General features: G+C 65.2%; 55 protein-coding genes (1 of these 55 running past the window's edge). 26 read left to right on the plus strand and 29 right to left on the minus strand.

Annotated elements, in window-relative coordinates; translation table 11 throughout:
- The 10 genes from pafA to ACTAQI_RS06205 form a co-directional block, all read left to right on the plus strand.
- Positions 1–1287 carry the 3' portion of a Pup--protein ligase gene (gene pafA, locus ACTAQI_RS06160; protein ID WP_457950192.1) on the plus strand. The gene continues 78 nt to the left of window position 1, outside the view, so the window shows 1287 of its 1365 coding nt (coding positions 79–1365); its start codon lies beyond the left edge, outside the window; its stop codon occupies positions 1285–1287.
- Between the two features lie 115 nt (positions 1288–1402).
- Positions 1403–2365 carry an FKBP-type peptidyl-prolyl cis-trans isomerase gene (locus ACTAQI_RS06165; protein WP_457950193.1) on the plus strand — a complete coding sequence of 321 codons (963 nt, stop codon included), beginning with the start codon at positions 1403–1405 and terminating at the stop codon, positions 2363–2365.
- A gap of 63 nt (positions 2366–2428) precedes the next feature.
- On the plus strand, positions 2429–2824 hold the full coding sequence (locus ACTAQI_RS06170; protein WP_066275847.1) for an FKBP-type peptidyl-prolyl cis-trans isomerase: 396 nt from the start codon (positions 2429–2431) through the stop codon (positions 2822–2824).
- Between the two features lie 147 nt (positions 2825–2971).
- The gene (locus ACTAQI_RS06175) at positions 2972–4957 is read left to right on the plus strand and encodes a helix-turn-helix transcriptional regulator (RefSeq protein ID WP_457950194.1); all 1986 of its coding nucleotides are present in this window, start codon (positions 2972–2974) and stop codon (positions 4955–4957) included.
- 10 nt (positions 4958–4967) lie between these two features.
- Entirely contained in the window at positions 4968–5312 is a 345-nt protein-coding gene (locus ACTAQI_RS06180; RefSeq protein ID WP_457950195.1) for a hypothetical protein, read from the plus strand.
- A gap of 32 nt (positions 5313–5344) precedes the next feature.
- Positions 5345–5617: a Sec-independent protein translocase subunit TatA gene (tatA, locus tag ACTAQI_RS06185; RefSeq protein ID WP_175318761.1), complete on the plus strand. Its 273-nt coding sequence runs from the start codon at positions 5345–5347 to the stop codon at positions 5615–5617.
- Between the two features lie 48 nt (positions 5618–5665).
- The gene (gene tatC, locus ACTAQI_RS06190; RefSeq protein ID WP_457950196.1) at positions 5666–6460 is read left to right on the plus strand and encodes a twin-arginine translocase subunit TatC; all 795 of its coding nucleotides are present in this window, start codon (positions 5666–5668) and stop codon (positions 6458–6460) included.
- A gap of 20 nt (positions 6461–6480) precedes the next feature.
- Positions 6481–9405 carry a DEAD/DEAH box helicase gene (locus ACTAQI_RS06195; RefSeq protein WP_457950197.1) on the plus strand — a complete coding sequence of 975 codons (2925 nt, stop codon included), beginning with the start codon at positions 6481–6483 and terminating at the stop codon, positions 9403–9405.
- A 60-nt stretch (positions 9406–9465) separates the two neighbouring features.
- Entirely contained in the window at positions 9466–11115 is a 1650-nt protein-coding gene (locus tag ACTAQI_RS06200) for an amidohydrolase (protein ID WP_457950198.1), read from the plus strand.
- A gap of 100 nt (positions 11116–11215) precedes the next feature.
- Positions 11216–11959, plus strand: a complete 744-nt coding sequence (locus ACTAQI_RS06205) for a polyprenol monophosphomannose synthase (RefSeq protein ID WP_457950199.1) — start codon at positions 11216–11218, stop codon at positions 11957–11959.
- 96 nt (positions 11960–12055) lie between these two features.
- On the opposite strand, the gene ACTAQI_RS06210 is transcribed toward ACTAQI_RS06205, so the two are convergent.
- From ACTAQI_RS06210 to ACTAQI_RS06230, 5 genes are all read right to left on the minus strand, one after another.
- On the minus strand, positions 12056–12403 hold the full coding sequence (locus ACTAQI_RS06210) for an RNA polymerase-binding protein RbpA (protein WP_026266052.1): 348 nt from the start codon (positions 12401–12403) through the stop codon (positions 12056–12058).
- A gap of 241 nt (positions 12404–12644) precedes the next feature.
- Positions 12645–13592: an SPFH domain-containing protein gene (locus ACTAQI_RS06215; RefSeq protein WP_457950200.1), complete on the minus strand. Its 948-nt coding sequence runs from the start codon at positions 13590–13592 to the stop codon at positions 12645–12647.
- Between the two features lie 22 nt (positions 13593–13614).
- Positions 13615–14088, minus strand: coding sequence for an NfeD family protein (locus tag ACTAQI_RS06220; protein WP_457950201.1), 474 nt, complete (start codon positions 14086–14088; stop codon positions 13615–13617).
- Between the two features lie 130 nt (positions 14089–14218).
- On the minus strand, positions 14219–15100 hold the full coding sequence (locus ACTAQI_RS06225) for a putative RNA methyltransferase (RefSeq protein ID WP_457950202.1): 882 nt from the start codon (positions 15098–15100) through the stop codon (positions 14219–14221).
- A 67-nt stretch (positions 15101–15167) separates the two neighbouring features.
- Positions 15168–15848: a peptide deformylase gene (locus tag ACTAQI_RS06230; RefSeq protein ID WP_457950203.1), complete on the minus strand. Its 681-nt coding sequence runs from the start codon at positions 15846–15848 to the stop codon at positions 15168–15170.
- 54 nt (positions 15849–15902) lie between these two features.
- On the opposite strand from ACTAQI_RS06230, the gene ACTAQI_RS06235 reads away from it, so the two are divergent.
- A complete protein-coding gene (locus tag ACTAQI_RS06235; protein ID WP_457950204.1) occupies positions 15903–16316 on the plus strand; it encodes a nuclear transport factor 2 family protein in 414 nt (137 codons plus the stop codon).
- A 26-nt stretch (positions 16317–16342) separates the two neighbouring features.
- Here ACTAQI_RS06235 and ACTAQI_RS06240 read toward each other — a convergent pair whose 3' ends face one another.
- Genes ACTAQI_RS06240 through ACTAQI_RS06250 form a run of 3 tightly spaced genes read right to left on the minus strand, consistent with a single transcriptional unit; the run spans position 16343 to position 19447 of the window.
- Positions 16343–17494, minus strand: a complete 1152-nt coding sequence (locus tag ACTAQI_RS06240) for an FAD-dependent oxidoreductase (RefSeq protein WP_457950205.1) — start codon at positions 17492–17494, stop codon at positions 16343–16345.
- A 1-nt stretch (position 17495) separates the two neighbouring features.
- Positions 17496–18191, minus strand: a complete 696-nt coding sequence (locus ACTAQI_RS06245; protein ID WP_457950206.1) for a class I SAM-dependent methyltransferase — start codon at positions 18189–18191, stop codon at positions 17496–17498.
- A gap of 14 nt (positions 18192–18205) precedes the next feature.
- Positions 18206–19447, minus strand: a complete 1242-nt coding sequence (locus ACTAQI_RS06250; RefSeq protein WP_457950207.1) for a type III polyketide synthase — start codon at positions 19445–19447, stop codon at positions 18206–18208.
- A gap of 663 nt (positions 19448–20110) precedes the next feature.
- Here ACTAQI_RS06250 and ACTAQI_RS06255 point away from each other — a divergent pair.
- The 4 genes from ACTAQI_RS06255 (at position 20111) to ACTAQI_RS06270 (ending at position 22155) form a co-directional block, all read left to right on the plus strand.
- Entirely contained in the window at positions 20111–20458 is a 348-nt protein-coding gene (locus tag ACTAQI_RS06255) for a hypothetical protein (RefSeq protein WP_457950208.1), read from the plus strand.
- Between the two features lie 582 nt (positions 20459–21040).
- Entirely contained in the window at positions 21041–21268 is a 228-nt protein-coding gene (locus ACTAQI_RS06260; RefSeq protein WP_457950209.1) for a hypothetical protein, read from the plus strand.
- 73 nt (positions 21269–21341) lie between these two features.
- A complete protein-coding gene (locus ACTAQI_RS06265; protein ID WP_457950210.1) occupies positions 21342–21752 on the plus strand; it encodes a DUF3054 domain-containing protein in 411 nt (136 codons plus the stop codon).
- A 121-nt stretch (positions 21753–21873) separates the two neighbouring features.
- Positions 21874–22155 (plus strand): Lrp/AsnC family transcriptional regulator, encoded by a 282-nt coding sequence (locus ACTAQI_RS06270; RefSeq protein ID WP_141160402.1) that lies wholly within the window; start codon positions 21874–21876, stop codon positions 22153–22155.
- A 16-nt stretch (positions 22156–22171) separates the two neighbouring features.
- Here ACTAQI_RS06270 and trpD read toward each other — a convergent pair whose 3' ends face one another.
- Positions 22172–23227: an anthranilate phosphoribosyltransferase gene (gene trpD / locus ACTAQI_RS06275; RefSeq protein WP_457950211.1), complete on the minus strand. Its 1056-nt coding sequence runs from the start codon at positions 23225–23227 to the stop codon at positions 22172–22174.
- A gap of 148 nt (positions 23228–23375) precedes the next feature.
- On the opposite strand from trpD, the gene ctaE reads away from it, so the two are divergent.
- The 4 genes from ctaE (at position 23376) to qcrB (ending at position 27707) form a co-directional block, all read left to right on the plus strand.
- A complete protein-coding gene (gene ctaE, locus ACTAQI_RS06280) occupies positions 23376–24014 on the plus strand; it encodes an aa3-type cytochrome oxidase subunit III (RefSeq protein WP_196803315.1) in 639 nt (212 codons plus the stop codon).
- Between the two features lie 86 nt (positions 24015–24100).
- Positions 24101–24889, plus strand: coding sequence for a cytochrome bc1 complex diheme cytochrome c subunit (gene qcrC / locus ACTAQI_RS06285; RefSeq protein ID WP_457950212.1), 789 nt, complete (start codon positions 24101–24103; stop codon positions 24887–24889).
- A gap of 99 nt (positions 24890–24988) precedes the next feature.
- Entirely contained in the window at positions 24989–26059 is a 1071-nt protein-coding gene (gene qcrA / locus ACTAQI_RS06290) for a cytochrome bc1 complex Rieske iron-sulfur subunit (RefSeq protein ID WP_141181610.1), read from the plus strand.
- Positions 26037–27707: a cytochrome bc1 complex cytochrome b subunit gene (gene qcrB / locus ACTAQI_RS06295; RefSeq protein WP_457950213.1), complete on the plus strand. Its 1671-nt coding sequence runs from the start codon at positions 26037–26039 to the stop codon at positions 27705–27707. Before qcrA ends, qcrB begins: the two co-directional genes overlap by 23 nt.
- Before the next feature lie 167 nt (positions 27708–27874).
- Here qcrB and ACTAQI_RS06300 read toward each other — a convergent pair whose 3' ends face one another.
- Positions 27875–28645: a GntR family transcriptional regulator gene (locus tag ACTAQI_RS06300; protein WP_457950214.1), complete on the minus strand. Its 771-nt coding sequence runs from the start codon at positions 28643–28645 to the stop codon at positions 27875–27877.
- Positions 28646–28805: 160 nt separating this feature from the next.
- Between ACTAQI_RS06300 and ACTAQI_RS06305 the strand changes: the two genes are divergently transcribed.
- Entirely contained in the window at positions 28806–29108 is a 303-nt protein-coding gene (locus tag ACTAQI_RS06305; RefSeq protein WP_457950215.1) for an HPr family phosphocarrier protein, read from the plus strand.
- Between the two features lie 63 nt (positions 29109–29171).
- Here the strand turns inward: ACTAQI_RS06305 and ACTAQI_RS06310 are convergent, their stop codons facing one another.
- From ACTAQI_RS06310 to ACTAQI_RS06330, 5 genes are all read right to left on the minus strand, one after another.
- Entirely contained in the window at positions 29172–29573 is a 402-nt protein-coding gene (locus ACTAQI_RS06310) for a cytochrome c oxidase subunit 4 (RefSeq protein ID WP_311261948.1), read from the minus strand.
- Positions 29570–31297, minus strand: a complete 1728-nt coding sequence (gene ctaD / locus ACTAQI_RS06315) for an aa3-type cytochrome oxidase subunit I (RefSeq protein WP_457950216.1) — start codon at positions 31295–31297, stop codon at positions 29570–29572. The genes ACTAQI_RS06310 and ctaD overlap by 4 nt, the downstream gene beginning before the upstream one ends.
- Before the next feature lie 10 nt (positions 31298–31307).
- Positions 31308–32180: an aa3-type cytochrome oxidase subunit II gene (gene ctaC / locus ACTAQI_RS06320; protein WP_159631957.1), complete on the minus strand. Its 873-nt coding sequence runs from the start codon at positions 32178–32180 to the stop codon at positions 31308–31310.
- Positions 32181–32365: 185 nt separating this feature from the next.
- Entirely contained in the window at positions 32366–32755 is a 390-nt protein-coding gene (locus ACTAQI_RS06325) for a HesB/IscA family protein (protein WP_457950217.1), read from the minus strand.
- Between the two features lie 183 nt (positions 32756–32938).
- Positions 32939–34393 carry a M20/M25/M40 family metallo-hydrolase gene (locus tag ACTAQI_RS06330; RefSeq protein WP_457950218.1) on the minus strand — a complete coding sequence of 485 codons (1455 nt, stop codon included), beginning with the start codon at positions 34391–34393 and terminating at the stop codon, positions 32939–32941.
- Between the two features lie 93 nt (positions 34394–34486).
- On the opposite strand from ACTAQI_RS06330, the gene ACTAQI_RS06335 reads away from it, so the two are divergent.
- The gene (locus ACTAQI_RS06335; RefSeq protein WP_457950219.1) at positions 34487–35089 is read left to right on the plus strand and encodes a DUF3043 domain-containing protein; all 603 of its coding nucleotides are present in this window, start codon (positions 34487–34489) and stop codon (positions 35087–35089) included.
- Positions 35090–35208: 119 nt separating this feature from the next.
- On the opposite strand, the gene ACTAQI_RS06340 is transcribed toward ACTAQI_RS06335, so the two are convergent.
- Positions 35209–36279: a quinone-dependent dihydroorotate dehydrogenase gene (locus tag ACTAQI_RS06340; RefSeq protein ID WP_457950220.1), complete on the minus strand. Its 1071-nt coding sequence runs from the start codon at positions 36277–36279 to the stop codon at positions 35209–35211.
- 94 nt (positions 36280–36373) lie between these two features.
- Between ACTAQI_RS06340 and ACTAQI_RS06345 the strand changes: the two genes are divergently transcribed.
- On the plus strand, positions 36374–37336 hold the full coding sequence (locus tag ACTAQI_RS06345; protein WP_457950221.1) for an alpha/beta hydrolase: 963 nt from the start codon (positions 36374–36376) through the stop codon (positions 37334–37336).
- Here ACTAQI_RS06345 and ACTAQI_RS06350 read toward each other — a convergent pair.
- From ACTAQI_RS06350 to leuA, 3 genes are all read right to left on the minus strand, one after another.
- Positions 37333–38184: an isoprenyl transferase gene (locus tag ACTAQI_RS06350; protein ID WP_457950222.1), complete on the minus strand. Its 852-nt coding sequence runs from the start codon at positions 38182–38184 to the stop codon at positions 37333–37335. The two genes, ACTAQI_RS06345 and ACTAQI_RS06350, sit on opposite strands and share 4 nt — an antisense overlap.
- A gap of 2 nt (positions 38185–38186) precedes the next feature.
- Positions 38187–38939, minus strand: a complete 753-nt coding sequence (gene recO / locus ACTAQI_RS06355; protein ID WP_457950223.1) for a DNA repair protein RecO — start codon at positions 38937–38939, stop codon at positions 38187–38189.
- Between the two features lie 85 nt (positions 38940–39024).
- Complete coding sequence (gene leuA / locus ACTAQI_RS06360; protein WP_457950224.1) at positions 39025–40764, minus strand: 2-isopropylmalate synthase; 1740 nt, start codon at positions 40762–40764, stop codon at positions 39025–39027.
- A 253-nt stretch (positions 40765–41017) separates the two neighbouring features.
- Between leuA and ACTAQI_RS06365 the strand changes: the two genes are divergently transcribed.
- Entirely contained in the window at positions 41018–42970 is a 1953-nt protein-coding gene (locus ACTAQI_RS06365) for a M13 family metallopeptidase (RefSeq protein WP_457950225.1), read from the plus strand.
- A gap of 82 nt (positions 42971–43052) precedes the next feature.
- Here the strand turns inward: ACTAQI_RS06365 and ACTAQI_RS06370 are convergent, their stop codons facing one another.
- The 5 genes from ACTAQI_RS06370 to ACTAQI_RS06390 form a co-directional block, all read right to left on the minus strand.
- Positions 43053–44639, minus strand: a complete 1587-nt coding sequence (locus ACTAQI_RS06370; RefSeq protein WP_457950226.1) for an LCP family protein — start codon at positions 44637–44639, stop codon at positions 43053–43055.
- A gap of 97 nt (positions 44640–44736) precedes the next feature.
- The gene (era, locus tag ACTAQI_RS06375; protein ID WP_457950227.1) at positions 44737–45696 is read right to left on the minus strand and encodes a GTPase Era; all 960 of its coding nucleotides are present in this window, start codon (positions 45694–45696) and stop codon (positions 44737–44739) included.
- Positions 45680–47011 (minus strand): hemolysin family protein, encoded by a 1332-nt coding sequence (locus ACTAQI_RS06380; RefSeq protein WP_457950228.1) that lies wholly within the window; start codon positions 47009–47011, stop codon positions 45680–45682. The genes era and ACTAQI_RS06380 overlap by 17 nt, the downstream gene beginning before the upstream one ends.
- Entirely contained in the window at positions 47008–47481 is a 474-nt protein-coding gene (gene ybeY / locus ACTAQI_RS06385; RefSeq protein ID WP_159631944.1) for an rRNA maturation RNase YbeY, read from the minus strand. Before ybeY ends, ACTAQI_RS06380 begins: the two co-directional genes overlap by 4 nt.
- Complete coding sequence (locus ACTAQI_RS06390) at positions 47478–48566, minus strand: PhoH family protein (protein WP_457950229.1); 1089 nt, start codon at positions 48564–48566, stop codon at positions 47478–47480. Before ACTAQI_RS06390 ends, ybeY begins: the two co-directional genes overlap by 4 nt.
- Before the next feature lie 442 nt (positions 48567–49008).
- Here ACTAQI_RS06390 and ACTAQI_RS06395 point away from each other — a divergent pair, with 442 nt between their 5' ends.
- A complete protein-coding gene (locus tag ACTAQI_RS06395) occupies positions 49009–49926 on the plus strand; it encodes a GerMN domain-containing protein (RefSeq protein ID WP_457950230.1) in 918 nt (305 codons plus the stop codon).
- On the opposite strand, the gene ACTAQI_RS06400 is transcribed toward ACTAQI_RS06395, so the two are convergent.
- From ACTAQI_RS06400 to hrcA, 3 genes are all read right to left on the minus strand, one after another.
- The gene (locus tag ACTAQI_RS06400) at positions 49919–50692 is read right to left on the minus strand and encodes a 16S rRNA (uracil(1498)-N(3))-methyltransferase (RefSeq protein ID WP_457950231.1); all 774 of its coding nucleotides are present in this window, start codon (positions 50690–50692) and stop codon (positions 49919–49921) included. The genes ACTAQI_RS06395 and ACTAQI_RS06400 overlap by 8 nt on opposite strands.
- A gap of 2 nt (positions 50693–50694) precedes the next feature.
- Complete coding sequence (dnaJ, locus tag ACTAQI_RS06405) at positions 50695–51822, minus strand: molecular chaperone DnaJ (protein WP_457950232.1); 1128 nt, start codon at positions 51820–51822, stop codon at positions 50695–50697.
- A gap of 88 nt (positions 51823–51910) precedes the next feature.
- Positions 51911–52924 (minus strand): heat-inducible transcriptional repressor HrcA, encoded by a 1014-nt coding sequence (hrcA, locus tag ACTAQI_RS06410; protein WP_324642024.1) that lies wholly within the window; start codon positions 52922–52924, stop codon positions 51911–51913.
- A 171-nt stretch (positions 52925–53095) separates the two neighbouring features.
- On the opposite strand from hrcA, the gene ACTAQI_RS06415 reads away from it, so the two are divergent.
- Both ACTAQI_RS06415 and ACTAQI_RS06420 read left to right on the plus strand, forming a co-directional pair.
- Positions 53096–53947: a DUF3097 domain-containing protein gene (locus tag ACTAQI_RS06415; RefSeq protein WP_457950233.1), complete on the plus strand. Its 852-nt coding sequence runs from the start codon at positions 53096–53098 to the stop codon at positions 53945–53947.
- 119 nt (positions 53948–54066) lie between these two features.
- Positions 54067–54477 carry a DUF4870 domain-containing protein gene (locus ACTAQI_RS06420; protein WP_457950234.1) on the plus strand — a complete coding sequence of 137 codons (411 nt, stop codon included), beginning with the start codon at positions 54067–54069 and terminating at the stop codon, positions 54475–54477.
- A 60-nt stretch (positions 54478–54537) separates the two neighbouring features.
- On the opposite strand, the gene hemW is transcribed toward ACTAQI_RS06420, so the two are convergent.
- Positions 54538–55767 carry a radical SAM family heme chaperone HemW gene (gene hemW, locus ACTAQI_RS06425; protein WP_457950235.1) on the minus strand — a complete coding sequence of 410 codons (1230 nt, stop codon included), beginning with the start codon at positions 55765–55767 and terminating at the stop codon, positions 54538–54540.
- Between the two features lie 25 nt (positions 55768–55792).
- Entirely contained in the window at positions 55793–57649 is a 1857-nt protein-coding gene (gene lepA, locus ACTAQI_RS06430) for a translation elongation factor 4 (RefSeq protein ID WP_043454334.1), read from the minus strand.
- Positions 57650–57671 lie beyond the last annotated feature (22 nt).

Genomic DNA, 57671 nt, shown 5'->3' on the forward strand with positions numbered 1-57671 from the left:
GAGGAAGTGGCGCGCTACCTGTTCCGCAAGGTGGTCAGCTGGGGGCGCTCATCCAATGTGTTCCTCACCAACGGTTCGCGGCTGTACCTCGATGTCGGGTCCCACCCCGAGTACGCCACGGCCGAGTGCGACGACCTTGCCCAGCTGATCGCCCACGACCGGGCCGGCGAACTCATCCTGGATGACCTGGTGGATGAGGCGCAGGCGCGGCTGGCTGCCGAAGGTTTCAACGGCACCGTGTACCTGTTCAAGAACAACACCGACTCCGCAGGCAATTCCTACGGCAGCCATGAGAACTACCTGATTCCCAGGCGCGGCGAATTTTCCCGCTTAGCCGAAATCCTGATCCCTTTCCTGGTTACCCGCCAGCTCGTCGCTGGGGCCGGGAAGATCCTGAAGACGCCCCACGGGGCAACGTATGCGTTCTCCCAGCGCGCCGACCACATCTGGGAAGGTGTCTCCTCCGCCACCACCCGCTCCCGGCCCATCATCAACACCAGGGACGAGCCGCATGCCGACGCTGAGTTCTACCGGCGGCTGCACGTCATCGTGGGGGACTCGAACATGTCCGAGGCGACAGCGCTGATGAAGGTGGGCACCGTGGACCTGGTCCTGCGCATGATCGAGGCCGGCGTGATCATGCGCGATATGAGGATGGAAAACCCCATCCGCAGCATCCGGGAAATCTCCCATGACCTCAGCGGCCGCGCGTTGGTCCGCCTGGCCAATGGACGCCAGCTCACCGCCCTTGAAATCCAGCAGGAGTACCTGACCAAGGTGACCGCCTTCGTCAAGGAGCACGGCGCCCACAACCCGCACGTTCCCCTGATCCTCGACCTGTGGGAGCGAACGCTCCATGCGATCGAATCCGGTGACACCAGGGGGATTGACACCGAAATCGACTGGGCCATCAAGAAGAAGCTGATGGACAATTACCGCGAACGCCACAGCCTGGGCCTGGAGGCGGCCCGGATCGCCCAGCTCGATCTGACGTACCACGACATTTCCCGCAGCCGCGGGCTTTACTACCTGCTGCAGTCGCGGGGTGCGGTGCGCCGGATCGTTGACGACACCGTCATCAAGGGTGCCGTTGACGCGCCACCACAAACCACCCGCGCCAAGCTTCGCGGCGACTTCGTCCGCCGTGCGCAGGAACTGGGGCGTGACTACACCGTGGACTGGGTACACCTGAAACTCAACGACCGCGCCCACCAGACAATTCTGTGCAAGGATCCCTTCCGCAGCGTCGATGAGCGCGTGGATGCGCTGCTCGACTCTATGGGCTGACGTCCAGCTTCAGGGTCTATTCTGGATAAGGTCCTTTTTAACGGGACCTTCCACGGCACTGTCCGCCGCCATGCGGAAATCCGTATCCACCCTGCCCCGACGAAAGTTTTACTACGTGCGCCGACTACTAGCAATCCTCCTTCCCGGCCTGCTGCTCCTGACCGCCTGCGGAGGTACCCCCTCGCAGCCCGAGCCCAGCAGCCAGTCCGCCGGGGAGACTGCAAAGTTCGACTCCCTCAAGCTGACCGACAACGGGGACAAGAAGGCCCCGGGTGTGGACTTCGACAAGCCCCTGGCCGTTACGCAGCCGACCATCAAAGTGGTTTCCGAAGGCAGCGGCGACACCGTCAAGGCAAACCAGGTTGCCAAGATCTCCATCCTGGCCCTGAACGGTACGGACGGATCCCAGCTGGAGGATACGTTCCCCAACGAGCCTGAAAGCCTGGAGCTGAACGACGAGCTCAAATCCGGCAGCGCCGTCATCTACAACGCCTTCGTAGGTGCCAAGGTGGGATCCAGCCTGGCCCTGGCCGTTCCTTCCCAGCAGAGTGCCCCTTCGGCCAGCCCCAGCCCGTCCGACGCCGCCAGCCCCAGCGCAGCAGCTGAACCCACCCAGCTGCTGATCATCAAGGTACTCTCCGCTTCGGACCCCACTCCTGTCCTGGACAAGCCCCAGGGTGAGACCGTAACCCCGCCGGCCGGCCTGCCGACTGTGACGGAAAAAGACGGCAAGCCGGAAATCAGCGTTGCGGGTGCAGCTGCCCCCACGGCACTCGTGTCCCAGGACCTGATCAAGGGCACGGGCGCCGTCGTCAAGGAAAGTGACACCCTGACGGTGAACTACGTTGGCGTCAACCTGGCCGACGGCACCAAGTTCGATTCCAGCTTCGACCGCGGCCAGCCTGCCACCTTCCCGCTCTCCGGTGTCATCAAGGGCTGGACCCAGGGCCTCGCGGGTAAAACAGTAGGCTCCCGCGTCCTGCTGGTCATCCCCAAGGACCTGGCCTACGGTGACGCCGGCCAGGGCCAGGCAAAGGGCGACCTCGTCTTCGTAGTGGACATCCTCGGGGTCAAGTAGCAAGACTTACAGGGACGCCGCGTCCTCCGCGGCACCCATCAGCACTCACGCATAGGAGAAAGCATGTCGTTTGGACAGCGCGAATTCGACCGCCAGAAGCCCGAGATCGACTTCCCGGAAGGCGACGTCCCCACGGAACTCGTCATCACCGACCTCATCGAGGGTGACGGCAGGGAAGCCAAGGCAGGGGACACCGTCTCCACCCACTACGTCGGCGTTGCCTGGTCCACAGGGGAAGAATTCGACGCCTCATGGGGCCGCGGCGCACCGCTGGACTTCCGCGTGGGCGTCGGCCAGGTCATCCAGGGCTGGGACCAGGGCCTCCTGGGCATGAAGGTGGGCGGCCGCCGCCGCCTGGAGATCCCTTCCGAGCTGGCTTACGGCTCGCGTGGCGCCGGCGGAGCCATTGCCCCCAACGAGGCACTGATCTTCGTCGTGGACCTCGTCGGCGTCCGCTGATAACGTCCAGGGCGCAGCTTTAGAACGCAGTCCCGATCCCGTAAGACACCCAGGTGCCGCACCCCGGAGCGCGGCAGCACAGAGGATAACCCTCCCGTGCTGCCGCGCTTTCTGCTTTCACCGGAGGAGTTTAGTAACGTAACCAAGGTGTCCGTATCCCGCACTGAACGCCTCCTCAACCTGCTGATTGCGCTGCTCAACACCCGCTACGGGCTGCGTCGCAGCGAGTTGCGCGAGAAGGTCTACCACGACAGCTCCGGCAACGACGTTGCTTTCGGGCGGATGTTCGAGCGGGACAAGAATGACCTGCGGGCGATGGGCTTCGAAGTGGAGACACTAACGGACCTGGGCTGGAGCGAGGATGACCCCGCCACCACCAGGTACCGGATCGGCAAGGAATCCAGCCGCCTCCCGGACGTCCAGCTGGGACCGGAGGAATGGACCGTCCTCCTGCTGGCCTCCCAGCTCTGGGAGCGTGCGGCACTGGGGACGGCTGCCCAAAGCGCACTCCGCAAGCTCCAGGCGTCAGGAAGGCTGGCCGAGGTGGAACTGCCGGCCGGCGTCCAGCCACGGATCAAACCGGCAGGCCAGGCCTTCGATGACATCGTTGCCGCCATGCATGCCCGGCATCCCGTCAGCTTCGTGTACCTTGCCGTGAGCACCGGCAAGGAGGAGGAACGGACCGTAGAGCCCTGGGGCCTGGGCAGCCGGTTCGGCCAGTGGTACCTCATGGGCTACGACCGGGCCCGAAAGGCAGCCCGGCATTTCCGGCTTTCCCGCTTCACCAGCGCCGTGACCACCCTCGCCAGGGAACAGTACGTACCGCCAGCCGGGTTCAGCATCCGCGCCGAACTGGACCGGCTGCCTGAACTGCCGCTGCGCACCGCCGTCGTGGACGTCAGGCACGGGCGCCAGCTGGCGCTGCGCCGCCGGGCCGTTGACGGCTCCCGGCACCAGGCCACCCGCCCGGTCGCTGACGGCAGCGACAGGATCTTCCTGGAGTACCGCGACCCGGAGGTCCTCGCCGAAGAGCTCGCCTCCTACGGACCCGATGCCGTGGCAGTGGAACCCGCCGGACTGGCCGCGGCAGTGCGGCGCCGCCTCCAGGCCGCTGCCGACTTCAGTGCCTCGCCAGTCCCCGCCTATACATTCGCCGATTCCCGTGCCCGGACCGCCCGCAAGGGGACTTCGGAGGACCAGCTCAAGCGCATGCTGCAGCTGGTCCCGTTCCTGGTCCACAACCAGGGCCTGCACATCCAGGATGTGGCAAACCACTTCGGCGTCACCCGCGAAGAGCTGGAGGCAGACCTCCGGATCCTCATCTGCTCCGGATTGCCCGAGGGCTATCCGGATGACCTGCTCGACATCCAGTGGGAGGACGGCCACGTCTTCATCACCCAGGACCTGGACCTGAAGAAGCCGGTCCGATTCACGGTGGCGGAGGCATGCGCCCTGCTGACCGGTCTGGAAACACTCAACGGCCTGCCGGACCTGCCCGGCGGCGGCGCCCTGGAATCGGTCACTTTGAAGCTGCTGGCCGCGGCCGGGGAAGAGGGGCTCCGCGCCGCGTCCATCGCCGGGCCCGAGGTGGCTCCCGCGGACGCCGCAACCCACGCCACGGTGCGCCAGGCCATCGAGTCCGGTTCCCAGCTCCACCTGTCCTACCTGGCACCCCAGCGCGATGCCGTCACGGAACGCGAGGTTGATCCGCTGCGGCTGTACTCCCTGGACAACACCTGGTACTTCGAAGCCTGGTGCCACATGGTGGGCGGGCTGCGGAACTTCCGTCTGGACCGGGTCCAGGAAGTGCGCCCCAACGGCCTGCCCGCCAGCGTGCACGGGGCACCGGATGGAGGGGTCCCGGCCAAACTTTTCACAGCGAACGACGACGACACCACCGTCACCGTCCAGCTCACCCGGCAGGGGAGGGGGCTTGCGGACGATTACTACGCGGAACGCACAGCGGAATTGCCCGACGGCGGACTGGTAGCCCAGATCCGGTTCGGCAACACTGCATGGCTGCCGATGTTCGTGGCCCAGCACGGCGGTGCAGCCAGGATCCTGGCTCCCGCCGAACTGGCTGACGCCGCGCGGGAGTGGCTGGCGGCTTCGCTGGACAGACACGCCGGATAGACTTCTCACCATGCCTTGGTGGTCCTGGATTCTCATATGGGTGGCGCTCGTCGCAGTGGCCCTGCTGTTCTATGTCCTGCTGGGCATCCGTCTTTTCCGCCAGTTCATGGCGACTGTGAAGGACCTCAGTGCCGCCGGTGAGAGGCTGGGGCACCTGAACCCCGTCGAGGTGCAGGATGCCACGGACCCGGGACGGGCACTGCCGGGTTCTGCTGTTTTTGCCTCACCCGCCGCGATGCGACATGATTACGAGGCATCCAAATCGGCCCGGCGCGAAGAACGCCGCCGCCGGCGAGTGCAGCGCAAAAAGGACCGGGGCCAGCCGCAGGCGCTCGGAGATCTCGACTTCACATAGAAGTAGGATGTATTTAGAGGAAAGGATTTCCCGTGGGAAGACTCTTTGATGGCCCCTGGCCGATCGTAATTATCATCGTTGTTGCTTTGCTTCTCTTCGCCGCCCCCAAGCTTCCGGCCATGGCCCGCAGCCTGGGCCAGTCCATGCGGATCATTAAGTCCGAGGTCAAGGAAATGAAGAACGACGGCAAAGCCGACTCCACCGAGGCCACCGGCCCGGTGGAAGGCACCATCGTGAACCACCCCAAGGCGAAGCCCGGTGAGCCGACAGACGGCACTGACGTTCCGCCGTCGACCCGCGCCTGACCTCCAGTGGCACTGTCGCGGGCCCGTAAAGCCAATCCCGAGGGGCGGATGTCGCTTTGGGACCACCTCAAGGAGCTGAAGAACCGGCTGATCAAGTCGGCCATCGGCGTCGTCATTGGCGGCATTGGGGGCTGGATACTTTACGATCCGCTGCTGAAGGCCCTGGCCGAACCGGTAAACCGGATTTCCAATGAAACCGGCGGCCTTGCGGCAATCAACTTCGGTACCATCGCGTCGCCCTTTGACTTCAAGCTCCAGATGTCGCTCCTCATTGGAGCCGTCATCTCCAGCCCCATCTGGATCTACCAGCTCTGGGCCTTCATTACCCCGGGGCTGACATCCAAGGAACGGCGCTACACCCTGGGCTATATGGCCGCGGCCATTCCGCTGTTCCTTGCCGGAATCTGGGTGGGTTGGCTTGTGGTGCCGCAGGTGGTCCACGCATTGACCCAGTTCACTCCGGAGGGTTCCTCCAGCGTCATCGATGCCAGGACCTACATCGAATTCGTGACCCGCATGGTGCTGATGCTGGGCTTGGCCTTCCTGGTCCCTGTGGTGCTGGTTGGCATCAACATGGCCGGAATCGTTTCCGGCCACACCATCCTGAAGGCCTGGCGCATCACCGTTTTCCTGGTCTTCGTCCTGGCAGCAATTGCAGCGCCCGGTGCCGATGCCATTTCGATGTTCATGCTGGCAGGGCCGTTGTTGGCGCTCTTCTTCGCGGCAATTGGCATCTGCATCATGAACGACAAGCGCCGCGACCGCCGGCAGGCCCGGCAGGTCGAGGAGACCGAAGCCACAGCGGACATCGCCACCCCGGGCAGTGAACTAAAGAAGCTGTAGCCTGCCGTTAGGCTTGGGGTATGTCCTCCACCACCGGGCCCTTCTCCACGGGCCCCGTCGATCCTGAAGAACTGTCGCCGGCCGAGAGATACCGTGCCAGCGCCGAGCGCCGGGCAGAGGCGGCCACCTATCTCGGGGCGTTCATCCGGACCCTGGACTTCGAGCTTGACGACTTCCAGCGGCAAGCATGCCGTTCGCTCCAGGAGGGCAGGGGAGTCCTGGTGGCTGCCCCCACCGGAGCCGGTAAGACCATCGTGGGGGAGTTCGCCATCTACCTCGCGCTGCAGCGGGGACTGAAGGCCTTCTACACCACGCCGATCAAGGCGCTCAGCAACCAGAAGTTCAGCGAACTCAGCGAAAAGTACGGCGCGGACAACGTAGGCCTCCTGACCGGCGACACCAGCATCAACGGTGACGCGCAGGTTGTGGTCATGACCACTGAAGTCCTCCGGAACATGCTTTACGCGGATTCCGCCACCCTGGGCGACCTTGGCTACGTGGTCATGGACGAGGTCCATTACCTCGCCGACCGGTTCCGCGGGGCCGTCTGGGAAGAAGTCATCATCCACCTGCCCAGCGAGGTGCAGGTCGCCTCGCTGAGTGCAACCGTTTCCAACGCCGAGGAATTCGGCGCCTGGCTGGACACGGTCCGCGGGGACACCGACATCATCGTGTCCGAGCACCGCCCCGTGCCGCTGTGGCAGCACGTCATGGTGGGCCGTCGGATCATGGACCTGTTCGCAGGGGAAACCACCTTCGATGAGATCGCCCCGCCCGTTGAGGAGGACGTCCAGCAACCGGCCGCGTCCGGCAAGTCCACGGACACCGCCAAAGGCCGCGGTTTCGACGTCAATCCGGACCTGCTCACCGTGGCCCAAAGTGAGAGCCGGCAGAGCTTCCGCAGCAGGCCCGGACCCGGCGGCCGGGGTCAGCGCGGCCGCCGCGGAAACGACCGCCCGGCGCGTGGCGGCGAGCCGACGGGGGTGCGCCCCGCCAGCCGCCCCCAGGTGATCGCCAGCCTGGACCGGATGGACCTGCTGCCCGCCATCACCTTCATCTTCTCCCGCGCCGGCTGTGAGGCAGCGGTCGCCCAATGCGTTACGTCCGGCCTATGGCTCACCACGGAAAAAGAGCAGCAGATCATTGCCCAGCGCGTTGACGAGGCCGGGCAGGACATCCCGCCGGACGACCTCGATGTCCTGGGCTTTTGGACCTGGCGGTACGGACTGCTTCGAGGCTTCGCGGCCCATCACGCCGGCATGCTGCCAACCTTCAAGGAGGTGGTGGAAAAACTCTTTGCCGACGGCCTGGTCAAGGCTGTATTCGCCACCGAAACCCTCGCCTTGGGCGTCAACATGCCCGCCCGTTCGGTAGTACTGGAGAAGCTGGACAAGTTCAACGGCGAAGCCCATGTGGACATCACCGCAGGGGAATACACCCAACTGACCGGCCGTGCAGGCCGGCGCGGCATCGATGTTGAAGGCCATGCCGTGGTCCTGTGGCAGCCGGGCACGGACCCGACGGCAGTTGCCGGGTTGGCATCGCGGCGCACCTACCCGCTGAACTCCAGTTTCCGGCCCACCTACAACATGAGCATCAATCTGCTGGCGCAGTTTGGCCGCGCCAGGGCACGTGAGATCCTGGAGTCATCCTTTGCCCAGTTCCAGGCCGACCGGTCCGTGGTGGGCCTGGCCCGCCAGGTGCGGAGCCGCGAGGAATCCCTGGCCGGCTACGCCAAGTCCATGACCTGCCACCTGGGTGACTTCACAGAGTATGCCCGGCTGCGCAGGGAACTCTCCGACGCCGAGAACGCCACCTCACGGACCAAGTCCCGCGTGCAGAAGTCGCTCAGCGGCGACTCGCTGGCCCGCCTCCTGCCGGGGGACGTGGTCAATGTTCCCGGCGGCCGTGCCCCGGGTCCCGCCGTCGTCCTCAGCTCTGACCACAGCAGCCGCGAACCCCGGCCTGCTGTGCTCACGCTGGACAACCAGCTGCGCCGGATAGGAACCGACGACCTTGAAGGACCCATCGCGCCGGTCACCAGGATCCGCATCCCCAAGTCCTTTAACGCCAAGGTGCCAAAATCGCGGCGGGACCTTGCGTCCTCCGCACGGAACGCGCTGCGCGAAAACCGCCCTCCCGCTCCGGGCCAGAACCGAAACAACGATTTCGGCCGCGCCGCCGCACTTCCCAACCAGGAGAAGCGCATCGCCGATCTGCGCCGGGCCCTGAAGGCCCACCCCTGCCATGGATGCAGCGAACGAGAAGACCATGCCCGCTGGTCGGAGCGCTGGTGGAAACTGCGGCGGGAAACGGACGGCCTGGTCCGCCAGATCCAGGGCCGGACCAACACCATCGCCAAAACCTTCGACCGGGTCTGCGACGTCCTGTCCGCCTATGGCTACCTGGAAGACGTGGGAGACGGCAGGCTGAACATCAGCCCTGACGGCCAGCGGCTGCGCCGGATCTACGGAGAGAAGGACCTGCTGATCTCGCAGTCCCTGCGGCTGGGTGCGTTTGATGACCTCGACGCAGCGGAAGTCGCTGCCCTGGCCAGCGTGCTGGTGTACCAGGCCAAACGCGAAGACCGGGGCCTGCGGCCGCGCATGCCCAGTGTCTCCCTGGAGACATCAGTGGACGTCGTGGTCAAGGAATGGTCCGTCCTTGAAGACGTGGAAGAGGAGAACAAGCTTCCGCTGACCGGTGAGCCTGAGCTGGGCCTTGTGTGGCCCCTGTACAAGTGGGCCCGCGGGCGCCACCTGCAGGACGTCCTCAGCGGCACCGATCTTGCCGCCGGCGACTTTGTCCGCTGGGTCAAGCAAGTGGTGGACCTGCTGGACCAGCTCGCCAAGATTCCGGGCCTTGACCCGCGCCTGGCACGGCTCTGCGCCGAGGCAATCAAACTCATCCGCCGCGGTGTCGTGGCCTACTCGTCCGTTCTCTAACCCCGTTAAACCCCCTGCCGGCTACGCTGGCCTGCACACACTCCAGGAGTCCTGCCAACCATGCACCGTCCCGATGCCCCCTCCCGTCCCGCGCCGGTGCTGTACCGCAATGGATCCGTGTACACCGCGGCGGATCCCTTCGCAACGGCAATGCTGGTGGACGGGGACACCGTTGCCTGGGTTGGATCGGAGGAGGCGGCATCGTCCATTGCCGACAGTTCCATGGAGATCATCGACCTCCATGGTGCGCTGGTTGCGCCTGGCTTCGTTGACTCGCACATGCACCTGACCGAAACCGGTATCGCCCTGGAGTCGCTGCAGCTGGGGACACTCACCTCGGCCCGCGCACTGCTGGACGCCGTCGCCGGTGCCGGCGGGGACGGGCCAGTGCTCGGCCACGGCTGGGACGAGAGCACGTGGGCGGACCCCACGCTGCCCAGCGCAGAGGAACTTGAGCGGGCTGCCGGGGGCAGGCCGGTCTACCTCTCCCGGGTGGACGTGCACTCGGCGCTGGTGTCGACGTCGCTGGCCCGGTCGGCGGAGCTTCACACCAAGGACGGGTACGACGGCGGCGCCCGGGTGACGCGGGCGGCACACGACGCTGCCCGGCTGGCAACCCGGCAGATGCCGCAGGATTCACTAAAGCGGCTCCAGGCGCGTGCCCTGGCCGAAGCTGCTGCCAACGGGTACGTTGCCCTGGCCGAAATGGCTGCACCCCACATCGGCGGCGGCGATGACATGCGGCTCACTGCAGGGTGGAACGCCACCGGACCGGGTGCGCCGCGGTTTCCCGAGGTGCTGCCGTACTGGGGCGAGCTCGTGTCGTCCGAGGAGCAGGCCCGCACCCTGGTTGCACAGCTGGGAGCTGGTGTCCGCGGGCTTGCGGGCGACCTGAACATCGATGGGTCCCTGGGCTCCCGCACGGCCGCCCTGCGCTCCGGTTACAGCGACGCCGGCCAGGAGCACGGCACCCTGTACCTGAGCGTGGACCAGGCGGCAGCCCACCTCGCCGCCTGCTCCCTGGCCGGGATCCAGGGCGGATTCCATGTGATTGGCGACGCCGGGCTGGACGCTGCCCTGGAAGCGCTGGATCTGGCGGCCAAGGAGGTGGGGGAGCAGCGGGTGCGCGCCGCCGGCCACCGGTTTGAGCATGTGGAGATGGCAGAGGCCGCAGCTGTCGCGAGGCTGGCGCATTACTCCGTGACCGTCAGCGCCCAGCCGTCCTTTGATGCAGCCTGGGGCGGCCCCGGCGGCCTCTACGAGCGGCGGCTGGGGGAGCGAAGCCGGTCGATGAACCCGTTCGCCGCGTTCTACTCTGCCGGAGTTCCCGTCTGCTTCGGCAGCGACAGCCCCGTCACACCCCTGCGTCCGTGGTCGAGCGTGCGAGCCTGTGTGGAACACCACAATCCGGAAGAGCGGATTTCCGCCCGCGCTGCCTTCCTCGGGCACACCCGGGCCGGCTGGCGGGCCGCACGGCACGCCAATCCCATGGCCGGGCAACTCGTACCGGGGGCCCCGGCCAGCTTTGCGGTGTGGGAGGTGGAGGAGCTGATGGTGCAGGTGGCTGACGGGCGCGTGCAGTCGTGGAGCACCGATCCCCGGGCCCGGACCCCCTTGCTGCCGGCCCTGGACACGGGCTCGGACCCGGTATGCCTGCAAACTGTGAAAGACGGGGCCGAACTGTACGCCAGCCCGGCCCTGCGTTCCTGACCAGGGAACCCACCCCACCGCCCTATAATGGGGAGTTGCGCCCGCCGCCGGCATGCCCGGCATCAGGTGCACCGACCACTTCCACCAGGAAAGGCCCTCTGTGCGCGTCCTTACGATCATTCCCACCTACAACGAACTGGAATCGCTGCCCAAGACGCTCCAGCGCCTGCGGAAGGCCGTTCCGGCGTCGGACGTGCTGGTGGTTGATGACAACAGCCCCGACGGCACCGGCCAACTTGCCGACGGCTTCGCTGCCGAAGACGCACAGGTCCACGTCCTGCACCGCAAGGGCAAGGAAGGCCTGGGCGCCGCCTACATCGCGGGCTTCAAGTGGGGCCTTGACGCCGGTTACGACGTCCTGGTGGAAATGGATGCAGACGGCTCCCACCAGCCGGAGCAGCTTCCCCAACTGCTCGAAGCCGTGGAAGATGGCGCAGACCTGGCCATGGGCTCGCGCTGGGTTCCCGGCGGCAGCGTGGTCAACTGGCCGCTGTACCGCCAGGCGATCTCCCGGGTGGGCAGCACCTATGCCCGGTTGATGCTGGGCCTGCCGATCAGGGACGTTACCGGCGGTTACCGCGCATTCCGCAGGACCACCCTTGAGAAGCTCAACCTGGACCAGGTGGACTCCGTGGGCTATGGCTTCCAGGTGGATCTGGCCTGGCGGGTAGCCAAACTGGGACTGCGCATCGAGGAGCGCCCCATCACCTTCGTTGAGCGGGAACTGGGTGCATCCAAGATGAGCGGCAACATCGTGGTCGAAGCCATGATCAATGTCACCAAATGGGGACTCGCCGCGCGCTGGAACACGCTGGCCGGAAAACTGAAGAACAAGCAGGCGTAGGCCTTCCCCTCACGGTCACGCACGGCGACCAGAGGGCACAAGAAAGGGGCGGTGCCGCACCAACAGTGCGGGGCCGCCCCTTTTGCGGGGCTGGCCTTATGCCGAGCGGCGCTCTCCGCGGCGTTCGCGCAGGATGGTCAGGCGGTCCTCGAGGATCTGTTCGAGTTCAGGCAGGGAGCGGCGTTCCAGCAGCATGTCCCAGTGGGTGCGGACTGCCTTGTCATTGCTGGTGTCCGGCTTTTCGCCGTCAACCAGGAGCGCCTCCTTGCCGGTCTTGGAGACCCACACCGGAGGAATTTCCGCCTCGGAGGAGAACGTGACGAAGACCTGCTCGCCATCCGCGCAGCGGTATTCGACCCGCTGGCGCGGAGCCGGCTCAACTCCGGACTCGGTCTCCATGCTCTGCGCACCAAGGCGCATGCCCCGCAGGCTGCGATCGCTCATGATTTCTCCCTCTGGTCGTTTCGCGGATGAAATCTCCGCGCTGGCCGGTGGCACCGTGGCACCGCCGGACTACTGTGTGCACTGTGCTGCATCATAGGATTCAACGCATTGCGAAGCTTGGTTGTTCCAGCTGGTATTCTCCTGCCGGACAAATACCCAATTATACGGGGGTTATCCCGTTTCAACCAAAACAGGGAGGGTTTGGCGTGGCCGCCAAACCCTCCCAATGTTGCCGAAATTCCTACGGCTGGGTGCGCTCGGTGGGAGCGTCGTCGAAAAGTGACCCGGCAGCGGGGGCGTCCGCGTTGGTGCCCCCCAGGGCGTTACCGATTCCCTTCAGGGCTTCCCCAACTTCGCTTGGGATGATCCACAGCTTGTTGGCCGAGCCCTCGGCGAGCTTGGGCAGCGTCTGCAGGTACTGGTAGGCCAGCAGTTTCTGGTCCGGGTTTCCCTTGTGGATGGCGTCGAAGACCTTCTGGATGGCCTGCGATTCGCCGTCAGCGCGGAGGATGGCGGCCTTGGCCTCGCCCTCTGCGGCAAGGATGGACGCCTGGCGCTGGCCCTCCGCGGTGAGGATGGCTGATTGCTTGGTGCCCTCGGCCGTGAGGATGGCTGCGCGCCGGTCGCGTTCGGCGCGCATCTGCTTCTCCATGGAGTCCTGGATGGAGTGCGGCGGATCGATGGCCTTTAGTTCCACCCGTGAAACGCGGATGCCCCAGCGGCCTGTTGCCTCATCGAGGACACCGCGAAGCTGCCCGTTGATCTGGTCACGGGACGTGAGGGCTTCCTCCAGGTTGAGGCCACCTACCACGTTGCGCAGGGTGGTGGTGGTGAGCTGTTCCACGGCTTGGATGTAGTTGGCGATCTCGTAAGTCGCCGCGCGCGGGTCAGTTACCTGGAAGTACACCACCGTGTCGATGGAGACCACCAGGTTGTCTTCGGTGATGACGGGCTGGGGTGGAAAGGACACCACCTGTTCACGGAGGTCCAGGAGCGGAAGGAGCCGGTCCACAAACGGAATCAGGATGGTCAGGCCCGGGTTGAGCGTCCGCTGGTACTTGCCGAGCCGTTCAACGACGCCGGCGCGGGCCTGCGGGATAATCCGGACGGACCGGACCAAAACTATGATGACAAAGACGATCAGAACCACCAGCACAATGGCCAGTGCGGTCCCGCCTGCGTTTTCCATACAACTCCTTGTTCCCCAATTGTCAGGCTGTATCTTGGCCGGTGGCCGCCGCAGGCGGTACCGAAACCACTGCTGTTGCGCCATCGATGGCCGCTACGACCACTTTCTGGCCTGCGGGAAGGACTCCCGCTGAGGAGCGGGCGCTCCAAATATCGCCGCCGATTTTCACCAGGCCGCCGTCGGACGTCACGGCTTCCATCACCACGGCCGGCTCACCGATCAGCCGATCCACGTTGGTCCGCTGCTCTGAGGGTCCCTTTTTCAGGTGCGACAGTGCCACGGGCCGGACGAAGGCAACCATGAGCAGGGACACGATGGCGAAGATGACTACCTGGAGCCAGGGCTCGGCGCCGGCGAAATCGGCCACCAGTGCGGCGAGCGACCCACCGCCAAGCATGATGAAAAACAGGTCAAGGGTGATCATTTCGATCACTGCAAACGCCAGGAAAGCCGTGAGCCACAGCGCCCACCAGTTTTCCCCAAGCCACTCGAACATTCCTGCTTCCCCCTTCGTCACGGGGGAGCCGCATCCGCGGGACCCGCCGGTAACTGTCTTTTCATCCTAGTCCGCACGCCGGCAACGTGGGCCGGTTCACAGCGGCAGCCGGGGGATAGTGGCCAAGTCGTTACGGGGCGCCGTGGGTCCTGGGCCGGAATACGGAAATCCTGAACTTTGCGTCGGCTTTCACCGGTTCCGGGGAGTTTTCGAGCCGGGCGGCGATCTGGTCCCGGCCCAGGTGGTGGCCCGCCGGTCCCATGTAGGCCAGGTCCGCGGCGGCGGCGCGGGTCAGCTCCAGCGGGATGTCCACGTCCACGGTGTTTTCGGGCTTGAAGTGCTGGGCCATCGCCGCCGCCAGCCGCTCATCCTTGCCCTCTTCAATGCTGAGCATTCCGGTCACGGCAGCGATGTCCGCGAGGTGTCCGGGGCGCGGTGTTACCACGGCCAGCACGCCCGCGGGTCTGAGGACCCGAGCGAATTCCGAGGGGTTCCGCGGCGCGAAGACCACTGTGACCGCGTCCACCGAGTTGGCCGCCACCGGCAGCGGCTGCCAGATGTCCCAGACCAGGTTCACCGCCTCCGGGTTGAGCCGGGCAGCGCGCCGAAGCGCGAATTTCGAGATGTCCAGGCCGATGGCGGAGACCTCCCGCCCTCCGGCAGCTGCGGCGTCCAGGATCTCCCGCAGGTAGTGTCCGGTCCCTGTTCCGGAGTCCAGCACCACTGCGCCTTCCTCCCGCAGGTGGGGCACGACGGCGGAGGCCAGGGCCTGCGCCAGCGGCCGGTAGTGCCCGTTCCCCAGGAAGGTGAACCGGGACGCCACCATCGCTGCGCTGTCCGGTTCGAAGGGCGTGCCCTTGCCCACCAGCAGGTTGAAGTAGCCCTGCCGGGCGGCGTCGAAGCTGTGCCCGTCGGGGCAAACCAGGCGGGGTTGGCGCGTGGCCTTTGCCTCGCGGTGCTCCAGCGGATGTGAGCAGACAGGGCACAGGAGGGAGAGATCCGCGGATGGCATGGGAACTATTTTAGGTGGGCGTGGCCTTCAGGCCTGTCCGGCTGCGTGCGCCAGGCGGCGGTCACCCTCAGCCGAGGGATATGCCGGCGGCCCCGTCGTCGAACCCCAGTCCCTCCCGTGCCTTGTCGATGCCGGCCTCCGCCCAGTGCGCTGCATATTCCGCATTGCTGCTCAGGGACCGAAGCTGGGCGCGGTCGATGTACAGGATGCCGTCAAGGTGGTCCGTCTCGTGCTGCACGATGCGCGCCTGCCACCCGGAGAACTCACGCCGCTCCGCCGCGCCGTCGGGCGTTACATACTCCAGCAGGACGGCGTCCGGGCGCGCCACCACCGCCTGCAGCCCATTCAGGGAAAGGCACCCTTCATAGAACGACGCGCGTCCGGAGCCCACTGGCGTGTACCGGGGGTTCAGGATCGCCAGGAAATCCAGCGGGCTGCGGTTCCGCAGGGCAGCAGCAGCGGGGTCGATGTCGAACTGGTCCTCCAGGACGGCGAGCCGCAGCGGGATGCCCAGCTGCGGCGCGGCAAGGCCCACCCCGGGCGCTTCATGCATGACCTGCCGCATGACCCCGATCAGACGGGCCAGCTGGTCCGCCGACAGCTGGCCGTCATAGTCCGCGGCGCGCTGGCGCAGTGCCGGGTGACCGGCCTGGACGATGGGCGGGAGGGACCCGGCGGACAGGATCCGCTCAACACTTTCACGGATATGGTCGGCGCCGGCGGTTGTCGGGGGAACAGTCTGGGTCATGGGGACAGCCTACTGGCGGACGGCGCGGAGGGACGTTCGGATAAGGTCTACACCATGGCTGATGATTCCCTCCCGGCGGCGTCCCCGCTGGAGCACGTCCTTGCATTTATCCGCGTCCTTGAGGCGGGTGGCGGCGGGGCGGACATCCGCCCGTTCCTCTCGGAACAGTTTGTGCTGACGGAGGCCCCGCACCTGCTGGCCCCGGAAGGTTCGACCCGCACGTTGGACGCCGTTCTTGCCGGTGCCGACCAAAGCCACGAGGTGGTCAAGGACCAACAATTCGCAGTCCGGCGGACCACCTGTGAAGGCGGCCGGGTGGCCGTGGAGGCCGAGTGGTCTGCCACGGTGCTGATGGACCTGCGGTATTGGGACCGCGGCGAGACCATCCGGGCCAGGACGTCGTCGGTCTTTGAGGTCAGCAACGGTGTGATCGTGAGCCAGGACAGTTACGACTGTTACTTCCGGTAGCCAGGAAACGCTGCTTGCCGCTGCTGCTACTGCATGGTGAATCGCCTGGCGGCCCACTGGTTCACCGCAGGAACTGCGGCGGCCGCGGCAATGGCAGCGGTGCGCATGCGGAGGAGCGGTTGGGGCAATGGCCTGCCCAGCATCATGTTGATTTCCGCCTGCCGGCGGGCCAGGACGGCAGCGCGTCGACGGCTCTTCTCAAACTCCCTGAGCGGCCTGCCCGTGGGCCTACCTGACAGCGCCGCACAGACCAGCGGCACCGCTTCCTGGGCCCCCAACCAGCCCAGGTTCATGCCCTGGCCGCCAATGGGACTGATCTCGTGGGCCGCGTCGCCCAGCAGCACGGACCGTCCGGCAACAGTCCTCTGGGCTATTCCGGACCGCACGCTGAAGGCACTCAGCATGGAATTCGTGCCCGGATCAAGGGTGACCCCGGTCCTCTGCAGCACCAACGTCGCCAGGTGGTCCGGCCCTGCCGTCCGTGCAGCCGGCCCGCCCAGCCGCACCACCCAGCGGCGCACACCGCACGGCAGCGGGAAGGACTCGACGATTCCGTCCGGCTCAAGGAACAGGACGGCCCTGTCCCCGTAGTCCGTGCCGTCGTCGAAATCCCCCATGAGGTAGTGGTCCGGATACGCCCTGCGGACCACCGGGACACCGAGTGCATCGCGCAGCTGTGACCGGGCGCCGTCGGCCGCCACCAGCAACGCCGCGGTGGCGCTGCCGCTGGGGTGCGTGGCACCCGCCCCGCCCTCCACCGCTACGGTGATCTTGCCGCCGTCGTCCGTAACTCCGGTGACGTTGGCACCCCTGACGATTGCCCCGGGGTCCAGGGCGAGCACGCGTTCTTCCAGGAGCTGCTCCGTCCTGTACTGCGGCAGTGCCAGCACAAACGGGAAGTCGCCCGAAACGGCGTCGAACGCCATGGTTCCCACTGTCTTGCGGCGGCTGACCGCCATGCCGGCCCGGATGCGGACGCCCTCCTGCACCATGCCGGACGCCACCTGGACCCGGGCCAGTGCTTCCAATGCCGGGGGATGGATGCCGATGGCCCGGGTGTGCCGGTTCCGCGACTGTCGCTGCTCAAAAACCTTCACCGATATGCCTTCCTGGAGCAGCGCGGCAGCCAGGTACAGGCCCACGGGACCGCCGCCGGCGATCAGGACATCAGCGTCCATCTCAGCCCTTCCGGTAGGTCAGGACCTGGTGGAAGGCCGACGAACGTTCAACGGACCAGCCCGGGGGAGCGGATGCTGCCAGCTCTGCAGGCCGGTAGCTGCGGCGGATGGAGGTGAGGCCGTCCTCCCGGATATAGGAGTGCCGGAACGGCAGCGCTGCCACGCTGAAGAGGGCGAACGCGGCGGGGCTGCGGACAAGGTCGTTGTGCAGCGCCTTGCCGGCCGCCAGGATTTCCGAGTCTGCCAGCAGTTGGCGGAGCTCCCCGGGTCCAAGGTGGTGCAGCACATGGTTGGAGATGACGACGTCGAACCGGGCACCTCCCCGGACCAGGTCGCTGCTGTGCGCCTGGTGGAATTCGACGCCGGGGGTAGGGATGCGCCGGTTGGCGAAGGTGGCGGCGCGGGGGTCCGGATCGATCCCGGTGATGTGCATTGGCTTGCCATCCCGGGCTGCCCAGCGGGCCAGCATCACGGCGAGGTCACCGCCGCCGGAGCCAATATCCAGCACAGTCACGGGGCGTTGGTCCGGCGTGATGATGGTGCGCAACTCCTTGTTGTACAACTTCCGCCAGCCGGACAATACCCGGTTTATGACCCGGAACTGCCGGTAGGTGTTGTCAAGGAGCCGGGCGTCGCAGTCCGCGCGGTCCATTTGCTCGATCTCCCCGGCCGCGCGGGTACGCAGCAGGATTGCCATGCCCCGGGCCCCCGTCAGGCCACCGGCGCTTCCGCGGCCGTCCGGTCCTGAAACGCCGTCTGGACATCCTCCGCAGCACTGTTTCCTTGATTGCGGTCCCGGGTGCCGGCGGTGGCTTGCCGGAGCTTGGTGAACAATCCCGTCTCCACGGTCAGGCCCGGGCCAAATGCCATGGAACAGATGCGCTCGTCACCGTTTGCCGCTTCGCCATTCAGCGGCTGTTCCAGGATGTGTTTGAGGACGAAGAGCACCGTGGCGCTGCTCATGTTGCCGAAGTTGCGCAGGATGTCCCGGGCGGGAACCAGTTGCGCGTCGCTGAGTCCGAGCCTGGACTGCACCTTGTCGAGGATGCTGCGGCCGCCGGGGTGGATGGCCCAATGGGGGATCGAGGTGTAGGGGAGTGCCGCCAATTCGGGATCCTTCGCCAACAGGGGCTGCAGTGCACCCACGATGTGGTCATCAATGATGTGCGGCACATAGTTGCCCAGCACCATTTCGAAACCGTGGTCCCCGATGTTCCATGCCATGGAGTCCTCACCTACCGGCGTCAGGACCGTTTCGAAGTGGTCCAGCTTCAGCAGCGCGGTTTCCTCCGCGTCCGGGCGCGCTGTCACGATGGCGGCCGCGGCACCATCGGCGAACAGGGCCGAGCCCATGATCGTGTCCGGGTCGTTGGACGTGCGGACGTGCAGGGAGCACAGCTCGGCACAAACCACCAGGACAACGGCGTCCGGGTCCGCCTCACAGAACAGCTTTGCCGCGCGGAGTGCTGGAAAAGCCGCGTAGCAGCCCATGAAGCCCAGGTGATAGCGCTGTACCGAAGGATTAAGGCCGAGTTCCCGGACCACTTTGTAGTCGGGCCCGGGGTTGAAGAAACCGGTGCAGGACACTGTCACGAGGTGAGTTATGTCAAGTAAATCCAGTTCCGGGGCAGCGCACAGGGCAGCGCGGGAAGCCTCCACGAACAGCTTGGTGGCCTCCCTGGCGAAGATGTCGTTGCGGACCTTGGTACTGGGGTTCAGCAGCAGCCCGGTGTCCGGGTCATAGAACTGAGGGTTTTCCGAGCGCGACGTGTTGGTCAGTTCCTGGACGGCGGTGAACCTTGTCTCAATGGCGGCACCATCGAAACAGGTACCGACAAGGCGTGAACCCAGCCTGGACAAGCCTGGCTGCGCCGCAAAAACATCACGGGCTTCGGACTGGATCAGCTTCGTCGTCGGGACTGCAGTTTCAAGGGAACGCACGTAGACCGTCATTAAGTCATTCTTGACGTGCGGTTCGATAAAGACAATGGGCCTGCAGGTTCGATCAGTGCTGATGCGCCCGGCTGCACGGCCCGGAAAGTTGGTTGCGTGGCCCCGATTCCGGACCATCCCCAAAGCGCCGATAATCTACATTATGTCAAGTAATATTCTGAGCCTCCTAGGAGAAGCCATTCCGTACCGATCCCCCGCAGCGGCTGGAAGTTGAGCGACGAGGCTGTCCGCCCTGAACGATTCCTGTGCATCAGCACGAACCCGTGTCCCAGTCTTTACCGGCGCTGGGATAGCGGCCAGGAGCTCACTGACGACGATGTCAGGGCTCGCGAATCGCGGCTTGGGTTCGCAATGACAACGGACCATTCATGCCAGCGGCCAATCAGCGGCAGCGGCTCCATCACCGTGTGCAGCGCCAGCGGCGTGGACGGTGAATACCACTACCTCCCCACTGTTACGAGCCCCAGACCGCAGGAAGCTCGTTACTCTCATTGTCAGCCCCGGGTCGAACCTCGGAAAATGAATGTGGAAACAGCCGGCCGAGGGGCGCGGTAAAGCTGATGAAGCGCTGTCAGGGCTTTGGCCCCTGGCAGCCACACGCTCTTCCTCCTAGCCTTGATTCCTGACGGCAGTCCAGGCATTGCTGCTGGAAAGGAGGCCGGCGTGCAGTGGGATCTCGGGCCGTTCGGGGTGGCCGTTCTTGCTTCGATGGCAATCATCGTCGGCGGGCTCTTCAGGGTGATCGTGGGAAGAACCTCAGTGCGGTGGCTGTGGTTCGTGGCAGCCGTTCTGTATTTCGTGGCCGGCATCCTGGTAAGCGAAGTCTGGTTCGCCTGGGCCACCGGAGCGGACCTTCAACCCAACATCGATGGCTTGTCCTTCGACGAAGTGAACCTCGTGACGCTGGTGGGACTCATTGCGGCAGTTGCCATCCGGTTTGTCCTGCGGCAGCGGCATTCATCGGCGGGATCGGCCAACACCCGCGCACAAGGGCCGGGGCGCGCTCCCTGAGAGCCTCCTCCCCCGGCGTCGTCGGTGAAAGACCGGATGATGCGGCCGGGACAGCCGCAAACGCCCTGCCTGGGCAGGAGACCTCTTGGTGCTCAATGACGCCTTTGCATCGAGGCCCCAACGACGGCCCCGAGCCCGAGGCCCAGCGCGCAGCCCCAGAACGGCGTGTGGAACAGCGCCAGCCCCAGGCTGATACCAAAGGCGGCACCAACAAGGCTGCAAATCCATAAGGCTTTATTCACGGTGTCTCCGGTTTGACTGGGGCGGCCTCACCTACAGCTGCGACCTTACTGCATCCCTATCCCCTGAGCGCCGGAAAACGGGGAGGCCTACGTGGAAGTTGGGTAGCTCCCACCCATGCGCGCCTGCCGCCGGGCATTCTAACCTTTTGGACATGGCGGCAGGCCGGCCAGGCCTGCCGCGGGCGCACGATGGAGCGATCCCAGGATCCTCCTTTTGTTCATGAAGACGGCGGCGGCGCCCGGATTTCCTGCGTACCCCCTAGGACGCCCCATGCGCGAACTCCCCCGCCCCCAAGACTGCACACATTCCACCGCCACGTGCCCCGGATGCCGTTCCGAGATGCGCCAGGAAGCCCTGCGGCATGCTCCCGGCAGGCCCATTGTTCTGCTGAGGCCCGCACCCGTCACGGTTCGGGCCAGGCGGGCCAACGCCGTGGCCTACACCGTGACCGATGTCCTCATTGAATGGGACTCGGACGCGGATTACCACCTGCGGTGGGAGGCAAGCTGGCTTGTCCATAGGGTGCAGGCAGCACCGGAAGTCAGCCTGGTCCAGGAAGCGGTCTGACGCCCCCCTCCCCCGCCGCAGGCGCCCGTTCCGTCCGCAAGCGTCCCACCTATCGGCGGCTAAGCTCGAAACCATGAGTTCCATGAAAACCAGGCCCGCACAGTCAGCACACGCGCGGGCGGTGGTGACGGCGGCAGCGGCGGACATTCTGCTGATCCTTCTTTTCGCCGCGATAGGCCGCGATGCACACCACCGCGAGGAGCCCATCCTCGGCGTGCTGCTGACCGCCTGGCCATTCCTTGCCGGCGCGGCTGCGGGATGGGTTGTTGCCCGCGCGTGGCGCCGCCCGCTGTCAGTACCCCGGGCAGGTATTCCAGTCTGGCTGGCCGGCCTGGTCGGTGGCATGCTCCTGCGGGCACTGACCGGGCAGACGGTCGTCCTTCCCTTTATCATCGTGGCCACACTGGCCCAGGCCGTGTTCCTGGTGGGCTACCGCCTCCTGCTGGCCGGTGTCGCGCGGCTCCGCCGCAGGCAGGGCAGGTGAACGGGCGGCGGGAGCAGGGCACCGGGTGCCAGCGGGCGAATCGGCGCCCGTGTAATAGGCTGGCTGCAGGGAAAAGCCTGCCGTGCCTTACTGCGGCGGCACTGATTGAAGGGGTTCAAGCGTGGTTACCGCATTTGTTCTGATCAAGACTGACGCCGCCCGCATTCCGGAGACGGCGGAGGAAATATCGGCCATCGAAGGCATCAGCGAGGTGTACTCGGTCACCGGAGAATGGGACCTCATTGCGGTAGCCAGGGTGCGCCGGCACGAGGATCTGGCGGATGTCATCGCGGACCGGCTGTCAAAAGTTCCAGCGGTGGTCCACACGACCACCCACATCGCATTCCGGGCATACTCCCAGCACGACCTGGATGCCGCCTTTTCGCTGGGTTTCGAGCAGTAACCCGACGACCCGCCTCTTAGGCCCGGGACAGGGATACCCAGCGGTCCAGGACGGCGGCGGCAGCACCGGAGTCGATCGATTGCGCCGCACTCGCGAATGCCGCCTGCATCCGCGCCAGGAACGGCCCCTCTGCTTCACGATCGAATGCGACCAGGCCGGCCGCCGCATTCAACAGGACCGCGTCCCGCGCCGGGCCCCTCCTGCCGGCAAGTACGTCGCGGACCACTCCCGCATTTGCCGCGGCGTCACCGCCGCGGAGCTGTTCAACAGTAGCCAGGCTGATGCCAAGGTCCTCCGGCGAGAAGTGCAGCTCACTGACCGCGCCGTCACGGATTTCCCACACGGTGGACGGTCCGGTTGTGGTCAGCTCGTCCAGGCCGTCGTTTCCACGGAACACCAGCCCCCGGCTCCCCCGGCGGGCCAGGACGCCGGCCACGAGCGGCGCCATGCGCGCGTTCGCAACTCCCACGGCCGACGCCTGGACATTGGCAGGGTTGGTGAGCGGTCCCAGGAAGTTGAATGCCGTGGGCACCGCCAGCTCCCGGCGGGGCACGGCAGTATGGCGGAACGATGGGTGGAACACCTGCGCAAAACAGAACGTGATACCCGCCTCCTCTGCGTTCCGGGCCACCTGCGCAATGGGCAGGTCAAGGCGGACACCGAGCGCTTCGAGCACGTCAGCGGACCCGGACGACGACGACGCCGCCCGGTTGCCGTGCTTAACGACCTTTGCGCCGGCCCCGGCGGCTACCAGGGCGGCCATGGTTGAGATGTTGATGGTGTTAAGTTGGTCACCACCGGTCCCCACAATGTCCAGTTTTTCGCCGGTAATTGTCACGGGGTTGGCATGGGCGAGCATGGCGTCCACCAGGCCGGAAAGCTCGTCCACGGTCTCGCCTTTGGCGCTGAGGGCCACCAGGAACCCTGCGATCTGGGCCGGTGTGGCTTCCCCGGACATGATGGTGTCCATGGCCCAGGATGTGTTCTCCGCCGTGAGGTCGTTGCCCTTGATGAGCGCCGAGATCAACCGGGGCCAGGTGTTGCCGGACGCTTTAGTTGCCTGAGAAGTCACGTGCTGATGCTATCGAGCGATGGCGGCCACTGACCAATGTGAACGGTGGCCGGAACTTTTCCGGGCAATTTCGCGTCTTTGTAGAAAAAGTCCTCCGAAAAGGCGGTTTGCGTTGGGCAGCACGGACTTTTACAGACATAATGTCTATGTGACATCTGCGACCCATGCCCCCAGTACCCCGGCGCACCCCACGCTGAACCGCCCCAATATGGTTTCTGTTGGAACCGTTGTGTGGCTGTCCAGTGAGTTGATGTTCTTCGCCGGCCTCTTCGCCATGTACTTCACTCTGCGCTCCACAAGTGGGCAGATGTGGGCCGAAGAGACAGCCAAGCTCAACTTCCCCTTTGCGCTCGTCAACACGATCGTCCTTGTGGCCAGTTCCTTCACTTGCCAGATGGGCGTCTTCGCCGCAGAGCGGCTGCAGCCACGGCGCGCCGGAGGTGCGCTGCAGTTCGCCCGCTGGGGAATGAACGAATGGTTCACCCTGACGTTCCTCATGGGCGCGTTCTTCGTTGCCGGCCAGACCACCGAATACGCGATGCTGGTTTCCGAGCACGTCTCGCTCTCCTCCAACGCTTACGGCTCGGCCTTCTACATGACCACCGGCTTCCACGGCCTCCACGTCATCGGCGGCCTGATCGCTTTCCTGCTCATCATGGGACGGTCCTTCGCCGCGAAGAAGTTCGGACACTTCGAAGCAACGTCCGCGATCGTCACCTCTTACTACTGGCACTTCGTTGACGTCGTGTGGATCGGCCTCTTCCTGGTCATCTACGTACTCAAGTAGCCAGCTTTGATTCTTTTTCTACAAGAGGCAGAATTTCAGGTAGCGGCTCCCGGAGCCGGCGCAGGATCGAATAAAGGAACCACCACGTGAAGGCACTCTCACAAAAGCGGCGTCACCCACTTGCAGCAATAGCGCTGCTTCTGATGGGGCTCCTCATCACGGGTGGGTTGTACGCCGTGGCAACCACCGTCAACCAGGCCAAGGCTTCCACCACCACGTTCAGCGCAAGCGACGCAGAAGAGGGCGGCAAGCTCTTCGCCGCCAACTGCGCCACCTGCCACGGCATGGGTGCCAGCGGCTCCAAGGACGGCCCCTCCCTGGTGGGCGTCGGCGCAGCCGCCGTTGATTTCCAGGTGGGCACCGGTCGCATGCCTATGCAGATGAACGGTCCCCAGGCCCTCAAGAAGCCTGTCCAGTTCAACGACGAACAGACCCACCAGCTTGCAGCCTACGTCGCCTCCCTGGGAGCCGGCCCGGCAATTCCTGCAGAAGACCTGACAAGCGGTGGCGGCGACGCCGCTGCCGGCGGCGAGCTCTTCCGCACCAACTGCGCCATGTGCCACAACGCAGCGGCTGCCGGTGGCGCCCTGACCCGCGGCAAGTTTGCACCTGCCCTGGCCGATGTAACCGGCAAGCACATTTACGAGGCCATGGTCACGGGTCCGCAGAACATGCCGGTCTTCAACGACGCCAACATCACCCCCGAAGGCAAGAAGGACATCATCACCTTCCTGAAGCAGATCGAGACCACCGGTTCACCGGGCGGCGCCGATCTGGGCTCGCTCGGCCCGGTTGCTGAAGGTCTGTTCGTGTGGGTTGCCGGTCTCGGCGTCATCATCGCCTTCACCATCTGGCTGACGTCCAGGACATCCTGACTTTCCGCAGGAAGCACAAAACTTCTGCTGCCCAGTCAGCAGCTTGAAATTAGAAACTAACCCGGCAACAGCCGGGACGAGAGAAGGATGAGGCGAATTATGGGCAACCATAGTGACGGCAGTCCGAACCACTCGGGCACCGTAGCTACGGCTGGTCAGAATGAGGTGGAGAAGTTCCAGGATCCTGGAATTCCCCCGCATCGTTTGCGCCTGGCTGACACGGACCCGAAGGCCGCAAAGCGGGCAGAACGGCAGGTTGCCTTACTATTTGGCATTTCTGTTGTTGGAACCCTGATCTTCCTGGTGGCGTACTTTGCCATTGATCTGGGTGATGACTCCAGCATTGCCACCATCCGGCTCCAGAACGCCCTGCTCGGCATTGGCACCGCCTTCGCAATGCTGGGTATCGGTACCGGCATCGTGCACTGGGCCAAGGCCCTGATGCCCGATCACGAAGTCTCTGAAGAACGCCACGCCATCCGGTACGAAGAGGACCGCCAGGCCGCGGTCCGCATCGTCGACGACATCGTGGAAGAGACCGGCATCAAGCGCCGCCCGCTGATCCGCAACACCCTCCTGGGTGCCGTGGCGCTGGCCCCGCTTCCCGCCGTCGCCATCTTCGGTGACCTTGGACCCCGCCCGGACGACAAGCTCGCACACACCATGTGGGCTCCCCAGGACGGAAAGCGCAAGCGCCTCACCCGTGACCCTGATGGAACTCCCATCAAGGCCTCGGACGTCACCATCGGTTCGGCTTTCCACGTGATCCCCGAAGGCTTGAACGAACTCCAGGAGGGCAAGCTCAACGAGAAGGCAAAGTCAGTTGTGCTGCTCATGCGCCTGGACCCCGCATCCCTGAACCCCTCCAAGGGCCGCGAAGAGTGGGGTTACAACGGCATCGTTGCCTACTCGAAGATCTGCACCCACGTTGGCTGCCCGGTTGCTCTGTACGAGCAGCAGACGCACCACCTGCTGTGCCCGTGCCACCAGTCCACCTTCGACCTCACGCAAGAGTGCAAGGTGATCTTCGGCCCCGCCAGCCGTCCTCTCCCCCAGCTGCCCATCGCAGTTGATGACGAGGGCTACCTCGTCGCTACCAGCGACTTCCATGAACCCGTAGGACCAAGTTACTGGGAGCGTGATTCGCATGAGCGCAGCATCAACAGCTGAGCCGGCTTTCGTCGCCAAGACCAAGACAGGCCGGATCACGGACTTCGTCGACTCACGTGTTGGCGGCTCCGGGATCCTTCGTGAGTTCGGCCGCAAAGTCTTCCCCGACCACTGGTCGTTCATGTTCGGTGAAGTGGCGCTGTACTCCTTCGTCATTCTGCTGCTGTCCGGAACCTTCCTGACGTTCTTCTTCGATCCGTCCATGGCGGAGACCCACTACGACGGCGGCTACATCCCCCTCAAGGGAGTGGAAATGTCGGTGGCGTACAGCTCGTCGCTGAACATCTCCTTCGACATCCGTGGCGGACTCTTCATGCGCCAGGTTCACCACTGGGCGGCCCTGCTGTTCGTGGCGTCCATCGCAGTCCACATGCTGAGGGTCTTCTTCACCGGCGCGTTCCGCCGGCCGCGTGAAATGAACTGGGTTGTGGGCAGCGTCCTGCTGATCCTGGCCATGGCCGCCGGCTTCACCGGTTACTCGCTCCCCGATGACCTCCTGTCCGGCAACGGCCTGCGCATCATCGACGGCGTTATCAAGTCAATCCCTGTCATCGGAACGTACATCTCGTTCTTCCTGTTCGGTGGGGAATTCCCCGGCACGGCCATCATCAGCCGCCTGTACATGCTGCACATCCTGCTGGTACCGGCACTGATCCTGCTGATGATCGTCCTGCACCTGTTCATGGTCGTGGTCCACAAGCACACCCAGTACCCCGGCCCCGGCCGCAACGACAACAACGTTGTCGGCTACCCCCTGGGTCCTGTCTACGCAGCGAAGGCCGGCGGATTCTTCTTCATCGTCTTCGGCGTGATCGCCCTGATGGCAGCGTTCTTCACCATCAACCCGATCTGGAACTACGGTCCGTACGACCCCTCCCCCGTGTCGGCAGGCACCCAGCCTGACTGGTACATCGGGTTTGTCGATGGCGCCCTGCGACTTATGCCGGGCACGCTCGGCAACTGGCACGTCGAGCAGATCTTCTTCGGGCACGTCTTCACGTTCAACGTCCTGCTCCCGGCCCTGGTGCCGGCAGGAATCCTGTTCACCGTGATGTTCACCTACCCGTGGATCGAACGCTGGGTCACCAAGGACGACCGTGAACACCACGTCCTGGACCGTCCGAGGAACGCTCCCACCCGCACCGCCATTGGCATGGCAGGGTTCGTTTGGTACTGCGTCATGTGGGCCGCTGCAGGTTCCGACCTCATCGCCACCCACTTCGGTGTCTCCCTGAACGACGTCACCTACTGGCTGCGGGCCCTGTTCTTCATCGGCCCGGTCATCGCCTTCGTCGTGACCAAGCGTGTGGCCCTTGCGCTGCAGCGCAAGGACCGGGAAATCGCCCTCCACGGCCGTGAGACCGGCCGTATCGTTCGGCTCCCGCACGGTGAGTTCATCGAGGTCCACGCTCCGCTGGATGAGTACAAGCGGTACAAGCTGGTTGGTTTCGAGTCCCCCCAGGTCCTGCCGGCTGAACCCAACGAGCATGGTGTGGTCACCCGCAAGGAGAAGCGCCGCGCGTTCCTCTCCCGCTGGTTCTTCGAGGACCGCGTGGCTCCGGCTACGCCTGCAGAGCTCGAAGCCGCACATGGCCACGGCCATGAGGCAGTTGAGGCAGCAGAGGGATCCAGGAGCCTGACGCACTAGGCTTCGGATTCCAACAGGAAAGGCCCGATCCGTCAGGATCGGGCCTTTCCTGCTTTAAGCCCTCGGCTTTTGCTCCAGGGTGGTCCCGCGGTGCACCGCGACTTCCCTGCCCCGCGTCAGCAGGAAGCGGCCGGATCCCCGGCTGGGGCTGTCCGCGGATGGGATTGTCAGTGGTTGCGGGATCTCCGTGCTCCGGGCCGCTGCAATGGCACCCACAGCTTGTAACGGTCGGCCCGGTAATAGGACACCGAGTAGTCGACCATTGCCCGGGCAACAAAGGCGTGCCGCTGGATCTTCAGCAACGGCGCCCCCACTTCCACGTTGAGCAGCCGTGCGGTGGACGGCGAGGCAGCGGTCGCCTCGATCATGTCCTCACCCCACTCCATAACCAGGCCAAACTGCTCGCTGAGGACGTTGTAGAGGGACGTGGGCGGCTCGCCGTCAAGCAGGCCCGGCACGCGGTGCGCAGGGATGAAGTTTTCATCCACGCTCATGGGCTCCCCATCAGCCAGGAGGAGCCTGCGGAACCGCACAAGCGGCGTTCCCTCGTCCAGTTGCAGTTCGCGGGCCAGGAACGCGCTGGCGCCAATCTGTTCGAAGCTCAGCACTTTGGCGGCGGGCACCATGCCGCGCCGCTGCATTTCTTCGCTGTAGGAAGTAAGTTTCACCTGGAGGTCGAGTTTCGGCCGTCGGACAAACGTTCCCAGACCCACCACGCGCTCAATGACCTCCTCCCCCACCAGGGCGTCGATGGCCTGGCGCACTGTCATCCTTGCCAACCCGAATCGCTCGGCCAGGTCCCGTTCTGACGGCAGCGCCGAACCCGGCGGGCATGACTGCGCGATATAAGCGCGAAGGATCTCCCGAAGTTGGACGTAGATGGCCGTTCCGCTGGTGCGGTCTATTTCACCCGTGATTGCCGTGGCGCCAGCTGCCATGATCTTTCTCCTGCCGTTGGTTTCCAATCAATTTTAGGACGGTCTAGACCAGTCCCGGGACGCCGGAGGGCTTTCGCGCCGCGGGTACGGTGACCGATATATTTGGTCTGGAAATTTTGCCAGCAGACGGATGGGGCCGTCTTTCGAAAAGGGAGTCCCTTTGCCAACACTGAAAGCCGTGGTCGCAGCGCCGGTAGGCCTGCATGCACGTTCCGCCGCGGTATTTGTCCGCGCTGTCACCGACACTGGGCTTCCGGTCACCATCAGCAAGGCCGGCGCCGCAATGGTGGACGCCCGTTCACTGCTTCAGGTGATGGCTGCTGACTTCGGACAGGGCTGTGAGGTGGAACTGGCGGTCAGCGACGACGCCTTGGACGGCGCGCACGACAACCAGAGGGCACGGGAAGCCCTGCGGGGCCTTGGCGGCCTGCTGGAGTCCCAGGGGGCCGCCCAGACGGTCTAGGGAATGCAAAAACGTCGGGCCCCACCGAAAGGTGGGGCCCGACGTCGTTATTGATGCAGCTGCTTAGTGCGCGTGGTCACCGCGGCTGTACTCGTACACCCAGCCGACGAGGGCCACCACGGCGATGCCGCCGGCGATGAACGTAATCCAGATGCCCACTGCCAGGCCCAGGAACCCGGTGGCGCAGGCGATGCCCAGAACCAGGGGCCACCAGCTCCAGGGGCTGAAGTGCCCCTGCTCGCCGGCGCCTTCGTGGATCTCAGCGTCGCTGCGGTCCTCGGGACGAAGGCCCACGCGCTTGCCGGTGAAGCCGAGGTAGGCACCGATCATGCCGGCGAGGCCACCCACGAGCAGGATGCCCAGGATGCCTACCCACTCACCCCAGTTGGTCAGGAAACCGTAGACCAGAGCGACGGGAACGAAGAAGAAGACTCCGGAGCCAAAGATCCATGATTCGATTTTCACTGTGCGGTGTCCTTCTGGTCGGCGTTGCCGAGAACCGCTGCTGCGGGTGCCGGCGACTCAACGGTTTGGACCTGGCGAAGTTCCGGGTGGTGCAGGTCCAGGGCGGGACGCTCCGAACGGATCCGGGGCAGGGAGGTGAAGTTGTGGCGCGGCGGCGGGCAGGACGTGGCCCACTCCAGCGAAGCACCAAAGCCCCACGGATCATCAACCTGGACCTTTTCAGCCTTGCGCCAGGTGATGTAGACGTTCCAGAAGAACGGGATGAGGGACGCACCGAGCACGAAGGATGCCACGGTGGAGAACTGGTTCATCCACGTGAAGTTGTCCTCCACCAGGTAGTCGGCGTAGCGGCGGGGCATGCCCTCGACGCCGAGCCAGTGCTGGATCAGGAAGGTGCCGTGGAAGCCCAGGAACAGGAGCCAGAAGTGGATCTTGCCGAGGCGCTCGTTGAGCATCTTGCCGGTCCACTTGGGCCACCAGAAATAGAACCCTGCGAACATGGCGAACACCACGGTGCCGAACACCACGTAGTGGAAGTGCGCCACCACGAAGTAGGAGTCCGAAACGTGGAAGTCCAGCGGCGGCGAGGCCAGGATGATGCCGGTGAGGCCGCCGAACAGGAAGGTGATGATGAAGCCGAGGCTCCACAGCATGGGCGTCTCGAAGGTCAGGGAGCCGCGCCACATGGTGCCGATCCAGTTGAAGAACTTCACGCCGGTGGGCACCGCGATGAGCATGGTCATGAACGAGAAGAACGGCAGCAGGACGGCACCGGTGACGTACATGTGGTGGGCCCACACCGTCACCGAGAGGGCTGCGATGGCGATGGTGGCGTAGACCAGGCCCTTGTAGCCGAAGATCGGCTTGCGGCTGAACACCGGGAAGATTTCCGAAACGATGCCGAAGAACGGCAGCGCAATGATGTACACCTCCGGGTGGCCGAAGAACCAGAACAGGTGCTGCCAAAGGACCGCGCCGCCGTTCTCCGGGTCGAAGATGTGGGCACCGAACTTCCGGTCCGCACCAAGGGCGAACAGGGCGGCGGCCAGCGGCGGGAAGGCCATCAGGACCAGGATCGCGGTGATCAGGGTGTTCCAGGTAAAGATGGGCATCCGCCACATGGTCATGCCCGGAGCGCGCATGCAGATGATGGTGGTGATGAAGTTGACCGCACCGAGGATGGTGCCGAAGCCCGACAATGCCAGGCCAAAGACCCACAGGTCACCGCCGATGCCCGGGGTGAACGTGGTGTTGGACAGCGGTGCGTAGGCGAACCAGCCGAAGGATGCAGCACCCTGCGGGGTGATGAAGCCGGAGACGGCGATGGTGGAGCCGAACAGGAAGAACCAGAACGCCAGTGCGTTCAAACGCGGGAATGCGACGTCGGGCGCGCCGATCTGCAGCGGCATAATCACGTTGGCGAAGCCGGCGAACAGCGGGGTGGCGAACATCAGCAGCATGACGGTGCCGTGCATGGTGAACAGCTGGTTGTACTGTTCCTTGGTCTGCAGGATCTGCATGCCGGGCTCGAAGAGCTCCGCACGGATCAGCAGGGCCATGACGCCGCCCAGGCAGAAGAACACGAAGGACGCGATCAGGTACATGTACCCGATGGTCTTGTGGTCAGTGGAGGTGATCCAGTTGACGACGATGCGCCCCTTGGATTTGGGTACCACGGGAGCCGACAGGACCCCGGTGGGTGCGGATTGGGTGTACGTAGCCACGTCGCTCCCCTTACTTGGTTTCGTTCAGGTTCGGGTTGCGGTCGTACTCCACGCCGAGCAGGCCCGTGTTGCCTTCAGCCTTGAGCTGGTCCATGTGGGCCTGGAATTCGGATTCCGACACCACCTTGACGCGGAACAGCATTTCGGAGTGGTACTCGCCGCAGAGTTCGGCACACTTGCCGTCGTAGGTGCCCTCTTTAGTGGGGGTGAACCGGATGTAGTTGGTCTTGCCGGGAATCATGTCGCGCTTCTGCAGGAAGGCGGGAACCCAGAAGGAGTGGATAACATCGCGGGCGTTCAGCTCGAGGTCAACAGACTTGTTGACGGGCAGGTACAGCGTGGGGAGCTGTTCCTTGTCGATGGTGTTGCCGGTGAGGTGCGCCTGGACGCCGGCCTCGTGGAGGTCTTCCTGGATGACATCGCCGGACTTGTAGTTGAAGTCCCACGCCCACTGTTTACCGCGGACGTCCACAACGACGTCTGCCGGCTGCGATCGGTCATCGATAGCCTGCTGGTCACGGTCCGTGAAGTAAAAGAACACCAGGACCATGAAGATCGGGATGGTGAGGTAGAAGACTTCCAGCGGAAGGTTGAAGCTGGTCTGCCGCGGGAAGCCCACGGTTCCCTTGCGGCGACGGTAGGCGACCACGCACCAGATAATCAGGCCCCACGTAATGGCGCCGACCACGAGCGCAGCAATCCATGAGTTGACCCAGAGGTCCATGATGCGGTCGGTGTTGCTGGTGGTGCCACGTTCAGTGGGCATCCACCCTTTCTCTACCTCTGGCGAACATCCGGTCAAAACCAACGCGCCGGCTATAGCCAAGCTTGAGATCGTGGTGATCGTTTTGCGTCGGCTGCCGGTTCGGTTCTGCGAACTCACAGACGGCCCTTCCTACTTGTTGCTGTTGTCCGGGCAGCCATCGGCGCTCCGGGCACAAAAAAGTTTTACTACTCGGTGTAGAGCTTACCGCTCCCCCGGGCGTTTCGCCCACATGTCGGCGCCGAGCCCCCGTGCCGTTTTGGACGGCAGGAAGCCCGGCGCCGACATCAGGCGAAATAACCGGCTTAGTGGAACGAATCGCCGCAGGCGCAGGAGCCGCCGGCGTTCGGATTGTCGATGGTGAAGCCCTGCTTCGAAATGGTGTCTTCGAAGTCGATGCTGGCTCCGCTCAGGTATGGCACGCTCATCTTGTCGACAACGACCTCGACTCCGTCATAGTTACGCACGGCGTCTCCATCAAGGAGCCGTTCGTCGAAGTAGAGCTGGTAAATCAGCCCTGAGCATCCGCCAGGCTGCACGGCCACGCGCAGGCGCAGGTCGGTGCGGCCTTCCTGCTCGAGGAGGCTGCGTACCTTGCCTGCAGCGACATCGGTCAGGTTGACCTCGTGAACGGGCAGTTCGTCGCTGGCCACACTGGTGGCGGCGGTGCTGTTTTCGTTGGTTGCGGTGCTCATTGGCCTACCTTCTTAGGACGGTCTGGCGGCGCCGCCGAAACGGCGCCTGCCCCTACAAATACGGTATGGGCTATAGCTACATGCTACGCGCGGCAGTCCTGTAGCTCTAACTCCTGGCGTAACCGTCAAAGCCCGCCGGTTGTTCCCTGGAAGCAGGGTGGCCGCCGGCACGCCAAACGGCCGTTACTCCCCTGCCGTTAGTCCCCCCGTGTTCAGCCGGACGAGCATGAGGGCCTCGGCCAGGATGGCGTTGCGGAAGTCCCCTATATGCAGTGACTCGTTGGCGCTGTGTGCCCGCGAGTCCGGGTCCTCGACCCCTGTCACCAGGATCTGGGCCTCGGGGTACAGCTCGGTCAGGTCGGCTATGAAGGGAATGGAGCCGCCGATGCCGGTTTCGACGGCGGGAACTCCCCAGGCCTCCCCCAGTGCCCACATGGCCACGGTCGCTGCGGTGGACGAGGTGTCGGTCTGGAAGGGGTTGCCGGCCTCCCCCGGCGTGAAGACGACCTTCGCCCCAAAGGGAGCGTTGGCCTCCACATGCCGTCGTACCGCCTCCATGGCGTCGGCCGGCACCTGTCCTGGGGCCAACCGGAGGCTGAACTTTGCCCGGGCACGAGGGAGGAGGGTATTGGAGGCTACGTCTACGGCGGGGGCGTCGAAGCCGATGATTGACAGTGCCGGCTTGGTCCACAGGCGGGACGCGATGCTCCCTGTCCCTGCCAGCCGGACGCCTTCGAGCACGGACGCATCGCTGCGGTAATCCGCTTCCGGCATATCCACGGCAGCGGTGTCGGTGGCCACCAGTCCTTCGATGGCCACGTTCCCGTCAGCGTCGTGAAGCGTGGCAATCAGGCGGGACAGCAGGGTGGGAGCATCCAGGACCGGACCACCGAACATGCCGGAGTGCACGGCGTGGTCAAGGACCTGCACCTCGATGGTGCCGTCGACCAGGCCGCGGAGGCTGGTGGTCAGGGCGGGGATGCCGACTTTCCAGTTGCTGGAGTCGGCCACCACGATGACGTCCGCACGCAGCAGCTCGCGGTTCGCCTCCAGGAATGTCCGGAACGTAGGCGACCCTGCTTCTTCCTCGCCCTCGATGAAGAAGGTCACACCCAGCCCCAGGGAGCCGGCAAGGACCTCTGCGACAGCCGTGTATGCAGCAACGTGCGCCATGATGCCGGCTTTGTCGTCGGCTGCACCGCGTCCGTAGAGGCGTCCGTCTTTCTCGACGGCGGTAAAAGGTTCTGTTTCCCATAGGGATTCGTCGCCGACGGGCTGGACGTCGTGGTGGGCGTACAGGAGGATAGTCCGCTTTCCATCAGCGGCGGGACGGCGGGCGACGACGGCCGGGCCGCCTGGGGTGCCGTCCGACTTGTCCACTGACAGCACCTGGACTTCACTGATCCCTGCACCGCGAAGGAGTTCCGCGACGGCCTCCGCGCTGCGCTCGAGGGGGCTGCGCTCAAAGCTGGGCCACGCAATTCCCGGAATGGCCACGAGCTCCTTGAGCCGAGCCAGGGTGTGGTCGAAGGAACGGTCTACCGCCGAACGAAGATCTTCCGTCCTGCCGGCTACCTCAGGGCCCGGTCCTGACGTAGTGATGGTGCTGTGCGGGGTGGCCGCCGGTGATGAAGTCATGGCCAAAACATTACCCCCGTCACATTCGACTGCAGGTCAGGGCAGACGCCGGAGCAAGCCGGGGGGCACGCCGCTGCAAGGTATTCTGGTCAGGTGTTCGGACGTAGAAAAGAAGCGCCCTCGGCGCAGGAAACCATAGACCAGCAGGCAGCAGAGGCGGCGGCGCAGCAGAACAGCGCGGTGGGCAAGGGTGCACCTACCCCCACGCGGAAGGCCCAGGAAGCCGCCCGCAAGCGCCCGCTGGTGCCCGAGGACCGCAAGGCATCCAAGGCCGCCGAACGCCAGGCCGTGCAGGACCAGCGCCTTAAGATGCGCCGGGCCCTGGACACCGGCGATGAGAAGTTCCTGCCGCTGCGCGACAAGGGTCCACAGAAACGGTTTGCCCGCGACTTCGTGGACGCGCGTTTCAACCTTGGCGAGTACCTGATGTTCGGTGCGCTTGTCTTCGTGCTGGTGTCCCTGGTAGTCCCGGCCTCCAGCGACATGATGATCTACGTCCTGGGCGCTTTCTGGGTAATGTTCCTGGCGGTCTTCGTCGATGTGTTCATTCTGTCCCGCAAGCTTCGCAAGCGCCTGGCGGAAAAGTTCGGAGAGGTGGAGCGCGGTACAGTCTGGTACGGCTCCATGCGGTCCCTGCAGTTCCGGAAACTTCGGCTGCCCAAGCCTCAGGTCCAGCGCGGACAGTACCCCGCCTGAGCTCACGTCGCCCCAAACCAACAGACACCCCTGCGGAATACCGCAGGGGTGTCTGTCCTTTAATACCGATCCGCTTTTCAGCAGGCCTTGCGGCTTTCACAGGGGCATGCGGCCAGGTGTCAGGAGCGGCGGTTTCTTGCCAGTTGCTTGTTGATCCGCGCTGCCCAGAAGGGTCCCTCGTACAGGAAAGCGGTGTAGCCCTGCACCAGGGTTGCGCCGGCGTCGAGCCTTTCCTGTACATCGTGGGCCGACTCCACACCGCCGACCGACACCAGGACCAGGGCGTCCCCGGTGGCGCGCTTGAGCCGCTTCAGCACCTCGAGGGAACGCTGCTTCACCGGAGCGCCGGACAATCCGCCCGCGCCGCATTTCTCCACCTCTTCCGCCGGCGAGGACAGTCCCGTCCGGGCGATGGTGGTGTTGGTGGCAATGATGCCGTCCAGCTTCAGGTCCAGGGCGAGGCGTGCGACGTCGTCAATATCCTCGTCGCTGAGGTCCGGGGCGATCTTGACCAGCAGGGGCACGTGCCGGCCGGCGGCCCTGTCAGCTTCCTGCCCCACGGCGGTCAGCAGCGGGCGGAGCGTTTCCACATCCTGGAGCAGCCTAAGCCCCGGAGTGTTGGGGGAACTGACGTTGACCACCAAGTAGTCGGCGGCAGGAGCCAGGCTGCGTGCGCTTACCAGGTAGTCGTCCACGGCGTCGGCGAGCTCAACTGCCTTGGTTTTGCCGATATTGACGCCGATGACCGGACGCACCGCCGGGTAGCGGCGCTGAAGTGCGGCCCGCGCTGCTTTCAGCCGCGGCGCAACGGCCGACGCGCCGTCGTTATTGAATCCCATCCGGTTGATGACGGCCCGGTCCTGGACCAGGCGGAACAGCCGCGGCTTGTCATTGCCCGGCTGCGCCTGGCCGGTGATGGTTCCCACCTCAATGTGTCCGAACCCAAGGTCGGTGAGGGCCTCGATGCCGTGCCCTTCCTTATCAAAGCCGGCAGCCAACCCGAACGGCGACGGAAACGTGACACCAAAGGCGGTGGTCTGCAGCGACAGAGCCGGAGCGGTCAACTTCTGCAGCACCCTCCCCGCCCCCGAAGCATGCGCGAGCCGGATGCCCTTGAATCCGATCTTGTGGGCGCGCTCGGCGTCCATCCATGAAAAGGCCAGCCTGAAGAAAGTGGGATAAACGCGCATGCCTCCAGTTTCCCGTCTCCGGGGGCGCCACACCAAAACGGAGAAGCCGCTGAACGGACGGACGTACCCCCGCGACCCGGTTTAGCATGAGGTCATGCAGTGGCAGCAGGACATCCTGGGCGGGGATTTCGAGTCCCACACCTTCACGGCCGCCGGACCTGACGGGGTGGAGCGGACAGCAACCCTGGTCCGGCTCCGGCCGAACCTGGATGCCGGTGCTGCCGCGGGCCGAAAAGCCGTGCTCTTCCTGCACGGCTGGAGCGACTATTTCTTCAACGTGGACCTGGCGCGGTTCTGGGCGGCGGCCGGCTACGACTTCTATGCCCTGGACATGCACAATCATGGGCGGAGCCTGCGCCCGGAATCACCGGGTGGGTATGTGGCAGACCTCGCCGCCTATGACGCTGAAATCGAAGAAGCAGCCCGCGTCATCCGGCAAGAGGGCGCGCCCGGACCCTTGGCTTTGATGGGCCACTCCACCGGCGGGCTGGTGGCAGCCCTGTGGAGCAGCCGCCATCCGGAGGCCGTTTCGCTGCTGATCCTTAACAGCCCGTGGCTGGAGATGCACGGGAGTTCGCTGGTGCGGCGGGCCGCGTCCAGCATGGTGCGCCCTGTGGCCCGGTTCCGGCCCCAGGCAGTTCTCCGCCTTCCGGAGCGTGGCCACTACTGGCGCACCATCAGCAGCGCTGCCGACGGCGAGTGGCCGCTTGATGAGCGCTACCGGCCCCGCATGGCTTTCCCAGTCCGCGCAGGCTGGCTGCGGGCGGTGCTTGCCGGGCATGCCCGGGTGGCCCGCGGCCTGGAGATCGAGGCGCCGATCCTGGTCCTGCTTTCCAAGGGCAGTGCGAACGGCCTTCTGTGGTCCGAGGAAATGCGCCGCACCGATGCCGTCCTGGACGTCAACATCATCAGCGCCAGGGCCCTCACCCTGGGTCGCACGGTGACCGTGGAGCGGATCGACGGCGCCCTCCACGACGTCTTCCTCTCGCCCGAACCGATCCGGGGCGATGCCTACTCACGACTGGCCCGCTGGTTGCGGGCGTATGGGTCAGGCTAACGCGCCTGCGGATCTGCCGGAGGGTTTGCCGCAGCAGCGGCTGCATCGACGGCACCGCCGTACCGGCGGTCCCGCCTGGCGTATTCCTCGACGGCGGCCCAGAGGGTCCGCCTGTCTACGTCCGGCCACAGCGTGTCCATAAAGACGAACTCCGCATACGCGGACTGCCACAGCAGGAAGTTGGACAGCCTCTGCTCCCCCGAGCTGCGCAGGAAGAGGTCCACATCAGGAAGGTCAGGCTCATCCAAGTACTTCTGGATGGTCCGCTCGGTGATGGCGCCGGGCTTCAGCTTGCCTGCCGCCACGTCCGCGGCAATCGCGGACACGGCATCGGTGATCTCCGCCCGGCCGCCGTAATTAACACACATGGTCAAATTACAGGTGGTGTTGGCGGCCGTGAACTCCTCAGCCTCCTCCAGCTCCCGGATCACTGAACCCCAGAGCCGTGGCCGGCGTCCTGCCCAGCGCACCCGCACTCCCCAGTCATCCAGCTGGTTCCGCTGCCTTCGCAGCACATCCTTGTTAAATCCCATGAGGAAGCGGACCTCCTCGGGCGAGCGGCGCCAGTTCTCAGTGGAGAACGCGTACACGCTGACGTACTCTATGCCCAGTTCGATGGCTCCTGCCATGACATCGAGCAGTGCCGGCTCCCCCGCCTTGTGTCCCTCGATCCGCGGCAGCCCCCGTTGGTTGGCCCAGCGGCCGTTGCCGTCCATGACGATGGCCACGTGCCGGGGAATGAATTCAGCCGGGATGGACGGTGCCACCGCACCGGAGGGGTGCGGGTAGGGCGCCAGCACAGGATGGGTGCGCCTGCGGGGTGCGTTGTTCTTTTTTCCCAGGGCCACTGTCAGCTACGCTCCACATGTTTGAGGGACTTCAATACTCGTTCCAAATGCCACTGCAGGTAAGCGGCCACCAGCCCGGCGGCCTCCTTGCGGTGCTGCGGCAAGGACGCGTCCGCAGTGGTCCAGTCCCCGGTCAGTAGGGCCGCCAGCAGGACCACGGTTTCGGATGCGGGGGCAGGTGACCCGGGCGGCCTGCACTGTGCACAGACCATACCGCCAAGGGGCGCGGAGAACGCCGTGTGCGGGCCCGGCATGCCGCAGCGGGAGCAGTCGGTGAAGCTGGGGGCCCAGCCGCCGGTGGCCAGGGCGCGCAGCAGGTAGGAGTCCAGGATGAGGCCCGCCGCATGCTCGTCACGGCTCAGCGCAGCGAGGGCTCCCACCAGCAGGTTGTACTGCGCGGTGGCGGCCTCGCCGTCCACGTCCGTCAGTTTCTCGGCGGTCTCCGTCATAGCGGCGGCAACCGTGTACCTGCCGTAATCCGCGGCGATGCTTCCGCCGTAGGCGCCTTTGGCGACGGCTTGCGTGACGATGTCCAGCGTGCGGCCGGATACCAGCTGCAGGTCTGCCACCATGAAGGGTTCAAGCCGGGCACCGAAGCGGCTGCTGGTGCGGCGCACACCCTTGGCGACGGCGCGGACCTGTCCATGGTGCTTCGTCAGGAGGGTGATGATCCTGTCCGCCTCGCCCAGCTTGTGGGTACGGAGTACCACGGCATCGTCCCGGTAGGCGCGGGAGGCAAAAGACTGTTGGACCACGCTCTATCATCCCATCCTGCCCGGCGGCGCGCTGCCAGGCCTCGGTGGTGCCGCCGGTTGGTCCCGGCGGCACCACCTGCAGGTATCAGGCCCGGGCGTCCCGGATGGCGCGGTTGACGGCCGAGATGACGGCCTTGAGGGAGGACATGCTGGTGTTCGCGTCGATGCCGACGCCCCACAGGACCCGCTCCCCCACGGCGCATTCGACATACGCAGCCGCCGCGGCGTTGCCGCCTTCGGACAGTGCGTGCTCGCTGTAGTCCAGCACCCGGACGTCCACGCCGTCCTCATGGAGGATGTTCAGCAGTGCGGCAATGGGACCGTTGCCCGTGCCGGTCCGGCTGGCCTGGGCACCATCGATGGTGAGCGCGGCGTGAAGCGTCATGCCGCCGTCGGCATCCGTTTCCGTCTTGACTCCGCCCAGGGAGTAGCGTCCCCACTGCCCTTCGGCCTGGCCGGACGGCAGGTACTCGTCCTGGAAGATCTGCCACAGCTGTGCGCCGCTGACCTCGCCGCCCACGGTATCGGTGCGGCGCTGGATAACGCCGGAGAACTCGATTTGCGCACGGCGCGGCAGGTCCAGGCTGTGCTCGTTCTTCAGCAGATAGGCCACACCGCCCTTGCCGGACTGGGAGTTCACGCGGATGACGGCCTCGTAGCTGCGGCCCAGGTCCTTGGGGTCAACCGGCAGGTACGGAACCTGCCAGGTGACATCGTCCACGGCCTTGCCTGCAGCTGCGGCGTCGCGCTCCAGCGCTTCAAAGCCCTTCTTGATCGCATCCTGGTGGGAGCCCGAGAAAGCGGTGAATACCAGGTCGCCACCGTACGGCGAACGCTCCGGTACCGGCAGCTGGTTGCAGTACTCAACGGTCCGGCGGACGTCGTCGATGTTGGAGAAGTCGATCATGGGGTCGATGCCCTGGACGAACAGGTTCAGGCCCAGGGTGACCAGGTCCACGTTCCCGGTCCGTTCCCCGTTGCCGAACAGGCAGCCTTCGATGCGGTCGGCGCCGGCCATGTAGCCCAGTTCAGCGGCCGCCACCCCGGTGCCGCGGTCGTTGTGCGGGTGCAGGGAGAGGATGATGCCTTCGCGCGGGTGCAGGTGCCGGCTCATCCACTCGATGGAATCGGCGTAGACGTTGGGGGTGGCCATTTCCACCGTGGCGGGCAGGTTGATGATCACCTGGCGGTCGGCGGACGCTTCAAACACATCGGCCACGGCGTTGCATACCCGAACGGCGTACTCGAGTTCGGTACCGGTAAAGGACTCCGGCGAGTACTCGTAGGTTACGTGGGTGTCCGCGAGCGTTTCCTCGTACTTCCTGCACAGGCGGGCACCCTGCAGGGCGATGTCCAGGATGCCGTCTTCGTCCTGGTTGAACACGACGCGCCGCTGCAGGACGGACGTGGAGTTGTAGAGGTGGACGATGGCCTGCTTGGCCCCGACAAGGGACTCGTAGGTCCGTTCGATCAGGTGTTCCCGGGCCTGGGTCAGGACCTGGATGGTGACGTCATCCGGGATGTGGTTGCCCTCGATGAGTTGGCGGACAAAGTCGAAGTCCGTCTGTGATGCGGACGGGAATCCGACCTCGATCTCCTTGTAGCCCATGCGGACCAGCAGGTCGAACATCTTCATCTTGCGGGCCGGGCTCATGGGGTCGATCAGCGCCTGGTTGCCGTCGCGCAGGTCAACGGCACACCAGCGCGGGGCCTTGGTGATCACCTTGTCCGGCCAGGTGCGGTCCGGCAGGTCGACCTTGATCTGGTCCTGGAACGGCGTGTACCGGTGGGCGGGCATTCCTGAGGGCTTTTGTGCGTTTCGCATGATGTTCGTGGCCTTTTCTATCGATCTTCAGTGAAAGGGTGGCCGGGCAACACAAACTCCGCAGCGAGGGTGGGCCGTGCGCTAGATAGCGTCTGTGGCCTCGCCGCGGCAGCTAAGGAGAAGGAGCTCTGCACGCACACTTTGAGGGTAACACGGGTGCGTAAGATGAAAGGGCACTACCGTCCGTAAAGTCCAGCATGCAGACGCCTTCCGGTGTTCCGCCCGGCAGCAGCGTCCCAGCAAAGGAGTTGCAGTGCCCATTTCGGGGATCGATCTTTCCACCATTGATCACACAGTCCGGCCGCAGGATGACCTCTACCAGCACGTCAACGGCGCGTGGCTGAAGGCCACCGAGATTCCGGATGACCGGCCCCTGGAGGGCACCTTCACCGCCCTGCGTGACGGGTCCGAGATCGCCGTCCGGGACATCATCGAGGAAGCGGCGGCCAAGGGCGACGACGCCACCGGGATCGAGCGGAAGATCGGCGGGCTGTACAACAGCTTCATGGACGAAGCCACCGTTGAGGGCAAGGGCATGGAGCCCATCCGCGGGCGGCTCGCGGAGGTTTTCGCCACTGTCTCGGTCCCGGAGCTCATTGCCCTGGCGGGCCGGTTGTTCCGCGCGGACGTGGGCGGGTTGTTCTACATCTATCCCGCACCTGATGCGGGCAACCCCGACCGGGTCCTGTTGTATACCGGGCAGGGCGGCCTGGGCCTGCCCGACGAGTCCTACTACCGGGAAGAAAAGTTTGCCCCGATCGTAGCCGCCTATACGGCGCACGTGGAGAAGATGTTTGAACTGGCCGGACTGCCGGATCCGAAGGGTGCCGCGGAGCGCGTGGTCGGGCTGGAGACAAGGCTCGCATCCCACCACTGGGACAACGTCACCCTCCGGGATCCGCAGAAGACCTACAACCTGAAGACGGCGGACGAAGCCACCGCACTCTTCCCCCTCTTCGCCACCTGGTTCGAGGCTGCGGGAATCGACGCTGACAAGCGCACGGAAATCGTCGTCAGCACCCCTGACTTCTTTGCCGGCGCCGCCGGGCTCCTTGACGAAGTCCCGGTGGCCACCTGGCAGGAGTGGCTGGCCATGCGCGTCGTCAGCGCGGCGGCGCCGTACCTGTCCTCCGGGTTCGTGGATGCCAACTTCGCGTTCTACGGCACCACCATCAGCGGCACGCCCCGCAACAAGGACCGGTGGAAGCGCGGCGTCGCGGTCGTCGAAGCAGGCCTCGGTGAAGCTGTCGGCCAGATCTACGTGGCGCGCCATTTCCCCGAGTCCCACAAGGCGCGGATGCAGACGTTGGTGGCGAACCTCATCGAGGCGTACCGCCGCAGCATCAAAGACGTCAGCTGGATGGGCCAGGACACCAAAGCCGAGGCCCTGCGCAAGCTGGAGGCGTTCCGCGCGAAGATCGGCTACCCGGACGAGTGGATCGATTACTCGGCCGTGGAGATCGACCCCGACGACCTGCTGGGCAATGTGGAGCGCGCTCACAATGCCGACGTCGACCGTCATCTGGATGAGGTGGGCAAGCCGGTGGACCGGAATAAGTGGCTGATGACGCCGCAGACGGTCAACGCCTATTACCACCCCATGATGAATGAAATTGTATTCCCCGCGGCCATCCTGCAGCCGCCGTTCTTCACCGCCGACGCCGACGACGCCGTGAACTACGGCGGGATTGGGGCCGTCATCGGCCACGAGATCGGGCACGGCTTTGATGACCAGGGTTCACAGTTCGACGGCGGCGGGGCCCTTCGCAACTGGTGGACGGAGCAGGACCGCCAGGCCTTCGAGGCGCTGACGGCCCGCCTGGTGGCACAGTTCGATGCGCTCTCCCCCACGGCCGCGCCCGGGCACCACGTCAACGGCCGGCTCACGCTCGGCGAGAACATCGGCGACCTGGCCGGGCTGACCATCGCCTACAAGGCATACCGGATCAGCCTGGACGGCAAGGAGCCGGAGGTTCTTGACGGCCTGACCGGGGATCAGCGCTTTTTCGCGTCCTGGGCCGCAGGGTGGCGCCAGGTCATCCGGCAGGAGGAGGCCATCCGGCGGCTTGCCACCGATCCCCACTCCCCCAACGAATTCCGGACCAACGCCATCGCGAAGAACCTCGACCCGTTCCACGAGGCATTCGATGTCACCGAGGACGACGGAATGTGGATGCCTGCCGCTGAGCGCGTCAGCATCTGGTAGCTGAACAGCAAGAATGGGCCCCGCCATTGGCGGGGCCCATTTTGTTGCGGCACGGGTTCGTCAGTGCGGGGAAGACCGGCTGTTACTGCCGCACGATCAGATCAGGATTTGCCTGCTGGCACACCTTGTCCCCTGCCGTCTGGTTCACAATGTCCTGGGGCAAAGCCGCGGCGGCTCCGCCTCCTGCCCCAAAGGCGGTGCCGGTGGTGAAGTCGCTGCCGACGTACACCTGCACGCCTGCCACGCCCGGAGCAGGGATCATGAGGGTGGCAGGAATTCCCAGCAGTGCCGCCACATCGGCAGCAACGTCGGCAAAGCCATTGCCGTAATACACCGCGGTCTTGGCCACCGGCTGCGCGAGGAACTGGCCGGTCTGGGCGAAGCCGCCTGCAACCAGCGCCTGGACAAGCTCCTGGGCACGGCCGTTGATGCCACTTCCGTTGGCGACGGTCACGGGCTGGATCGCTTTGTTGTAGGGCGGCACGGGCGTCGCCGTCTCAGTGGGGGCAGGAGGTGCTGCCGTTTCGCTGGGCGACGGCGTGGTGGGTGCGGTGGGATCCGTCAGGTCCACATTCTTGCGCATAGCCGAAAAGAGCTGCGCACCGGCGGGTTCTGCGATGACCAGCCTGTTGGGGTCCACGGGCGCCGGCGTCGTGGGCACCGCGACAAACGCCACCTTGCTGATGTCGATGTCCTTGAGCCGGTTGCCGATGGTCAGCAGCGTGGGAACAGACGCCAGCCCGTTGTCCACTGTCAGGTTCTGGGTCACGACGTCGGCGATCTTCAGCATTTTCGCGGGGTCGGACAGCGTCCCGTCGTCCTTGATCTTGCGGGTCAACGAGGAGAGGAAGCCCTGCTGCGCCTTGATGCGGCCCAGGTCGCCGCCGTCGGCAAAGGCATGACGGGTGCGCAGGTAGGCAAGTGCCATTTCGCCCTGCACGGACGACGTTCCGGCGGGCAGCCGCAGCCGGGAGTCGGGATCGTACACCGCGTCGCTGATGCACACATCTACCCCGCCCACGGCGTTGGACAGTTCCTTCACGGCGTTGAAATCGGCCATCATGAAGTGGTCAACCTGCATGCCGGTGAGCTTGTTGACCGTGTCCACGGCACAGCCGATCCCTGCCTCGCTCATGGCCTCATTGATCATCACGCCGGTGCGGGCAGGGTAGTCCTTGTTGGTCTTCCTGTCCTTGCAGTCCGGAATGTCCACCAGCAGGTCCCGGGGAAAGCTGATGACGTTGACCCGCTTGTTGTCCTCGGAGATGTCCATCAGCATCATGACGTCCGACTTGCCGTAGCCGGTGGAATCGTCGGCCGTTCCGTACTCTGAGTTCTTACCGTCGCGGGTGTCCGAACCGAGTATCAGGATCTGCAGGCGTCCGGTGGCGTCGTTCCCCGGGGACTCGGTGCTTTCCCCGCCGGCGTTCAGTGGGGCCTTGGAGATGTTGTTCTGGAGCCGGAAGAACCAGAACCCGGCGAACGCGGCAGCCGCCACCAGAACCAGGGCCACCACACCGGTGACGGCCTTAAGCCACAGGGGCATGCCGCGCAGGGGGCCAAGGTGCCGTGCGGCGCCCACGTCATGGCTGTTCGCGTGACGGGCTTCCGGTCCCGGTCCGGCTGACAAGTCAGCCTCGTTGTCGCGGTTATCGCGGCCTCGACCCACGTGGTGAACCTTCCTCTAAAAACGAAATCCGGTCCATTTTAGTGGTCCAGTCTGGAGAACATGCCGGGAATGCCCCTGGGCAGGAGGTTTATGCGGGTCAGAAACCCAGTTTGACCAGCTGTTTCGGGTCTCGCTGCCAGTCTTTTGCCACCTTGACGTGGAGGTCCAGGTAGATGCGCGTGCCCAGGAGGGCTTCGATGCCTTTGCGCGCGTTGGTGCCGACTTCCCTCAGGCGGGCCCCGCCTTTGCCAATGATGATGGCTTTCTGGGAGGGACGCTCGACGTAGAGGTTGACGCGCACGTCCAGGAGCGGGTTGTCGTCCGGCCGGTCCTCCCGGGGGACAATCTCTTCCACCACGACGGCGAGGGAGTGCGGGAGCTCGTCCCGGACCCCTTCCAGGGCTGCTTCGCGGATCAGCTCAGCCACCATCACGGCTTCGGGTTCATCGGTCAGTTCCCCGTCCGGATACAGGGGAGGCGACGGCGGCATGTGGCTGATCAGCACGTCGGCGACCGTTTCCACCTGGAAACCGTCGGCAGCGGAAACGGGAACGATGTCCTTCCAGCCGTCCTCGCCCATCACCTCGCGGCCGAGCGCCGCCACGGCAAGGAGCTGTTCGGTGAGCGCCTGCTTGTCCACCAGGTCAGCCTTGGTGACGATGGCGATCACAGGTTTGCGTCCGACGGCGGCAAGCTGGGCGGCGATGAACTTGTCGCCAGGCCCGATCTTTTCGTTGGCAGGCAGGCAGAACCCGATGGCGTCCACCTCGGCGAGGGTGTCTGCCACGAGGTCGTTCAGGCGCTTGCCGAGCAGGGTGCGGGGACGGTGAAGGCCCGGTGTGTCCACCAGGATCAGCTGGGCGTCGTCGCGGTGGACGATGCCGCGGATGGTGTGCCGCGTGGTCTGCGGTTTAGCGGAGGTGATGGCCACCTTCTTGCCCACCAGCGCGTTGGTCAGAGTGGACTTGCCCGCGTTGGGCCTACCGACCAGGACGGCAAAACCGGCGCGGAAACCACCAAAGTCGTCAGGTTCGGCAGCCTTATTTTTCTTGCTCACGTGGAACTCCCTGCTGGGTTGCTTCGGCCTCTTCCAGGAGGCCTTCAAGGTCAGTCTCTACTCTTGGTACGGGTGCCGCAATGATGTGGCTGACCCGGTTCCGCCGGCCTTCCAGCCGTTCCGCCCGCAGCGATACGCCCTGCACGTCCACGCTGCTGCCCACGATGGGAACGCGGCCCAGCGCTTTGGCCAGGAGGCCACCCACGGTGTCCACCTCGTCGTCGTCAATCTCCAGGCCGAACAACTCGCCGAGGTCGTCGATGCCCATCCGGGCGCTGACCCGGTAGGAGCCGTCCCCCAGGGCCACGGCTTCGGCGCTCTCGGTATCGTATTCGTCCACGATCTCGCCTACGATCTCCTCGATCAGGTCTTCGAGGGTCACCAGCCCGGCAGTGCCGCCGTACTCGTCGATCACGATGGCCACGTGTGTGGACTCCTTTTGCAGCTCGCGCAGGAGATCGCTCACGGGTTTCGACTCCGGCACGTAGCGCACCTCGCGGGCCAGCGACTCCACCAGGGGCGGCGCCTGGTCCGCTCCCAGCTGGTGGATGACGGCTGCAACGTCCTTGAGGTAGACGATGCCGAGGATGTGGTCGGTGTTCTCGTTGATGACCGGGATCCGCGAGTATCCAGAGCGCAGGAACAGGGACATGGCCTGGTGGAGGCTTGAGCCGGCGTCGATGCTGACGATGTCCGTCCTGGGAACCATGACGGCGCGCACCAGGGTGTCCCCAAAGTCGAAGACCGACTGGATCATCTCGGCTTCGGTGTCCTCGATCATGTCGGACTCACTGGCCCGGTCCACAAGTTCCCGGAACTCCTGTTCACTGAAGAACGCGTCGTCACCGCCGGGCGCACCGGGAGCCGCGGAGCTTCCCAGGGCCACCAGCCACCCTGGAATGGGCCCCAGCACGCTGGTGAGGAACCGGACCATCGGCGCTGTGAAGCGGACCACCGCGGTGGAGTGCAGCCTGCCGAGTTGCCGTGGTGACACGCCGACGATCACGAACCCCAGGAGGGCCATAATGCCGGTGGCCACCAGGCCGGCGAGCCAGACGTTGTCCAGCAGGCTTGCGATCAGGACGGCGACGGCAACCGCCGAGGCCATCTCAAACCAGACGCGCCAGAAGCGGAGGGCCCGGGTGTGGGCAACCGGTTCTGCAAGGATGCGGCGCATGGCGGTGCCGCGGCTCCTGTTGAGCGCCTCTTCAGCGTCGTGCCGGGGAAGGAAACTGAAGGCGGCCTCGGCCGCTGTCAGCAGGGCCGCGACGGCAAGGAATACCAGTGCCACCGCGACCAGGAGCAGTTGCGTCACTGGGTCGTCTCGGCAGGTGCTTCTTTGCCGGTGAAGCCGGACAGGAGTTCCCGCTGGAGCCCGAACATCTCCGCCTTTTCTTCAGGTTCGGCATGGTCGTAGCCCAGCAGGTGAAGGATGCCGTGCGTGGTGAGCAGCAGCATCTCATCCTGCAGCGAGTGGCCCGCGTTCCGGGCCTGCACTGTGGCCACCTGCGGGCAGATGGCGATGTCACCCAGCATGCCCTGGGGCGTGGGCCGGTCAGGGGTCCCAGGAGTCAACTCGTCCATGGGAACCGAGAGGACGTCCGTGGCTCCCGGTTCGTCCATCAGCTCGATGTGCAGCTTCTCCATGGCCGGTTCATCCACCAGGAGGATGGACAGTTCAGCCTGCGGATGGATGTAGAGCTGCTCAAAGATGTACCGCGACAGGGCCACAAGCCCGGATTCATCCACCTGGACGCCGGACTCGTTGTTCACCTCGATGCTCACGCGTGTTCCCCCCGTTTTTCGCGGCTTGCTGAATGTTTGACGCGGTTCCGCTGGGCTTCATCCCAGATGCTGTAGGCGTTGACGATGTCGCCAACAAGCCTGTGCCGCACAACGTCCGCGGCGTCCAGGACAGAGAAGCTGACGCCCTCGATGCCCTGGAGGATTTCCTCGACGATCCGCAGCCCGGAACGCGTTCCGAAGGGCAGGTCCACCTGGGTGACGTCTCCGGTAACCACCATCTTGGATCCGAAACCGAGCCGGGTGAGGAACATCTTCATCTGTTCCGGCGTGGTGTTCTGGGCCTCGTCAAGGATGATGAATGCGTCGTTGAGGGTGCGGCCGCGCATGTAGGCGAGGGGCGCCACCTCGATGGTGCCGGCCGCCATGAGCCGCGGGATGGATTCCGGATCCATCATGTCGTGCAGGGCGTCGTAGAGCGGCCGCAGGTAGGGATCGATCTTGTCGCTGAGCGTGCCGGGCAGGAACCCGAGACGCTCCCCCGCCTCCACCGCAGGACGCGTCAGGATGATGCGGCTGACCTCTTTCTGCTGCAGTGCCTGGACGGCTTTCGCCATGGCGAGATAGGTCTTGCCGGTACCGGCCGGGCCGATGCCGAAAATGACGGTGTTGGCATCGATGGCGTCAACGTAGTTCTTTTGGTTCAGCGTCTTGGGCCGGATGGTCCTGCCGCGGCTGGAGAGGATGTCATGGGTGAGCACATCCACGGGATTCTGGAGTGACTGGGTGCGCAGGAGGGCAACCAGCTGCTGCAGCACCGCGGGCGTGATGACGGTGCCGCGGGCCACCAGGCCACGGACTTCCTGGAGGAGCCGCATGATGCGGGGAACGTCGCTGACGGGGCCGCTGATGGACAGTTCATTGCCGCGGGCATGGAAGTTGACGTCCGGGAACTGCTCTTCGATGAACCGCAGCGCCTCGTCATGGCTGCCGAGCGACTGAACCATTTGGTCGGAGTTCTCAAAGAGGACTACTTCGGTCCGGATGCCGGGCAGGGAGTGCGGGAATTCCCCCGGACTGCCGTCGCCCGTGTTGAGCCGGCGCTTACCATTTGCTGATTCAGTCATGGTGCTGGCCCGCAGGCCCGTGGTCCCCTCGAAGATCGACATCATTTGTTTGCTTTGGCTGATGCCGGCGCCCGTTGCACGGTGCTCCTTGCCCAGCGATCCCTTTATCTTACGCCAGCACCCGCCCTGACCGGGCACTGGACCGGATACCAGGCCGGTCACCCGGCCGGGCGCGGCACCGTCCCATCAGCCAGGGAAGTGGACCCCCAAACGGGTAAGAATCCAGCGTTAGGTATCAACTTCATATCGGCCTCATATCGTTCCCGTTGCAGTTACGGCCAGGGAGGCCCAAGAGCGGCTGGAGGCACCATCCCCTGTGCAATGCTGGAAATCCAGCGTCTGCTGGAACGCCAGGCCGCCAGGGGGATCGGCCCGCCACGCCAGGAAAGGACTAGGCAGGACAGTGCCGGAAACCTCTGTGCCCGAACGGGCAGGACGACCGATGGGCCGAGTGCGCCCTGCCGTCCTCGCAGGAATCCTGGTGCTCGTTCCCGCCCTTGCAGCCTGCACCGCCGAGAACGGACCAACGCCCTCCGTCACCTCCGCCTCAGTCCCGGCCACAGGCGGCACCATGCCGGACGCGCCCGCCACCAGCGCCCCTCTGGAGACCACCCAGTCCTCCAATAAGGCCCCGGTGTACTGGATTGGCCGCAGCGGCGGGAACATCTTCCTCTACCGTGAATTCCGCGACGTCCCGGAACAGGAGAACCCGGTGACGCGGGCACTGCGCGCCATGATGTCGGAGAAGCCGCTGGACCCGGACTTCTTTACGCCCTGGCAGAACCCGGACAAACTTGCCACCTCCATTTCGGGCAAGGACGTCATCACGGTCGACGTCTCGGCTGACGCCTTCAACAGCAACCTCGACGCCGACATGGCCGCCCGCGCCATCCAACAGCTGATCTACACGGCAACTGCCGCCGCCGCCAGCTCGGGCCTGATCGACACAGGGCAGCAGATCCGGGTGCGGATCCTCGTAGACGGCCACACGGACTACGTCGCGTTCGGAAAAGTCCAGCTGGGCGCACTGATGACCCGTGCTGCCGGGCTGGTGGCGCCGGTGTGGATCATTGATCCGCAGGAAAACACCGAGGTGCCTGCCGGCAGCGTAAAGATCACCGGCCGCAGCACGTCGCCGGGAGCAAAGCTCCGCTGGCAGATCCTGCAGTCCGGGGACGGCGGCAGCAAGGCCCCGTTCCTGACCGGTGAAACCACGGCCGGCGCCGGGCAGGGGCAGGCGGGCGTCTTTACGCTGGCACTGAACCTGCCGGCCGGCGACTATGAGCTCCGGGTGGCGCAGGCAGGTTCCGGCGGGGAGCCGGACCGCAACGAGGACACCCGGTCCTTCAAGGTCAGGTAACCGCCCACCGGCCAAGGATGTCGCTTGCAAGCACGACGGCGGCAGGGCCGGCCGTGGATGACCGCAGGACGTGGTGCCCCAACAGGGCGGTCACAGCGCCTTTGTCGCAGAGTTTCGTTACTTCCCGCGGGCTGATTCCGCCTTCCGGGCCGACGATCAGCAGGACTTCCCGGATCCCCTCGTGCCCACTCCCCTGCCACGCTTCCAGGACGGTCCGCAGCGGACGCACGGCATCTTCGTGGAGGATGACGGCCAGGTCTGCACCCTCCACGGCGGCGGAAAGCCCGGCAGTATCGACGGCGGCCCGGACCTCGGGAATCCAGGCGCGCCGCGCCTGTTTGGCGGCGGCGGCCACGGTGGACTCCCACTTGGCATGGGCGCGGGCGGCCCTGTCACCTTTCCAGCGGACAATGGACCGTTCCGACTGCCAGGGAATGACGGCATCGATGCCCAGCTCGGTGGCCGTTTCAATGGCCAGTTCGTCGCGGTCGCCCTTCGCCAGGGCCTGAACCAGCACCAGCCGGACGTCCGGCCTGTCTTCCACTACCAGTGCGCCGCACTCCACTTCAAGTCCCGAGGACGCGGCGGAGACGACCTTTCCGCTCATGCGGGCGCCGGCGCCGTCGACAATGTCCACCGCCTCGCCCGGAGACAGGCGTTTGACGGTCACAGCATGCCGGGCCTCTGGCCCTTCCAGGACAAAGAGTTGGCCGGGCACCATGCCCGCCAGTGAACCGGCGGAGGTGAAGAAGACGGGGTTGCTCACCGCTACAGGTTACCGAGCCGGTCCCGGAGCTTGGCGAACATGCCGCCGCTGGCGGCGAGCTTGCCCTCGGTGATCTGTTCGCCGCGGAGCTTGGCGAGCTGCCGGAGGAGGTCCTCCTGTGCCGGGTCGAGCTTGGCCGGCGTGTCCACCTGGAGGTGGACCTTCAGGTCCCCGCGGCCGTATCCCCTCAGGTGCGTGACACCCAGGCCGCGCAGGGTGATGATCTCGCCGGACTGTGTTCCGGGCTTGACGTCGATGTCCTGGGTGCCGTCGAACGTTTCCAGGCTGACGTCCGTGCCCAGTGCAGCCGCCGTCATGGGGATGTGCAGGGTGGCGTGCAGGTCATCGCCTTCCCGTACGTAGGTGGCGTCATTGTTGACGCGGATTTCCACGTACAGGTCACCGGCCGGTCCGCCTGCAGGTCCGGCTTCGCCCTGCCCGGCGAGCTGGATCCGGGTTCCGGTGGCCACACCGGCGGGAACCTTGATGGTCAGCGACCGCCGGCTGCGGATACGGCCCTGGCCGCTGCATTCGTTGCAGGGATCCTTGATGACCGTGCCGAAGCCTTCGCAGGTTCCGCAGGGGGCGGCCGTCATGACCTGGCCCAGGATGGAGCGCACGGCCCGCTGGACCTGGCCGCTGCCGCCGCAGATGTCGCAGCGTTCGGGGTGGGTGCCGGGCCGGCAGCAGGATCCGTCACAGGTGGGGCAGACCACGGCAGTGTCCACTTCGAGCTTCTTGTTCACGCCGAACACGGCGTCGCGAAGGTCGATCCGGACGCTGATGAGGGCGTCCTGGCCACGGCGGACGCGGGAAGCCGGGCCGGAGGTGCCCCCGGCGCCGAAGAAGGTGTCGAAGATGTCCTGGAATGCGAAGCCCTGGCCTGCGTAACCGGCACCGCCGAAGCCGTTGTCCGTGCCGTTCTCGTTGCCCGTGGTGTCGTAGATCCTCCGCTTTTGGGGGTCGGAAAGGACCTCGTAGGCGTGAGTTACCGCCTTGAAGCGTTCTGAAGCGTCCGCACCGGGGTTTACGTCCGGGTGAAGGGTGCGGGCCAGTTTGCGGTAGGCCTTTTTGATCTCTTCGCCCGTAGCTTCGGGTGAGACTCCAAGGACGTCATAGTGGCTGCTCAAAGTTCGTATCTCTTCCTTGTTGTACTGCGTTCAGTTTGGGCGGCCCCGCTCTCTGTTCCGGTCCGGAAAAGGCTCCGGCGGCGAAGAGTCAGGGCCCCAAAATCCTGGAAAGGTAGCGGGCCACAGCCCTGACGGCGGCCATGGTGGTGGGATAGTCCATCCTGGTTGGGCCGAGGATCCCTACCTTCGCGGCACTGTCCGGGCCGTAGCCGGTGGCCACCACGGAGGCTTCGGCAAGGCCGTCATATGGGTTTTCCCTTCCGATACTGACAGCCACTCCCCGATGGTCCTGGGCCATTTCGCTCAACAGCCGCAGCATCACCACCTGCTCCTCCAGTGCCTCGAGCACGGGGCCGATGCTGAGGGGGAAATCCACGTTGGACCTGGCCAGGTTCGCCGTTCCGGCCATGACCATCCGGTCCTCCCTGGTGTTTTGTGCCAGGCCCTCCAGTCCATGCGCCAGCGCGTGCGCGGCCTGGCGCTGGCCGTGCGCAGTTCCGGCTACGACGGCGGGGAGCGCCTTGGCCAGCTGGCTCAACGGAGTTCCGGCCAGCGCGGCAAGGAAGCGGGTACGGAGCGCGGCCAGTGCGTCGTCGCCAAGGTCCTGGCCGACGTCGATGACACGCTGCTCCACCTTGCCGCTGTTGGCAATCAGCACCACCAGCACCTTGCGGGGGGCCAGGAGCACGAATTCGATGTGGCGCACCAGAGCCTTGCTGAGGTGCGGATACTGGACCACAGCCACCTGGTTGGTCAGCTGCGACAGCAGCCGGACGGTGCGGTCCAGGACGTCGTCGAGGTCGTCTGCGCCTTCCAGCAGGGACTGGATGGCCCGGCGCTCCGCTGCCGACAGGGGCTTGACTGCCGAGATCTGGTCGACAAAGAGCCGGTAACCCTTGTCCGTGGGAATCCGCCCCGCACTGGTGTGCGGGGCCGTGATCAGTCCCTCGTCTTCAAGGGCCGCCATGTCATTGCGGATGGTTGCGCTGGAAACCCCCAGATGATGCCGCTCGACCAGGGCCTTTGACCCGACCGGTTCGCGGGAGTGGACGTAGTCCTCAACGATGGCCCGCAGCACTTCCAGTTTGCGTGGCTCGCTCACTCTCCACCTCCATCCATGGTCCGGGGCGCCAACCCCGCCAGGTGCCACCAGTGTTAGCACTCGACATGCCTAAGTGCTAACAGTCTATTATGCCTCGGCCCGTTGTTAGCATTGGTACCGCTCCGGGCGAAATTCCGGTGCGGAGGACCTAGCGCTAGGCGGATCGAATCCATGGATTACCAAAACTGGGGGCCCCGCGGCATATCCGCCCCGGCCAAGGCGGAATTGCCCGAGGTGCCGGTGGAACGTGGCATGGTGCTCGAGGATGTCCAGTCAGGCTGGGTCGGCGCCGTCACACGGGTGGAAAAGTCCGGCGGCATGCACGTCGTGGCACTGGAGGACCGCCGCGGGAAGTCCCGGTCCTTCAAGCTCGGCTTCGGTTTCCTCCTTGAGGGCCGGCCCATCCGGCTGATGCCTCCCGCTCCCCGGCCGGCAACCGCCGGCCCTGCCGCCGGCAGGACAGCCTCAGGCTCCGTCCGGGTCGCCGGCCAGCGGGCCCAGGTCGCCAAGGCAAGCCGCATCTGGGTGGAGGGCAAGCACGATGCCGAACTGGTGGAAAAGGTCTGGGGAGACGACCTTCGGGTGGAAGGCATCGTCGTCGAACCCCTGCACGGCATTGACGACCTCGCCGCTGCAGTTGCCGGCTTCAAACCGGGTCCGGGCCGTCGCCTCGGCGTGCTTGTGGACCACCTTGTCCCCGACTCCAAGGAGTCCCGCATAGCCGACGCCGTCATGGCATCCCCCGGCGCGGCCGGAAATGTCCTGATCGTCGGCCACCCCTATGTGGACGTCTGGCAGGCGATCCGCCCCGCTGTCCTGGGCATCGAAAAATGGCCCGCCGTGCCCCGCGGACAGGACTGGAAGACCGGAATCCTGAAGGCCTTTGGCTGGCCGCACGCCACCAAGGAGGACATCGGCCTGGGATGGCAGAAACTGCTGGGTGCGGTACGTACGTACGCGGACCTGGAAGCGTCCCTGCTGGGGCGGGTTGAGGAAGTCATCGACTTCCTCACCGCCCCCTGAAGGCCGGGCACCGGCCCCGGAGCCAGTATTCTTGGTAGTGCAGCGCCTTTTCCCAAGGCCGCTGCACACCGCGCCCATACATGAAGTCAGCACCACTTGCACCTCCGAAGGAACAGACTGTGGCAGAAAACGCACGTGATCACAGGGACGGCCAGGGCCGCTCCGAGTACCATGGCGTCCCCGCCAATGCGCTGCCGCTCACGGCCAGCGAAGACCGCCAATGGGCCACGCTGGCCCACTTCGGCGGGATCCTGGGGTGCATTCCGTCCCTGCTGATCTACCTGATCTTCCGGGACCGCGGACCGTTCACCGCGCAGGAGTCGAAGGAAGCGCTGAACTTCAGCCTGCCGCCCACCATCGCCGCCGTGCTGGCCAACATCCTGGTGTTCATCCCCTATGTGGGAAACATCTTCGCGGTCATCGCCACCCTGATCTGGGTGGCGCTCACCTGCTTCTCCGTGGCAGCAGGGATCCACGTCAACAAGGGCCAGCCGCACCGCTACCAGTACAACCTGCGCTGGATTAAGTAGCCGCTCCTCCCTCGCCCGGGCCACCGGCCCGCGGGGAGGATCCGACGGGCGTGGGCCCGGTCAGTCGGGCAGGATACGCCGGACTACCGCGTCCGCGAGGAGCCTGCCCTTGAGCGTGAGGACCAGGCGGCCCTGGAAAGCAGCGACAGGTTCCACCAGGCCGTCAGCGATCAGGCCGGCCACTTCGTGCCGTCCGGCTGCGCTGAGAGTGGAGACTTCAAGCCCTGACTGAAGACGCGCTTCCAGCATCACCCGCTCCAGGTTCCTGGTTTCGGCATCCAGCGTCTCCCTGCCCGCCGCGGGCGACAGCCCCTGGGACAGGCGGTTCGCATAAGCGGACGGGTGCTTCACGTTCCACCAGCGCACCCCGCCCACGTGCGAATGTGCGCCCGGGCCGATGCCCCACCAGTCGTCGCCACGCCAGTAGGCCAGGTTGTGGCGGCACGCGTGTTCCGGGCTCCGCGCCCAGTTGCTGACCTCATACCAGCCGAGTCCGGCTTCGGTGATGAGCTGGTCGGCGAGTTCGTACTTGTCGGCGTGGTCGTCGTCGTCAATTCCCGGCACCTCACCGCGGCGCATCTGCGCGGCCAGCTTGGTCCCGTCCTCGACAATCAGGGCGTAGGCGCTGATGTGGTCCGGCTGGTAGGAGAGGGCAGTCTCCAGGGAGTGGCGCCAGTCGGCCAGCGACTCCCCCGGCGTGCCGTAAATCAGGTCCAGGCTGACATCCAGTCCGGCCTCCCGTGCCCACTGCACCACCTGCGGAACCCTGCTGGGGGTGTGGGTGCGGTCCAGGACCTTGAGCACGTGCGGGACGGCGGACTGCATCCCGAAGGAGACCCTGGTGAACCCCGCATCCTTGAGGACGGCGAGCGATTCGGGGGTGACCGAATCGGGGTTGGCTTCGGTGGTCACCTCGGCGCCGTCCTCGATGCCCCACTGGCCGACGGCAGCGCGAAGGATCAGGGCAAGGTCATCAGCCGGCAGCAGGGTGGGCGTGCCGCCCCCGAAAAAGACTGTGCTGAGCTTCCGCTCCGGCAGCCCGGACCGTGCCATCACGGTGCCGGCCAGGGAAACTTCCGACACAGCGGTTTGGGCGTAGGCGTCCTGTGACGCGCCGCCGCCCAGTTCCGTGGCGGTGTAGGTGTTGAAGTCGCAGTACCCGCAGCGCACGGCGCAGAACGGAATGTGGACGTACAGGCCAAAGGCCCGGGCCGCCGCACCGTCCGCTGCCTGTGCAGGCAGCAGACCGTCCGACGGCGCCGGGTCGCCAAGGGGAAGGACGCTGGGCATCAGCGGGTCCCCGCCTGCGCGGTGGTCACTTCTTCTTGGCCTTGTCCTTTGATTCGTCGGTGGTGAGGGCCGCGATGAACGCTTCCTGCGGAACCTCCACCGTTCCCACCATTTTCATGCGCTTCTTGCCTTCTTTTTGCTTCTCCAGCAGCTTGCGCTTTCGTGAGATGTCACCGCCGTAGCACTTGGCAAGCACGTCCTTGCGGATGGCCCTGATGCTTTCGCGGGCGATGATCCTGGAGCCGATGGCCGCCTGGATGGGCACCTCGAACTGCTGCCGCGGGATGAGTTCGCGGAGCTTCCCGGTCATCATCACGCCGTAGGCATAGGCCTTGTCCCGGTGGGTGATGGCACTGAAGGCGTCCACTTGTTCGCCCTGGAGCATGATATCGACCTTCACAAGGTCGGCAACCTGTTCGCCGTCGGCTTTCCAGTCCAGGGAGCCGTAGCCACGGGTCTTTGACTTCAGGATGTCGAAGAAGTCGAAGACGATTTCCGCCAGCGGCAGGCGGTAACGGATTTCCACCCGGTCCTCGGAAAGGTAGTCCATGCCGCCCATCACGCCGCGGCGTGACTGGCACAGCTCCATGATGGCGCCGACGAACTCGTTGGGGGCCAGGATGGTCGCGGAGACCATCGGTTCGCGCACCTCTGCGATCTTGCCCGTGGGGTATTCGCTGGGGTTGGTCACGCGGACCACCTTCTTGTCCTCCAGGGTCACCTCGTATTCCACGTTGGGTGCCGTGGAGATGAGGTCCAGGTTGTATTCGCGTTCCAGGCGTTCGCGGGTGATCTCAAGGTGCAGCAGGCCCAGGAAGCCCACACGGAAGCCGAAGCCCAGAGCAGCAGAGGTCTCCGGTTCATACACCAGTGCTGCGTCGTTGAGCATGAGTTTTTCGAGGGCGTCGCGCAGCACCGGGTAGTCGGCGCCGTCCAGGGGGTACAGGCCGGAGAACACCATGGGTTTGGCATCGGCGTAGCCGGGCAGCGACTCGGCGGCCGGCTTGGCCAGGTTGGTGACGGTATCGCCGACCTTGGACTGGCGGACGTCCTTCACACCGGTGATCAGGTAGCCCACTTCGCCAACGCCCAAGCCCTTGGAGGGTGTGGGTTCCGGGGAGCTGACGCCGATTTCCAGGAGTTCGTGCGAGGCCCTGGTGGACATCATCTGGATGCGTTCACGCGGGTGGAGCATCCCGTCCACCACGCGCACGTAGGTGACCACGCCGCGGTAGGTGTCGTAGACCGAGTCGAAGATCATGGCACGGGCCGGCGCATCGGGGTCGCCCTTCGGCGCCGGCAGGTCGCGGACGATCTTGTCCAGGAGGGCTTCCACGCCAACGCCGGTCTTGCCCGACACCCGCAGGACATCCTCAGGATCGCCGCCGATCAGGCTGGCCAGCTCGGCTGCGTACTTTTCAGGCTGCGCCGCCGGCAGGTCGATCTTGTTCAGGACCGGGATGATGGCGAGGTTGTTTTCCATGGCCAGGTACAGGTTCGCGAGCGTCTGGGCCTCAATGCCCTGGGCTGCGTCCACCAGCAGGATCGCGCCCTCGCAAGCCGCCAGTGACCTGGAGACCTCGTAGGTGAAGTCCACGTGTCCCGGGGTGTCGATCATGTTCAGCGCGTAACTGACACCGTCCACCTCCCACGGCATGCGGACGGCCTGGGACTTGATGGTGATGCCGCGTTCGCGCTCGATGTCCATCCGGTCCAGGTACTGGGCCTTCATGTCGCGCGCCTGGACCACCCCGGTGGACTGCAGCATACGGTCAGCCAGGGTGGACTTGCCGTGGTCGATATGCGCGATGATGCAAAAGTTCCGAATAATTGCCGGATCTGTCGCGGCGGGCACCGGTGCGGTGCGGGCCATGGGAGACACGCAGGGTCCTTACTGTTGGCTT

It is taken from the genome of Pseudarthrobacter sp. alpha12b (assembly GCF_054130495.1).

What these genes read in the sequence shown, in the direction of transcription:
- ACTAQI_RS06170 (WP_066275847.1), top strand. Translation starts at nt 2,429, where the DNA reads ATGTCGTTTGGACAGCGCGAATTCGACCGCCAGAAGCCCGAGATCGAC.
- ACTAQI_RS06180 (WP_457950195.1), top strand. Translation starts at nt 4,968, where the DNA reads ATGCCTTGGTGGTCCTGGATTCTCATATGGGTGGCGCTCGTCGCAGTG.
- tatC (WP_457950196.1), top strand. Translation starts at nt 5,666, where the DNA reads ATGTCGCTTTGGGACCACCTCAAGGAGCTGAAGAACCGGCTGATCAAG.
- ACTAQI_RS06195 (WP_457950197.1), top strand. Translation starts at nt 6,481, where the DNA reads ATGTCCTCCACCACCGGGCCCTTCTCCACGGGCCCCGTCGATCCTGAA.
- ACTAQI_RS06200 (WP_457950198.1), top strand. Translation starts at nt 9,466, where the DNA reads ATGCACCGTCCCGATGCCCCCTCCCGTCCCGCGCCGGTGCTGTACCGC.
- ACTAQI_RS06210 (WP_026266052.1), bottom strand. Translation starts at nt 12,403, where the DNA reads ATGAGCGATCGCAGCCTGCGGGGCATGCGCCTTGGTGCGCAGAGCATG.
- ACTAQI_RS06215 (WP_457950200.1), bottom strand. Translation starts at nt 13,592, where the DNA reads ATGGAAAACGCAGGCGGGACCGCACTGGCCATTGTGCTGGTGGTTCTG.
- ACTAQI_RS06220 (WP_457950201.1), bottom strand. Translation starts at nt 14,088, where the DNA reads ATGTTCGAGTGGCTTGGGGAAAACTGGTGGGCGCTGTGGCTCACGGCT.
- ACTAQI_RS06225 (WP_457950202.1), bottom strand. Translation starts at nt 15,100, where the DNA reads ATGCCATCCGCGGATCTCTCCCTCCTGTGCCCTGTCTGCTCACATCCG.
- ACTAQI_RS06230 (WP_457950203.1), bottom strand. Translation starts at nt 15,848, where the DNA reads ATGACCCAGACTGTTCCCCCGACAACCGCCGGCGCCGACCATATCCGT.
- ACTAQI_RS06235 (WP_457950204.1), top strand. Translation starts at nt 15,903, where the DNA reads ATGGCTGATGATTCCCTCCCGGCGGCGTCCCCGCTGGAGCACGTCCTT.
- ACTAQI_RS06240 (WP_457950205.1), bottom strand. Translation starts at nt 17,494, where the DNA reads ATGGACGCTGATGTCCTGATCGCCGGCGGCGGTCCCGTGGGCCTGTAC.
- ACTAQI_RS06245 (WP_457950206.1), bottom strand. Translation starts at nt 18,191, where the DNA reads ATGGCAATCCTGCTGCGTACCCGCGCGGCCGGGGAGATCGAGCAAATG.
- ACTAQI_RS06250 (WP_457950207.1), bottom strand. Translation starts at nt 19,447, where the DNA reads ATGACGGTCTACGTGCGTTCCCTTGAAACTGCAGTCCCGACGACGAAG.
- ACTAQI_RS06260 (WP_457950209.1), top strand. Translation starts at nt 21,041, where the DNA reads ATGCGCCAGGAAGCCCTGCGGCATGCTCCCGGCAGGCCCATTGTTCTG.
- ACTAQI_RS06265 (WP_457950210.1), top strand. Translation starts at nt 21,342, where the DNA reads ATGAGTTCCATGAAAACCAGGCCCGCACAGTCAGCACACGCGCGGGCG.
- qcrA (WP_141181610.1), top strand. Translation starts at nt 24,989, where the DNA reads ATGGGCAACCATAGTGACGGCAGTCCGAACCACTCGGGCACCGTAGCT.
- qcrB (WP_457950213.1), top strand. Translation starts at nt 26,037, where the DNA reads ATGAGCGCAGCATCAACAGCTGAGCCGGCTTTCGTCGCCAAGACCAAG.
- ACTAQI_RS06300 (WP_457950214.1), bottom strand. Translation starts at nt 28,645, where the DNA reads ATGGCAGCTGGCGCCACGGCAATCACGGGTGAAATAGACCGCACCAGC.
- ACTAQI_RS06325 (WP_457950217.1), bottom strand. Translation starts at nt 32,755, where the DNA reads ATGAGCACCGCAACCAACGAAAACAGCACCGCCGCCACCAGTGTGGCC.
- ACTAQI_RS06330 (WP_457950218.1), bottom strand. Translation starts at nt 34,393, where the DNA reads ATGACTTCATCACCGGCGGCCACCCCGCACAGCACCATCACTACGTCA.
- ACTAQI_RS06340 (WP_457950220.1), bottom strand. Translation starts at nt 36,279, where the DNA reads ATGCGCGTTTATCCCACTTTCTTCAGGCTGGCCTTTTCATGGATGGAC.
- ACTAQI_RS06345 (WP_457950221.1), top strand. Translation starts at nt 36,374, where the DNA reads ATGCAGTGGCAGCAGGACATCCTGGGCGGGGATTTCGAGTCCCACACC.
- leuA (WP_457950224.1), bottom strand. Translation starts at nt 40,764, where the DNA reads ATGCGAAACGCACAAAAGCCCTCAGGAATGCCCGCCCACCGGTACACG.
- ACTAQI_RS06390 (WP_457950229.1), bottom strand. Translation starts at nt 48,566, where the DNA reads ATGACTGAATCAGCAAATGGTAAGCGCCGGCTCAACACGGGCGACGGC.
- ACTAQI_RS06395 (WP_457950230.1), top strand. Translation starts at nt 49,009, where the DNA reads ATGGGCCGAGTGCGCCCTGCCGTCCTCGCAGGAATCCTGGTGCTCGTT.
- ACTAQI_RS06415 (WP_457950233.1), top strand. Translation starts at nt 53,096, where the DNA reads ATGGATTACCAAAACTGGGGGCCCCGCGGCATATCCGCCCCGGCCAAG.
- hemW (WP_457950235.1), bottom strand. Translation starts at nt 55,767, where the DNA reads ATGCCCAGCGTCCTTCCCCTTGGCGACCCGGCGCCGTCGGACGGTCTG.